We start from the raw sequence: 56,436 nt of genomic DNA, 5'->3' as shown, positions 1-56,436 counted from the left end.
AGACAGTACCCAACGTAAGGGACGCACATGAGAAGCGAACCCATCCTCGAGCCCAGCTACACCGTCGCACGTTTCTGGCGGTGTGCCCTACAGGTCAACCCATCCGGCTACCAATCCAAATACCGCGGCGCCGAGCATGGACTGGACGAAACCAGCTACAACCAACAGGTGCTCGACCAGTGCCTGACGCTTGGGATCAAGGTGGTTGGCGTCGCGGACCATGGCAGCGTCGATGCAGTGGATGGTCTGCGCCAGTTCCTTGAACCGCACGGCATCATCGTTTTTCCGGGTTTCGAGATTGCCTCCAGCGAGAAGATCCACATGGTCTGCCTGTTTCCCGAAGGCACGACCAGGGATCACTTGAATCGCTATCTGGGCAAGCTGTCTCTCACGGATTCGCAAGATGCGGTGCAACCTTCCAGCAAGACCTGTCTCGACCTCGCGCAGATCATTTTCGATCTCGGCGGTTTCTGGTACGCGGCGCACATGACCGGCGCCAGCGGCCTGCTGCGCCTGAACCAGGACGGCGGTGGGCTTGCCCACATCTGGAAGAACGAGACGCTGGTCAAGGCTGGCCAGATTCCCGGACCACTCAAGGACCTGCCGCAGAACTACAAGCAAATCGTCCTCAACAAGGACCCGAACTATCACCGTGCGCACCACATCGCGCTGCTGAACGCCAAGGACGTAGCCAAGCCCGATGACCTGGCCGATCCGTGCGCGAGCTGCTGGATCAAGATGACGCGGCCGAGCTTCGAGAGCTTCCTTACCGCATTCAAGGACCCGGATTCACGCATTCGCCTCGGATTGCCGCCGGAGGCGCACTACTCACGCGTGGAGAATTTGCACTTTCATGGCGGCTACCTCGACGGCATCGACATCGAACTGTCGGCACATCTGAATGCCGTGATCGGCGGGCGCGGGACCGGCAAGTCGACGCTGGTTGAATGCCTGCGCTACGTGCTCGACGTGCCGTCGCGTGCGGTCTCGGCTAGGCGGCAGCATGAGGAAATCGTCAAAGCGAACCTGGGCGCTGGTGGTCGCATCGAACTCGCGGTGATCTCGCGCGCGCAGAACGGCCGGCGCTACTCGGTGTCGCGCCGATATGGCGAACCCCCGATCGTCAAAGACGACATGGGACAGGTCTCAACCTTACAGCCGCGCGATCTCCTGCCGCGTATTGAGATCTATGGCCAGAATGAAATCTTCGAACTCGCCCGCGACCCTGCCAGCCAGACGGCCATCCTGAATCGCTTCCTGCCGGGTGGCAGCACGCATGCTAGCGAACTTAGCGCCGTTACCAAGCGACTGACCGACAACCGCAACAAACTGCTGACCGCCACGCGTCAGAAGGACGAGCTGCAGGCTCAGGTCGCAAGGCTGCCCAAGCTGACCGAACAGGTGCAGCAGTTCAAGTCACTGGGCCTTGAAGACAAGCTGGCTTTGGTGCCTCAACTCGAGCGCGAGAAGCAACTCGCCAAGCGCGTCAGCGAAGAGCTCACTCGGGTGGCCGAGGGTTTGGCCTCGCTCAATGACAGCCTTCCTGATACCGCGTTTCTAAGTGACAAGGCGCTCGATGGGCTTCCACATGCCCACATCTTGGTCAGCATGCGCGCCGCCCTGGACGGGCTCGGCCAGGAGATCGGCACCCAGCTCGCGGGCTTGCGCAAGCTGCATGGTTCAACGGCGACGGCGACTTACGAGCACCAAGCCGAGCTGAAGATCAAGCTCGATGTCGAATTGGCGGCCCTTGAAAAGGTGTTCGCAAGCCTGCCCGCCTTCGCCGGTAGGCCGGGCCGCGACGTGGGCCGCGCCTATCAGGACCTGCTGCGCGAGATCGAGACTATCCGTCCCAGCGAGGCGCGGGTGAGCACCATCGACAAACTGCTGCATGAACTTGAGAGCCAGCGGCGCAACCTGCTGGACGAGTTCTCTCAACTACGGGACCAGCGCACCGACGAGTTGCGCAAGGCAGCAAAAAAACTCAATCACAAGCTCGACGGTAAGCTGAGGCTGAATCTGAAAGTCGGGGCCCAGCGCAAGGCGCTGAAAGAGTTCCTGCTGCAGGTGCCAGGTCTTGGAGAAAAGAAGCTTGCCTGGATCGATCAATCCGGCGATGACCTGACCATGCCCGCACTGGTCAAGGCCATTCGTGACGGCGAAAGCGCCATCAAGACCCTGACCTGGGACTGGGGAATGCAACCTTCGGTGGTTGAGGCCCTGGCCCGCCTTGATCGCGGCTCGGTGCTCGAACTCGAGGAAATTGACCTGCAAGACCGCATCCTGATCGAATTGAACATCGCGCATGAGGGCGATTTGTTCAAGCCGCTGGACCAGCTTTCGACGGGGCAGCAATGCACCGCGATCCTGCATCTGCTGCTGCTAGAGAATGACGATCCGCTCATCATGGACCAGCCCGAGGACAATTTGGACAATGCCTTCATCGCCGAGCGGATCGTGACTCAGTTGCGGGGTGCGAAGACTGAACGGCAGTTCCTGTTCGCCACCCACAACGCTAACATCCCGGTGTTCGGCGACGCCGAGTGGATTGGCATCTTCTCCTCCGACGGCTCCCGCGCACAAATGCCGGCCGAGGCACAGGGATCCATCGACGTGCCGGCGATCCGTGAGCGTGTCGCCGAGATTCTGGAAGGCGGCCGGGAGGCGTTCTCTCAGCGCAAGGAAAAATACGGGTTCTAGGAAGAAGTTGGATGCTTAAAACTGAGTTGCTGGAGATCATTGCGAACGGCGAAAACTCGGGAGTCGAGTTCAAACGCGATGACATTCGTCCCGAAACGCTTGCCCGGGAAATCGTCGCGATGGCTAACCTCCGCGGTGGCATGGTCCTACTGGGCGTTGAGGACGATGGCACGATTTCCGGCATCCAGCGCGAGGATCTCGAAACCTGGGTCATGAATGCCGTGTTCAGCCATGTGCATCCGATGCTGCTGCCGTTTTACGAAGTCGTTGCGCTCGATGATGGCCAGCGCGTGGCCGTGGTATCGGTCGCGATGGGGACCAGCAAGCCGTACGTCCTTCGTCATAACAACCGCGAAGACATCTATATCCGCGTCGGAAGCACCGCGCGATTTGCCGACCGTAACCAGCAAGCGCAATTGTTTGCAACGGGAGGCCTGTTGCATAGCGAAACTCTGCCTGTCTCCGGTGCGGCATTTGATGCATTGGACCGCGAGCGCCTCCAAGACTACTTGCTGAGTTACGCCGGCGACCTCGAAGTGCCGGCGACGGAGGATGCGTGGATACACCGCATGCTGGGCCTGGGCTTTATGACCGACGTGCAAGGCGTGACACCCGTATGCACCATCGCCGGCTTGGTGCTGTTCGGCCGCACTCCACGCCGCTTTCTGCGCCAGGCAGGCATCCGGTGGATGGCGTTCAACGGTGTCGACAAAAGTTACCAAGCATTGGACGATACGATCCTCGATGGTCCTCTGGTCGGCCGTTTTGTACGTCAGGATGGAGGCGCACGGCAATGGATCGAGCGCGGTCTGATCGAAGACCTGATGGATAGATTCCAAGGCCAGCCCCTCGTCAGCACGGAGGGCGAGGATTTGGGTGATGGCCTGCGGCGGGAACGCATCTGGTACTACCCGACCGAGGCTTTGCGAGAGGCCATCGTGAACGCACTTGCGCACCGCGACTGGACCCGCGCGCTCGAAGTCGAGATTGTCGCCTACGCGAATCGACTGGAAGTCCTCAGCCCGGGCGCACTACAAAACTCGATGACCGTCGAGAAGATGCTCGCGGGACAACGCTCGCCCCGCAACACGACCATCGTTGGTGTGCTGCGCGACTACGGGTACGTGGACGCGCGCGGCATGGGAGTGCGAAACAAGATCATCCCGCTGGTGCGGGAAGCCAGCGGCGAAGAACCTGGCTTCGAAGCGACCGAGGACTATGTGAGAGTGGTTCTGCCCCGGTCCGAGCCTGCCGCGCCATAGGCCCGCGGCGCGATGACGTCACGGCGTTCGCCTCGGGCCTCCCACCTTGTACATCGAGCGCTTCCGCCGGCCTGCCAATGCTCAAGGAGTACAAGATGACTGAGCCCAAGAAGCCGGGATTCAACCTCAACGCCCTGCAGCAGGCGCGGACGTTTGATATTTCGCGCCAAGCGAGCGAGGTGCTGCGTGGCGCGACGGATTTGTCCACCGCGGCAGAGCAGGCCAAGGCTTTGCTGGCTGGAAACAGTGCCGCCACACAGGCTCAGCGATTCCTGCAGGAGAACTCGATTGGCGCATCAATCGCTGCCATGGAACTCAAGCGCGCGGAGGAAATGGAGAAACTCCTGAATCCATACGGAGACATTCAGCGGCTACTCAAGAGGGATGTCGGCATGCAGGCCACGATCGAAGCTGCCATGCGGCAGGAGAGTCTGACTGCAAGGATCAGCACCGAATTCCTGGCAGCTCAGGAATTCGCCAAGCACCTGGACCACTATCGCGATATTGCGAAGCAGTACGAGACAAGTTCTCGCCTGCCTCCAGCCGTGGAGGCAAGCCGGTTCCTGGCCGACATGCAGCTAGACGGAGGTACAGTGGCCGCCTATGCGCGGAAACAACTGGGTGGTATAGCCTCTCAACAAGATATTGTCGCGTCCATGACGCGTCCTTGGATGCGGAAGATGGATGCGGCACGCTCGGTGACGGCGCTCATGGAACTGCAAGGTTTGGGCTCGGCGTTGCGATCCATCCAAGGCTTTGATAGCGCGCTGACGACCGCACTTCGAGCCGCTCTCGGTGACTGGCGTGACCGCATCGCGTTCCCACAGGCGATATTGGAGGACCCGGTTGCGCGAACCGCGTTCTACGTGGAGCGCGGATTCAATTCCGCGCTGACTGACTTTCCTGAAGAAGCCTTCCGAGAGAGCCTGGTGCTCGTCGGGCTGGATCCCGACTCGCAGGAAGTGAGCGAGTGGCCGGAGACGTTCCATGCAACGGATGCAGTCGAGGAAATGGCATTCCGACGAACCAACAAGTGTCACAACTATCTGCAGAGGCTGGAGCGAAGACTCAGGCAATTCATCGACGCAGCCATGACCGCACAGTACGGCACCGACTGGCCGAAGAAGCGACTCGCGCCACAGATGCTGGAATCTTGGGAGAGCAAGAAATCCAAAGCGGAGAACTCGGGCGTCGTCCTCACCACGTTCATTGAGGTCGCCGATTTCACTGACTATGAAGCGATCATCTGCCGCAAAGATCACTGGAGGGAGGTCTTCCAAGGCCGATTCAAGCGGCAAGAAAGCGTGCGGGAGTCCTTCCAACGGCTATACCCCATCCGCATTGCAACCATGCACGCTAGGTTCGTGACCAAAGAGGATGAACTCTATCTGGCCGCAGAAAGCATGCGGTTTCTCAGCGCCATCGGCGATTGACGCGCCCTACCTTGCAGTAGCCGCATCAGCTTTCATGCACAGCTCTCGATGGCGACTACGGGCCAGCGACCTTGCACCGAACATCCGACGACGCTTTGGCCACTACCTTTTTGAACTCCCTGTCGCGCGCCATGAACGCATGCAGCATGTGAGGGATCAGCGCAACCGCATCGACGGCCTGTTCATATTCCCTACTGTGCAGTTCCGCGTACCGGTCCAGCGTCGTTTTCAGTTCAGCAGACACTGAGATCGTCAGCTTGACTACTTCCGCTTTCGGCAGTGGGCCTAGCCGAAGCTTGGTCTTGTTCATTGCAGATTCCCGCGATTGATAAACAGCGGCTGGTACGGCCGCAGAATGAGGTCCCTGTTCACCATCACCCGCATCGGAAACCCCGGCCGGATCGTCAGCGTCGGCTGAATGCTCGCGTTGCGCTTCGTGATCTCCTGCCCTACCTCGTTCACCGTATCCTGCGCCCCCTCGCGCACGGCGATCACGAGGCGATTGCCGTCCTGATCCGTCTGGTTCTGCGGTGCCGCCAGCTCTGCCCCTATACCGAGCAGCGTCGACAGCGCCGCGCCGGCCAGGATGCGACTCCAATGCCAGTCGACACCATCCTCCAGCCCAGCATGGCCGGCCGGATCGATCCCCGGCAACCGGTCCAGCGCCACCGACGACGTGTCTGGCAGGATCAGCCGCGTCCACACCAGCAGCACGCGCCGCTGCCCGAACGCCACCTGGCTGTCGTAGCGCCCGATCAGCCGCGATCCCTGCGGGATCAGCAGGTGGCGCCCCGTGGCCGTGTCGTAGACCGCCTCTGTCACCGTGGCGATCACCTGTCCCGGCAGGTCGGAGTTGATGCCCGTCACCAGCGCCGCCGGGATGATGGTCCCCGCCATCACCTGGTACGGCGAAGCCGGCAGTTGCAGGCCGCCGGCATTGCGCGTGGCCGTGTCACCGGCACTCGCCAGAAAAGCTTCCTTCCGGTCCTGGCGGTTCTGCGCCATCACCGGGTCGACCGGAGTAGCCACGGCCGGGCTCATCGCGCCCAAGGGATTGAACGGCTGCTGACCCGCCGACGTCCCAGACACATTGGCGGCAGTTGCGGACATGGCGTGCTCGGCAACAGTCCCCCGCTTCGCCGCAGTACCCTCGCCGCTGCGCCGGAAGAATACCGAGGACCGCGCCGCCTCCTCGGCCGCCAACCGTTCGGCCTGCGCCGGATCGACACCCTGCCCCGCCCTCGTCTCCATCGGCTGCTGCGCCTTCGCCATGGCCGACCCGAGGTCCCCCGGCAACGGCGGCCCCAGTACTGGTGGCGCCGGCTTCGGCGCCGGCGGCATCCCCGCATAGTCCTTCGGCAACTGGTCCAGGCCATCGGCCCGGGCCACGCGGTCGACGTTGTACAGCTCGGCGGCCGGGTCGCGCTCGCGCTTCTGCGACTGCAGCGACCACATTGTGCCGCCGAGCACGGCCGCGGCCAGGGTGCCGGCGCCGATCGCCAGCACGCGGCGGTTGAGTCGCACGACCGACCGGGCCTGCGCGCGCAGGGCCACCGTCTCCGGCGCAACCTTGGGCGCGACCTGAGACGATGGGGACGGTACGGTGTCCTCCGTACTCATGACCCACCACTCCGCGCCCCCGAGGCATCGCCATCCGTTCGCTCGATACGCACCACCTCGGCCTTGCCGTCCTTGAAGCCGCCCAGCCGCAGTTCCGCCGCACCGAAGAGGCGATCCACCACGTAGTACGGCGAGCGGAAGCGGTAGTTCACGAGCTGCCCGTCGCCCTGCGGCCCGATCACGAACAGCGGCGGCAGCTCGCCCTGCGCGATGCCGCCCGGGAACTGGATGTAGACCTTCTGCCCGTCGTCGAAGGCGCGCAACGGCTTCCAGGACGGCGCATCGCCGCTGATCGCATAGCGGAACCGGATCTGTTCCACCGACAGACCCGAATCCACAGGGGCCGCGGCCTGTGCCTCTTTCGCCTGCTTCTGCAACGCCAGCATCCGGTCCTTCGGATAATCCCAGGACACCGATGCCATCCAGGCCTGCGGCGTCGAGGACAGCTCGAGCAGGTAGGTGCGCCGATTCGTGGTGATGACCAGGTTCGTCTTCAGGCCCACGCGCGTGGGTTTCACGAGCACGTGGACACGCTGGCTCGCACCGCTGCCGCTGACCGTGTCCCCCACGATCCAGCGCACCGTGTCGCCGGCCGAGACCGCCACCAGTTCCTCGCCCTCCTGCAGCGCGATGACAGTCACGCGGCCCGGACTGGTGTAGACCTGATACAGCGCACCCTCTGCATACGGCCAGACCTGGATCGCATTGACGTAGCCCTCGCGGGTCGGCGCGACGCGGGCCTCTTCGTTGGCCCGCGAGACCCGCATCTTCTCGTCGGTGGGTTCCGGCGCCGGCTTCGCTTCCTGCGCGCTCGGCAGCGCCTTCATCTGCCCGGGCAGCGGAAGAGGCTTCGGCACCTCGACCACTTCGACGGGCGGGGTCGGTTCCGGCAACGGCTGCGCGGCGGCGGTCACCGGCTCGTCCAGCGGGATCGCCGGCGGCGGCTTGCCCTGCGTGGCACAACCGACAAGGACGGCCGCCCCGATCAGGATCGGTGCAAATGCGTGTTTACGGAAATCCGTCTTCATGGCTTGGTTCCTTTCGCTGTGTCCGCCGCATCGAGCTCGCGGCTCCAGGACAAACCGTTGACGTAGATGCCCAGCGGGTTCCTGCGCAGCCGCTCCTCGGTGCGCGGCGCCTGCAGCACGATCGCCAGCACCGCGGTCCAGCGCTCCAGCCCGGCCGCTTCGCCGTTGACGTAGCGCCGCTCGGTCCACCGCACCTGGAACGACGAATCGCTCGCGCGCACCACGCTGTTGATCTGCACCACCACCGAGCTCTCTCCGATGCGCGAGAACGGATCGTTGGCACGCGCGTAGTCGTTCAGCGTCGCAGCGCCGCGGTCCGTCGTGTATTCGTAGGCCTCGAGCCAGTTCTGCCGTACCACGATCGGATCGATCGACAGCGAGCGCACGTCGGTGATGAAGCGGGCCAGATGGTGTGCGATCTGCGCGTCGCTGGGCTTGTACGGCGTGGCGGCCTCGCCGACCGCACGCACCTGGCCGGCGTTGTCCACCTCGACGACGTAGGGCGTCACGATGGACTGCGCCGAGCGCCAGACCAGCCCACCGGCCATCAGCAGGGCCAGCGAGAGACAGCCGAAGGCCATCAGGCGCCAATTCTTCGCCTGCACGCGCGCGCCGCCGATACGCTGGTCCCAGACCTGTGCCGCAGCCTGATAAGGAGTGACGGGCTCGGGCGTGTCCGAGTACCGCACCTGGGGACGCTTGAATCGCATGGATGGTTCTCCTCAAAAGAAAACGGATCAGCCGTTGGACTCGTCGCGCAGGGTCGGGCCGGTGCCGCTGCCGCCGTGGTCGCCCGAGCGCAGCACGTGAGCCGTCGTCGAGGCCGCATGGCTCAGCTGCTGCTTGCGGCGCATCTGCCGGGCCCATGCGGGTTCGGGGGTGGGTCCACCGGCCTCCTCCGCACCGGCAGATGCCGCATTCCCCGTGGTCGCAGGCGCTGCGGCATCGGCCACGAAGCTCGCCAAGCGCTCCTTGACCGCCTGGGCGCCGGACGCGACGCGCTGGCCGACAGCGCCGGCACCGGTTTTCGCGAGATGGGCAAGGCCTGCGCCGACCGCGCGCACGCCACCGCCACTGGATGCCGCCGCGCCCGCCTGGTAGGCCGACTTCGCACCGGTCGCCAGACCGCTGGCCGAACGTGCGGCCGCTGCGCCGCCGCCGATGGCCGCACGCGCTGCCCCGGGCGCCATGCGCGCCCCCGCGGCCACGGCGGAACCCGTGCTTGCTACGGCCGCGCCACCAGCGACGGCCAGGCCCGCCGCACCCAGGGCCGTGCCCGCCGCCGCGCCGGCACCAAGCTGCGGCGCGCCCGACACCAGTCCGGTCGCGATTCCCGGCCCGAAGATTCCCAGGCCCAGCATCGCGAGCGATGCCAGCATGATCGTCAGCGCATGGTCGATGGACGGCTCGGCCCCGGGCGGCGTGCGGAACTCCGCGAAGAGGCCCGTGCCGATCCCCACGATCACGGCCAGCACCAGCACCTTGATGCCCGACGACACCACGTTGCCCAGCACCTTCTCGGCCAGGAACGCGGTCTTGTTCCACAAGGCGAAGGGCACGAGCACGAAGCCCGCCAGGGTCGTCAGCTTGAACTCGATCAGAGTGACGAACAGCTGCACCGCGAGCACGAAGAAGCTCACGATCAGCACCAGCCAGGCCAGGAACAGCACCGCGATGGTGTCCAGGTGGGCGAAGGTCTCGGGGAAGCCCGTCATCTCGCCGATCTGCTCCATGATCGGCCGGCCCGCCTCGATGCCGACTTGCGCGAGCCGGCCGGGCTGCAGGAACTGCGCCTGCGTCAGGCCGGAGCCCGATGCCACCAGGCCGAGCCCCGCGAACGAGCGGAACAGGACCCCGGCCAGCTGGTTGAAGTGGCCGATGATGAAAGCGAACGCACCCACATAGAGCACCTTGCGGATCAGCCGAGCGATCACGTCGTCGCCCTGCCCGCTCGCATGGCCCATGGCCCAGAACAGGCCGGCCAGCGTCATGTCGATCACCACCAGCGTGGCCGTGAGGAACGCCACCTCGCCGTGCAGCAGGCCGAAGCCCGAATCGATGTAGCGCGAGAAGACATCGAGGAAGCGATCGATGACCGCGACATCGTCCATCGCGTCAGTCCTTAGCGCCCGCGCCAGCCGGTGCGGCCGGTGCGGCCTGTGGCGGGACCGGATCGTTCGCATAGGGCGACTGGCCCCCGCTCATGAAGCGCTGCCGCGTGGCCTCGGCCACCGCATGGCACTGCGCGTCGCCCATCCGGGCGTGGTCGGCCTTGCACTGCGCGCGCAGATCCTTCAGCCGCTCGGGATTCGCGACCAGGGCTTCGACGGATTCGATCGTGAGCCGGGAAGGCTCGGACTTGCCGCAGCCCGCGAGCACCAGGACGGCGATGGCCGTGGTGATGAGGAGCAGGTTCTTCATGGATGTCCCCTCAGCTGCCATAGAAATTCACGCTGTAGGGCGTGTACGGCGTGCCGCTGCCCATGAAGCGCCGGCGCACCTCGCGCGCACGCTCCTGCACCGCCACCTGCCGCGCCTGCTCCAGCGCCGCGGCACGGTCCTGCGTGATCTGCAGCTGCTGCGCCTGGATCGCCTGGCGCGACTGCAACGCCAGCAGCTGGTTGGTCGCCTGCATCGCCTGCAAAGCACCCGTGGCGGACTGGCTGCGGTTCACGAGATCGGTCAGCGCCCGCTCGTCGGCGGCGAAGTTCTGCATCGCCTGCGACTGCACCTGCGTCGCCGTGCGGAGGGCCTCCAGCGAATTGCGCCAGCGCTGCCGCGCATCGCCGGCCATCTGCGCGCCGGACATCGCCGCTGAAAACGACTCGGGGTACAGCCGCTTGAACTCGTCCTCCATGCGCGAGACGTTGAACGCGAGCCCCTGCGCCTGCTGGATCAGCTGGTTTGTCGCCGCCAGCGTCGACTTGAGCTCGGACAGCGCACTGAAGTCCAGGCCCTGAAGGTTCCTTGCCTGGTTGCGCAGCATCTGCGCTTCGTTCTGTAGCTGCTCGACCTGGTTGTTGATCTGCTCCAGCGCGCGGGCCGCCGTCAGCATGTTCTGGATGAAGTTGGACGCATCGAACACGGTGTCGCCGACGCCGAAGATGGCATGCGCCGGCGAGGCCACACCGAAAGCGATCGCACTGACCGCGACCAGCGCGGCGATCCGGGGTTTGAAGGAAGACGGGAGGTTCATGGCATTGACTCCTGCGGGGTTGAGGAAAGAGATGGGGATGCAGATGGAAATGAAGGAATGAGGTCGGCCGCCCAACCGAGACCGCGGTGGCGCAGCCAGGCGGCCGCGAAAACCGAAGGCATCCGCGCGAACTGCGACGCCGCCACCGAGGCCTGCACGCGGTCGATCTCACGCTGGTCCTCGGGCGAGGCCGCGCCGGCAAACGCCAGCGCGACCGGCCCGAGCCCGAGCTCGAAGACCCGGTTGCCCAGGCGCGACTGGTAGTAGTAGTCGCGCTTGGGCTGCGCTGTGGCGACGATCTCGATCTGCCGGCGGTTGAGCCCGAAGCCCTCGTAGATCACGCGGATCTGCGGCTCCGTGGCCTGCGGGTTCGGCAGGAAGATCCGGCTCGCGCAGCTCTCCACGATGGCCGGCGCGATGCTCGAGTTTTGGATGTCGGCCAGGCTCTGCGTCGAGAAAATGACCGAGACGTTCTTCTTGCGCAGCGTCTTGAGCCACTGGCGGATGCGCGCGGCGAACACCGCGTCGTCGAGGAACAGCCAGGCCTCGTCGAGGATCAGCAGCGTGGGCGCGCCGTCGAAACGCTCGTCGAAGCGCGCGAACAGGTAGCCCAGCACGGCCAGCACGGCCGCCTTGCTGTGCATCAGTTCCTCCATCTCGAAACACTGGATGGAAGACGCCCGCAGCCGGTCCCGGTCCGCGTCCAGCAGTCGCCCGTGCGCACCGCCGAGCACATAGGGCGCCAGCGCCTGGCGCAGGGCATTCGACTGCAGCAGCACCGCCAGCCCGGTCATCGTGCGCTGTTCGGGCGGCGCGGTGGCGAGGCTGGCCAGTGCCGACCACACCATCTCCCGCTCGGCCGGCCCGACCTCCAGGCCCTCCTGTCGAAGTCGCCCTTCCACCCACTCCGCCGCCCAGGTGCGGTACCCATCCCGGTCGATGCGCGCGAGCGGCTGAAAAGCGATCTCGCCATCAGTCCCGAGGTCGTAGTGCTCGCCGCCCAGCCCCAGGATCGTGGCCCTCAACGAGCGCCCCATGTCGAAGGCCAGGATGCGCGAGCCCGGATAGCGGCGAAACTGCAGTGCGAGCGTGGCGAGCAGCACCGACTTGCCCATGCCGGTCGGGCCGACCACCAGCGTGTGCCCGACGTCGCCGATGTGTGTGACCAGCCGGAACGGCGTGGCGCCGTCGGTGCGTGTCACGATCAGAGGCGGGCCATCGAGATGCGCATTGCGCTCCGGTCCCGCCCACACTGCCGACACCGGCATCATGTGCGCGAGGTTCAGGGTCGAGACGATGGGCTGGCGCACATTGGCGTAGGCGTGGCCCGGGATCGACGACAGCCAGGCCTCGACCGCATTGAGCGTCTCGGGGATCGTCACGAAGCCCCGCACCTGAATGGCCCTCTCCACCGCGCGCAGCTTTTCATCGGCCACGGTGGCACTGGCATCGAGCACCGTCACGGTGGCCGTCGCGTAGCCGAAGGCCACCTGGTCGCTGCCCAGTTCCTGCAGCGCCGCATCGGCATCCGCCGCCTTGTTCGAGGCGTCCGAGTCGACCAGCGCGCTTTCCTGCTGGAAGATGGTCTCGCGCAGCAGCGCGACGATGTTCTTGCGCTTGGCGAACCACTGGCGGCGCAGGCGCACGAGCTCCTTCTCGGCCTCGGCCTTGTCCAGGCACAGGAAGCGCGTGCTCCAGCGGTAGGCGAAGCCCAGGCGGTTCAGATCGTCGAGCAGCCCCGGCCAGGTCGAGGTCGGGAAGCCGCGCACCGTCAGCACGCGCAGATGCCGGCCGCCGAGCATCGGCGCCAGCCCGCCCGTCAGCGGCTCATCGGCCAGCAGCGCATCGAGGTGCATCGCCACTTCGGGCAGCGCGACCGCATGCCGGCGTGTCGACACGCAGCCGTGCAGGTAGGTCAAGGTCTGCGCATCGCCCAGCCACTCGACCTCCGGCATCACGCCTTCGAGCAAATCGAGCAGGCGCTCGGTCTCGGAGACGAAGGTCTCCAGCCGTCCCTTCCAATCCGACCCGTCCGACGCACCCGATCCATCCTGGGCGCCGGTCCCAGCGCGCTCATAGAGCAGCCCCGCGGCGCGTGCCTTCGATTCCTCGGGCGGCAGGTACAGCAAGGTCAGGTGATAGCGGCTCTCGAAATGGCTCCCGTCTTCTTCGAACGCCGCGCGGCGCTCCTCGTCGAGCAGCCAGGACAGCGCCTCGGGGAACGACGACTCGGGATAGCCGGCCGCCTCGCAGCGCTCGGCCTCCACGAACAGCGCCCAGCCCGAACCCAGCCGGCGCAGCGCGTTGTTCAGCCGCGCCGAAGTGGCGATCAGTTCGCCCTGCGTCGCGCTGTCCAGATCCGGCCCGCGGAACCGCGCCGTGCGCTGGAACGATCCATCCTTGTTGAGCACGACCCCGGGTGCGACGAGCCCGGCCCAGGGTAGCCAGTCGGCCAGCAGCGCCGGGCGCTTGCGGTATTCGGCGAGATTCAGCATGACGTCTCCCCTGCTCGCCTCAGACATCGAGCAGCGGGCGCTGCTTGATGTGCCGCGCGAAGACCTGCATGAACTGTGGGTCCAGGCGCGCGCCCCAGACGGCCAGCGCGTGGCCGACGAGCCAGAGAAAAATACCGGGTAACCAGAGCTGAAGCCCGAGACCTACCGCGGCGGCCAGCGTGCCGTTGGCGATCGCCACGGTACGCGGCGCGCCGCCCAGCAGGATCGGCTCGGTGAGGGACCGGTGCAGCGGGATCTCGAAGCCAGGCGCAAGGGCGGTTGAGAAAGCGGTCGACTCACTCATGCCAGCACCGTTCCACCCGAGAAGCTGAAGAAGGTCAGGAAGAAGCTCGACGCCGCGAACGCGATCGACAGGCCGAACACGATCTGAATCAGTCGGCGGAAGCCTCCGCTGGTGTCGCCGAAGGCCAGAGTCAGGCCGGTCACGATGATGATGATGACCGCCACGATCTTGGCCACGGGCCCCTGGATCGAATCGAGGATCGACTGAAGCGGTGCTTCCCAGGGCATGTTCGAGCCGGCCGCCTGCGCGGGCAGCGCGATGGCCAGCAAGAGCATTGCCGCTGAAGCCGCGTGCAAAAGCGGCTTTGCGGAATTGCATGAAATCGTCATGACGGCTCTCCAGAAGACGACGGGGTTGAAGGGGAAGGACGAGATGAAGAGAGCAACGGAAAACCAGGCACCGCCGAGGTGTCGAGCTGGTAGCCCTCGTTGTCGTGGCCGATGACCCGTGCGATCTCGCGCACCCGCCGGGCACGGCCCCGCCCGGCGATGAAGACGATGACGTGGACCGCTTCGGCAATCAGCGCGCGCGGCACGGTCACGGAGACTTCCTGCACCAGTTGCTCCAGCCGCGTGAGGGCGCCCAGCGCGGAGCCGGCATGCACGGTGGCAATCCCCCCTGGATGTCCGGTGCCCCAGGCCTTGAGCAGGTCCAACGCCTCGGCACCGCGCACCTCGCCGACCACGATGCGGTCGGGCCGCAGCCGCAAGGTGGCGCGCACCAGGTCAGCCATCGCGGTCACGCCCCGCTCGGTGCGTAGGCTCACGTGATCGTCGGAGCGGCATTGCAGCTCCACCGTGTCTTCGAGGATCAGCACCCGGTCGCGCGTCTCGGCGATCTCGTCGAGCAGCGCGTTCGCGAGCGTCGTTTTGCCCGTGCTGGTGCCGCCCGCCACCACGATGTTCAGGCGCTCGCGCACTGCCTGCCGCAAAAACGCGGCCTGGTCCCCCGTCAGGATCCCGTCGGCCACGTACTGCGCAAGGCTCATGATGCGCAGCGCCCGCTTGCGGATCGCGAAGGACGGCGCGCGCACCACCGGCGGCAGCACGCCCAGGAAACGCTCGCCGGTCTCGGGCAGCTCGGCCGAGAGGATCGGCGTACCGGCATGCACCTCCGCGCGCACGTGCGCGGCGACTAGGCGGATGATGCGTTCGGCCACGGACGGCGGCAGCGCCGCGCCGGTCGGCGCGCGGCCCGTGCCGAGCCGGTCGACCCAGAGCGAGCCATCGGGATTGAGCAGCACCTCCACAACCTCCGGATCCGCAAGGGCTGCCGCGATCTCCGGCCCCATGGCCGTGCGCAGCATGCGGATGCGTCGAGCCACCGCGCCGTCCGCGGTGGCGCCGGTCAGCGACCCGGAAGAACGATCAGACGGCTGGACCATCAGCGGCCTCCTCCGGTTCCTCCGGCCCCGCGTGCGTTGGCGCCGCTTCAGGCTCGATCTCCTCATGGATCTCGCGTACCAGACTGCGCCCGCGCTGCAAGTGCCGCCCGAGCTGCTCGATGAACTGCACATAGCGGGCCCGCCCCTGCGCCCGTGCGGCCTCCTGCTGCCCTTCGGGCACCGAGATCGAGACGGTGAGGAAGTACCGGACATAGAGCGCCAGCGTCTCGATCAGGATGTTCTGGTCGCGCTCAAGCCGATCAAACTGGCGCGAGAGACGGTCAAGGCGCTTGGCGATCGCCGCCTCGCGCTGGTCGCCCCCATCGGGTGACAGGAACGATGCCAGTGCGGCGGCGATCACGGCAGACTTCGACACGCCCTTGTGCACCGCCAGACGATCCAGCCGCTTGGCGTGCTCCGGCTCGATGAAGATGTTGAGGCGAGTCCGGCTCATAGCGCGATCCCGTCGTCAGGGTCCAGTGCCGCGAGGCGCGCGGTACGCGTGCGCTGACGGTCCACGTCCCGCGGCCGCAGGGGCACGTCGCCCTCGTCATCGAGCACCAGCAGCCCCTCGTCCTCCTGTAGCGCTGACGGGTCGCGCGCGACCTCCAGCTCGGGCTTGAGTTGGTGGCCGCCGTCGTCGGCCAAGCCACCCGCATCGGCTGACGACAAAGCCTCGGGAGCGGCCAATGGCGCCAGTCCGCTCCAATCGTCGAGTCGCGCTGCAGGCCTGTCCGCGTAGAAGCCCGGAGCCAGCGCCGGTGGTGGCAGCACACGCCGCGTGAAGTTGCGGTCCTGGTAATAGCGCAGCTTCCTAGCCTTGATCGGCGGATGGCCCGAGACCATCACCACCGCCTCGTCGGGCGGCAGCTGCATCACCTCGCCCGGCGTCAGCAGCGGCCGGGCCGTCTCCTGGCGCGAGACCATCAGATGGCCCAGCCACGGCGCGAGCCGGTGCCCGGCGTAGTTGCGTTGCGCACGCAATTCGGTAGCCGTCCCCAGCGCCTCGGAGATGCGCTTGGCCGTGCGCTCGTCGTTGGTGGCGAACGTGATGCGCACGTGGCAGTTGTCGAGGATCGAGTGATTCGGGCCATAAGCCTTGTCGACCTGATTGAGAGACTGCGCGATCAGGAAGGCACGCAGGTCGTAGCCGGCCATGAACGCCAACGCCGACTCGAAAAAATCCAGCCGGCCCAGGGCCGGGAACTCGTCGAGCATCAGCAGCAGCTTGTGGAGCCGCGCGATGCCGTCGGAGCCGTCGAGCGATTCGGTGAGACGCCGGCCGATCTGGTTGAGGATCAAGCGGATCAGCGGCTTGGTGCGGCTGATGTCCGAAGGCGGCACCACCAGATACAGCGACACGGGATGTTCAGCAGAGATCAAGTCTGCGATACGCCAGTCGCAGCGCGAGGTGACTTCGGCCACCGTCGGGTCGCGATACAGCCCCAGGAAGGACATGGCCGTGGACAGCACCCCGGAGCGCTCGTTGTCGCTCTTGTTGAGGACTTCGCGTGCGGCCGAGGCGACAACCGGATGGACTTCCTCGTCCATGTGCCGCGTCGTCATCATCCGGTGCAGCGTTACCTCGAAGGGGCATGCCGGATCGGACAGGAAGTTGGCCACCCCGCGCAGCGTCTTGTCCTCCCACGCATACAGCACGTGGAGGATCGCACCGACCAACAGCGCATGGCTGGTCTTCTCCCAGTGGTTGCGGCGCTCCAGAGCACCTTCGGGGTCGACCAGGATGTCAGCGATGTTCTGCACGTCGCGCACCTCGTGGGCGCCACGGCGGACCTCGAGCAGCGGGTTGTAGGCCGCCGAGCGCGTATCGGTCGGGTTGAACAGCAGGCAGTGCGAAAAGCGCGCACGCCAGCCGGCCGTCAGGTTCCAGTTCTCGCCCTTGATGTCGTGGATCACGGCCGAGCCGGGCCAGGACAGCAGCGTCGGCACCACGAGCCCGACGCCCTTGCCGGAACGCGTGGGCGCGAAAGCCATCACATGCTCAGGACCGTCATGACGCAGATAGGAGCCGCCCTTGTCCGATGCCCTGCCGAGAAACACACCTGCTGACCTCATCAGGCCGGCCTTGGCGATCTCCTCGCACTCAGCCCAGCGGGCTGAGCCATAGGTCGTTACCCGCTTGGCCATCCGCGCGCGCCATACGGCCATCGCGATTGCTGCACCAGTGGCCGACATCCCGCTCGATGCAGCAATGGCCCCGCCGCGCTCGAACACCTGGGGAGCATAGGCGTCGTAGCAGTACCACCACTCGAACAGCTTCCATGGCTCGTAGACCGGCACGCCTAAAACCTCGAACCACCGGGCACCAAGCCTTGGCTGGTAACCGAGCGCTTGCGCCGTCCACTGTGTGGCAGCCCAGACCCCGCCGACCGCAGCGCCCAAGATGCCGATAATTTGTCCAAACAAGATCCCGTGGGCTGCTGCGTACATGAACCGACTCCTTCGCGCGCCTCGTTGTCACTAGGGATGTGCCTCAATGGCACCGCTCGCCAAAGTCTCGTTTCAAGCCACTCAATGGCACACCCAGCGGGGCGAGTCATGGCGTAGATCAGACGGCAACTCAACGCGCGGGCGTAGAGCTATGTCGTTCGTTCACGCCTTTGCAGCGGCTTGAAACGTCTTAGCGTGCGCGATGAAGCGCTGGAGAGCGCCGGGGAGTCCGCTACGGCGGTGCTTGTGCACCACGTAGGTCACGATGTGTTCAGCCTCGGCCAGTGGCACGACCACGACATCCGAACGGGCCAAGGTTTCGCCATGGCCGCTGTCGATCAGACCGACTCCCATCCCGGCCGCCACGCGAGTGACGTGGCCGGTGAGCGTATGCGCCTCGCTCGCGATTGTCGGCAGCAGTGTGTACCGCAGCATGATGCTTCGCATCTGATGCAACAAGCCTGGGTGCCGAGCTGCGGTGCAGGTCACCAGGGGAAAAGTGAGCAATTGGGCGATTGGAAGCATCGGACGCGCGGAGAGCGTGTGGTTCACCGGCACAATCGCCTGTGTGGAGTATCGCCAAGCTGGCTCTTGAGCGAGCGCATCATCTTCCGGCACGCCGAACGTGAAGCCCGCATCGAGCTCTTCGCGTTTCAGGGCGGCAGCAAGTTCTGTAGCCCGCATGTCGACCAGGTCCAGACGGACCTGCGGCGAGACCGAATGCCACTTCACGAGGCATTCCGACAACCTGGGTTGAGCGATGCCATCGGCCACGCCGATGCGCAGCGGCGCACGGAAGCACGCGTCAGTGGCCTGGACTGTCTGCTGGAGGCGATTGACGCGCAACAAGACTTTCCGTGCCTCCTCAAGCAGGCAGGTTCCGGCGGGCGTCAAGGCCAAGCCACGGGGATTTCGAACAAAGAGCGTGACCCCGAGCCTCTCCTCGAGATCGCGCACGGTGCGTGAGAGTGGCGTCGGGTCGATGTGCACGCGTTCAGACGCACGGTGGAAATTGAGCTCCTCCGCAACGGCGGTGAAGTAGCGCAAGTGGCGAAATTCAATCATCTGCTTCCCCAACTCCCGCTCCCTTTTCCGGGGCGGGAGCGTCGAATGCGTCAATCTGGCTGACTCCATCGCACCCCACGTGCGAGGCCAGTCGGGATGACGTCGCGGCGAAGCCTAGCGGTACATGCGCTGCATGTATCCTGTCACTTCTAACAGTTGACGGTTAGGGAAACAGGCTCGGTAGCCTCAACCCCGCAGCGTGAATACGACCGACAGGTACGAGAGCGGCGCTTCAAGGATCGCTTCCACTCCATGAAGCACGCTGGACTCGAAAAGAAGTGAGTCGCCTTGGCCGACGTTCACGACCTTGCCGCCGTACCGGTACTGTGCGCGTCCCGAGATCACGTACAGGAACTTGATCCCGGGGTGCTGAAAACTGCTGTAGGGCTCGGCCTGCGGCAGGAGCGTTACCAGATAGGGCTCAACGAACAAGTTCCCGGACAGCAGGTGCCCGAGCAACTCGTAGCGGTAGTCCTTTAGCGCACCCATGCGATTGACCATGACGCCGCGACCGGCCGGTACGAATGACCAGTCCGTGCGACGTGCCTGGTCGCAGAAGAATCGCGACAGCGGAACGTTCAGGCCGACAGCGATGCGATTGAGCGTCTCCACGGAAGGAGACACGAGACCACGCTCGACGCGGGAAAGCAGCGAAGCGGAGATGCCGCAACAGTGAGCCAGTTCGTTGCCCGAGATCCCGGCGGCCATCCGAAGCGCTTTGATCTGAAGCCCCAGCTGCGCCGCCGACTCGCTCCGCTGAGGATGGGGAGGACGGCGGCGCGGGCGCGACAGGGCGACCGGGACGCGCAGTTTCCCTGCCGTTGGGAATGGCGAGGCGGGAGCCAATTTCCTCATGATAGCCAACACACCCGGCGAGAAGGATGACGCGTTCGCGCATCCAGAGGGAAATTGGCGACTGTATGCGGCATGGATCCAACCCTCGAATCGTCTAAAAGTGATGATTAGTCTACATGGTATGTGACGATAAGTCCGTGGTCAATTGGTCTACAAAGAAGCCCAATCGCGGCCGTGATTTCACTGTCCGTTCGATTCGGGAAACGTCTGCGGGAACTCCGTAAAGAACGGGACCTTTCGCAAGAAGACTTCGCGGCGCGCTGCGGGCTCGACCGTACCTACGTCAGTGGCATGGAGCGCGGCGTGCGAAACCCTTCCCTGGCCGTGATCGAAACGCTGGCAGTCGCATTGGGAGTCCGCCTCGAGGAGTTGTTCAAAGGACTGTAGTGTCAATGGGGCCCTCGTCCTCCGATGAGCGCACCGCCATTCTTGATTTACCTCATCCTCTTTTGTGCGGTGAGCAAGCAAGGGCTCTAGCACGATCTAGGTTGCGCCACGAATGGACCCATCGCGAAACCTATCGGCAGAATCGAGTTGGACAATTTCAGATCGAAAGTCCGCGTTGGAGATGCGTCGCGAGACGCTCGGCGGTGTAGGTCGACAACCGGTTGCCAGTACGGGACGATGAAGGCCAAGCGCCACGCGAGCGACTGCGCGTCCTGGAAAGCCGTGTTGGCGCCGCGCACGCCAAAGATCGGGAGCAGGTGCGCGGCATCTCCGGCGAACAGCGCGCGGCCTTGCAAATAGTCCGGTATCGTCAGCGCACGCGCTGAGTACACCGAGCTCCAATCCATCTCTCAAGGCACCCCGCCGTGGCCCCTCATCTCGAGCTGTGCGTCGATCCACGCTTTCAGCGATTTCGGCTGCAGGGCCTGATCCGGCGTTTCCGCGCGCGGCAGCCGGTAGTCCACGCGCCAGATCCCGTGCGTTTCGCGGTGCATGAGGACCGTGTCCAGGATTCCACTCCGGGTCGAAGAAGGCGAGCCTCTCGATCGGCAAGGGCAGATCGACGCGGATGTCGGCAATAACGAAATACCCCTCATAAGAGGCACCTTCCAGCTGGATCCTCCTTAAGTGTTTAATCGATGCGCCTGTGTCAAGAGGACGCCGCTTCTGGTTCAAGGCGAGGCTCCCGTCGCAAGCGCACGGACAGCCCCTGAGAACGAAAGCGGCGCCGCCAAGTCCTAGCGCGGCTGGCGAGCGACTGCTTGATCGCTACTTGCTTGCCGAGGTGACTTTTTCTTTACCAATCCGGTTGATCACTACATAGTTGATCGCCGTCCAATAGTCCGACTTCTTCGGATCGGCAATGCGTTGAAGGTCGCCGGTCATGGCCCTGAAGCCGTCTGACATGACGTAGTCTTCTGCGTCGTTCATGCTGCGGAAATACATCAATGTGATGGCGTCGATACCGGCAGTCGGTTCGGCATAGAACGGTTTTCCTGGCTCCGCGCCGCCGATGTTCTGCAGCTGCACGTAGCGCGACACGAGCGCCTTGGTCGACGATTGGGCCGTGACCAGCTTTCTATGGCGACCCAGCCAGTCCTGCTGGAACTGATCACGCGTCAGATCGGCGCGTCGCGAATGAGTGAAGACCAGGATGATTGGGTCGCGACTATCCTTACTGGCGATGCGAATGTACTGCTTTGACAGGACCGGCGCCACCTGGCGGAACAGGACACGATCCTCGGGAAGAATCTTCGTCTGAAACTTCTCGCCGAATACCTTGCCAATGTCGTCCATACTGTGAAAGTTCAGATAGGCAATGCCGTCCCACCGAGGGCGCTTGTACTCGGGAATGTGCCCGATAACTTCAGGGTACAGCTTCCCTTTAGCGTCTGCAGGTGCCAAGTACGGCGGTGAGTTCGCAAGCATTGGGCCGGCAGGGAGCCGGTGTATCTGGTCGTAGCGCGTCAGCGATTCGAGTGTCGTGTCGGACGCATCCTCGGCATAGGTGAATCGCACGCCGTGGACCTTTCGCCAGTACTCGTCCCACTTTTCCCACCCGATGTTCGGGTCGCTTTCGAAGGCGTTGGCGCTTGGATCCGCTGCCGGATCGGCGATTGGTTTGCCGCCCCGATCCACCAGGTTGTCGGGGTCTCGTCCGCGCTGGGAAAGCGGACTGCTGTCGGCGCGAGCGAGAAAGCCGGTCATCACGATCAGCGGCTTGTCACTGCTTGCGATGGTCTTGGCGTGCGGTGGGCGCGCCAGCACCTCGCGCACGGATCCCTCGCTCGCAAAGGGTGTGTTTGAGTTCATGACTGCTGCAGTCTGGGCAAGAACTGCCATTGCGGCGACAAGGCCGCAAGCGACTGCGACCGCTGAGAGGTATCCACGCATTGATGTCTCCAGTTGCCGATCCCGTACGGAAACGACGCTGCGTGACGGTGCTCGGGTTAGCGAATGGAAAGCTCGTTGATGAGATAGGCGGTGGCGCACGCGACGTTCGCACCAAGCAAGCAGCAGATTGCACCTCCGTCAAAGGCGTCATGCGCCGCTGAGACGCTGTCAAACCAAAAGACTGCGAAGCCATCCGGTGGCGACGGCTCGCTCCAAAGCCTTTCTCGGCGCGCCGTGGACGCAGTCCAGTTCAACTCGAGGGGCAGGTTTGCCTCGCTGGCATAGCGAGTGATTGCAAGGCCGAATCGCTCCCTTGAAGACGTACCCAACAGGAACGGAACCATCACCTTGACGGGGCGATCCGTCCTGCCACTATCGTCGCCCTCGGTGTCGACAATGCAAAGCGTCCAGCCCTTCAAAAACACCGGTTCATCTGCAGGGATGTGACGCCGCCCGACGGCCGAGGCCTGGGCGGAGCGCATCGCTTCCTCATCCCGGAAGTACAGTTCCACGACTCCATCGACGGAAAAACGTGGAGGGTCGTCGGTCGTCCACAGCACCTTGTCCACCCGGTTGTGCGTGTATTTCGAGATGCCGTCCATCCCAAGCGCCAAGGCGGCGTGGGGGCCCGCCCAATAGCTCCGAAAATCGGCGGTAGAAAGACCTTCCTTCTTCGCCAGCAGGGTCATGCGCTTCATCATTTTTTTTACCCTTGACTTCAAACAACCCGACGCTCGGCGACCAGGAAGGCCGTGATTTCTCCCAGGAACGTCTTTGCATGCGCCATCGTCGTTTGGCCGGCGGGCGATGCGAAGGCATCCTGCAGCGTCTGCTCATCTTTGAACCAAAGCTCCACGATGCCGTCGATCGGCAGGGTGTCATAGTCACAGGGCTTGCCCTTCTCGCGCTCTCGGACGATGACGACGTTTTGCCGATAGCCGCTCACGCCAGGCATCTTCCGCACCAGATCGCCGTGAATCTTCCATTCGCGCTGGAAGTCGTCTTCGCTCAGCGTCGGCAGCCGCTTGATGACGGACATCCGCTTCAGCAGCTTGGCTCGTTCGTCCTCGCCCGGCAGCGGAATCACAACGGATTGCTCCGCCGTGACGATGTGCAACTCGCCGAGAAAGTGGTTCTCGTCCGCGATGAGCGCGGCCGCCATATCGCTGTCATTGAACGCGTGGTTCGCCCTGTCCACATCGTCGAACCAGAGTTGCGAGAACCCGTCGAAGTCCCACGGTCCCCGCGCAAAGTCGATTCCGCGTTGCACGCGGTCGACGACGGGGTTCTGCCAATACGCGCGGAGGTTGGGTGCACGCGCGGCCAGCGCGCCGTGGTTGTCCCTCCAGTAGACATTGAATTTGTCAAAAGTCCAGTCCGTCTTCTTGCGGATCAATCCCATACGTACATTCATGATGTGACTCGTTGGTCTACTTGAGAGGGGAAACAAGGGCATCCGCCGCTTGGGCGCGGGCGCGAGCTAGGCCCGGAGCCCGCTTGGCGAGCCAGACGCCATGCCGTACCGGCCAGCGCTCATAGCCAGGATCCACGCCCAATGTCAGCGCAGCGTGATGTGCCCAATAGGGATCAAACAAGGCCTCGCGCCCGAGGGCAATCAGGTCGGCCTTGCCTTCCGCGAGCACCGCCTCTGCCTGGCTCGCGTCGACGATCATTCCGACCGCTTGGGTCTTGATATTTGCTTCGTTGCGGATCCGTTCCGAGAAAGGGACCTGGAAACCCAGGCCTCGCGGCACGGGCAGCGCGCGGGTTTCTTCCGTCAGTCCGCCCGACGAGCAATCGATCACGTCGACACCGCAGCTCGCGAGTTCTCGCGAAAGCACGATCGAGTCCTCGAGGGTCCACCCATCCACGCTGCCATCCACCGCGGACAGACGGCAGAAGAGTGGCTTGCTCGCGGGCCAGGTCGCGCGGACCTTGCGTGCAACTTCGAGGGCCAGATGCATGCGCCCTGCAAGGTCACCGCCCCATTCGTCCTCTCGATGATTCGAGTTGGGAGACAAGAAGCTCGCGACCAAGTAGCCGTGGCCGAAGTGCAGTTCCACAACATCGAATCCGGCCTTGTCGGCACGGACGGTTGCGTCAACAAAGCTCTGAACCACGTCGGCGATGCCGTCTGCGTCGAGCGCACGCGGAGCGGACCAACCGGGTCCCGCCGCCAGCGCGCTGGGCCCGAGCCGCTCCCAAGGTTCTGCATCGGCTGCGAGACGCGCTTCCGACAGCGCTGCCCCGCCTTCCCACAAAGGTTCGCTGCCTGATTTGCGGCCGGCGTGGGCCAATTGCACCCCGATAGCACCGCCGTTGGCATGTATGAAATCAACGACCTGCTTCAATGGTTCGATCTGGCTGTCGTTCCACAGACCCAGATCGGCGGTACCGATGCGCCCGCGGGGATCGACGGCCGTACTTTCCGTGAGGATCAATCCCGCGCCTCCCAGCGCGAATTTTCCGAGATGAACCATGTGCCACGGCGTCGCACGCCCCGCCTCGGCGGCGTGCTGGCACATGGGCGAGATCACGACTCGATTCTTCAGCTCGAGCTCGCGGAGCCGGATCGGTTGGAAAAGAAGGGGTTCATGAGATTTCATGGCAAAGGCTTTCTGATCATGGAGCGATGGCCGCCGCAGTTGCCGACTGACGCGCGCCCAGATAGGTGCCGCCCATCACTGCGAGGAAACCGAAGAGGTGCCAAAGGGTCAGCCGCTCGCCGAGAAGCAACGCCGCGAAAGCGACGCCGAACACCGGGACCCAGTAAAGAAATACGGCTGTCCGTGCCACACCGATGCGTGCGATGGCCCCGTTCCAGACGAGGTTGGAGAGGGCCGTGGCCATGACGCCTGAGAACAGAATGAACGCCCAGGCGCGCCAGCCAGGAAAGAGCGTTGCCATGTCTAACACCGGAGCCTCGAGCCCGGCATGCAAAGTCAGCAGCAACGATCCGACGAGATAGATTGCCCAGCTGATGGTCAAGGTGTGCATGTTGCGAGCCAGACGCTGGACGATCGCGCCGCCTGCGGCGAAGCTCACGACCGCCGCAACCAGCATAAGATCTCCGGCACCGGCGCTGGAGAGGCCGGCGCCGGGGTGGCTCAGCACGACGGCTGCGACCCCTGCGAAGCCCAGCACAACGCCAAGAAGGCGCGAGACCGTCAGTCGCTCGCGAAAGGCTACTGCTGCCAACAGCGCGGACACCAATGGGCTCAACGCCATGATCAGCGCGCCGTTCGTGGCCGTTGACCGCAACAAGCCCTCGGCAAACAGGATCTGGTTGAGATACACCATCAGCAAGGCGCAGACGACGATCGCCCCTCCCTGGCGCACAGACACTGACGGTAAGCCGCAGCGTTTCCAAAGAACGACCATGGACAACGCGCCGCATGCCACCAGCATCCGCAAGGCCGCCAGGGTTGTTGGGTCGAAGATCCCGGTGAGCACCTTCACCGCTGACACGTTCAATCCCCAGATTGCCATTGAGGCGATCAAAGTTGACTGGACGGCGGTGGTATTCATTTCGCGCGTAGCCATCAGACCTCCTTCAGCTGCCTGTTGCGCTCACCGACCAGAAACGCGAATGCGCCTGCCAACAGGAGCAGCCCCACGGCGGAAGAGGCAAACACCATGGAGGACGAGAATCGGTCGACCATCCATGCCGCGGACAAGATGCCCAGCGACTGACCGAGAAAGAGAACGCATGCAAACAGCGACATTGCGGTGCCCCGAGCAGCAGGCGCCATCTGCGTCGCATTGGTTTGCAAGGTGTTGTGCAATGCGTAGAAGCCGAACCCCGCGACGAGACAAGCCGGCAGCGCCCAAAGCCAAGACGGCGCAAACGCCACCGACGCAAAAGCAAGTCCCAGGCAAACTCCGCCGAGCTTCGCCAACCCTGTCTCGCCGAAACGCCCCAGCAATCGACGGGCGCAGCGGCTATACAAGAGGCCACCCACGCCGTAGAGCGCAACAATGGCGCCCGCTGCCGGCATCGACAGGTGGAAAGCAGCGTGCAGGTGGGAAGGAATGAAGGCTAGCGCGCTGAATGCCAGAGCGCCCTCGATGAAGGTCACGACCAGCACCACCCTGGCCCAGGGCTGGGACAGGACATCCAGTACCCGGCGCCCGATGCTCCCGGTATCAACACCCTTGGAATGCGCAACAGCGCTCACCTTCCTCGTCAACATGGCCCCGCTGACCAGGAAGATCACGGCGAGGGCGAGGAACGGCGATCGCCACCCGAACAGGTCGGAGAGGAGCCCGCCGAACCACTGGCCGCAGATCATGCCGAAGACCGTGGCGCCGAGAAGGCGCGCCAGGACTTCCTGGCGAGACTCGTACGAAACGCTGTCGCCGATCCACGCCATCGTCAACGGAATGATCCCCGCGGCCGCCATCCCCGTCAGAACGCGGCTGACGATCAACCAGTCCAGGCTCGGGGAAAAAGCCGAGGCGAGGGAACCGATCGTGCAAGCCAGGGTCGCGAAGCCGACCACGCGCGCTTTCCCGTGACGATCCCCCAAGGGCCCATAGAAAAGTTGAAGGACACCATAGGCGAGTGCGAAGGCCGAGATCGCCCGAGCCGCCTGTCCCGTCGTTGCAGAGAACTCCGTCGCCAGCGACGGAAGCATGGCGTCACAGATCCTCATCGATGCCATGCTGGCAAATCCGCACAGACTGAGCAGCCAGAGCGTCTTCGAATCAAGGGAATGGGTGGCCATTGATGCGCTTGCTCCGCCGATGACAGCCGCGCTCGTGTTCATGGCATCAGTTCCGGTGCCAAGACCAGATCGACATCGAGCATTTTGCGGACCCCGACCCCAGGGGCCGCCTCTTGGTCGCAGCTCATCGAGACGATCTGCACGAGCGAGAGGGCTTTGTTCAATTTGCTTCTACCGTGCCGACTACTTCGCCCAACCCGATGCGGACTGCGCCCTCCCGTTCGCACCATCCACGCATGATCAGCGCGTCACCATCCTCCAGAAAGGTCCGCTTCTCACCGTTGGGAAGGTCGATCGGCTGCTTGCCACCGTTGGTGAGCTCCATCAGCGAGCCAGCCTCCTCGCTTGCAGGGCCGGACAAGGTGCCCGATCCAAGCAAGTCCCCGGGCTGCAGGTTGCATCCATTGACCGTGTGATGGGCGATCAACTGCGCCGGAGTCCAGTAGGCCGCCCGATTACTGTTGGTACGCGACAGGCGCACGGGCGGTACACCAGCTTCTCGCATCTTGGCCGTCTGCAGAAGGACTTCCAGTTCGATGGAAAATGCGCCCTTCGCCCGATTCATCTCAGAGTCGAGATAGGGAAGCGGCTGCGGGTCGCCTGCCGCCCGGTCGAACGCCACCCTGAAAGGCGCCAATGCTTCGGTTGTGACCATCCACGGCGACAAGGTGCTTGCGAAATTCTTCGAGAGGAACGGCCCGAGCGGTTGGTATTCCCAGCCCTGGATGTCGCGCGCCGACCAGTCGTTGAACAAGGTCACGCCGAACAGATGAGCTTCCGCTCCGGCTATATCTATCGGCTCGCCTTGCTCATTGCCCTGGCCAACAAACCACCCGAGTTCGAGTTCGTAGTCCAAGCGCTTCGAAGGGCCGAAGTTTGGTGAATTCGCGTCGGGCGCTTTCGTCTGCCCTTGCGGGCGCTTGAAGCGTTGGCCGCTGATCCCGATCGATGAGGCACGCCCGTGGTAACCGATGGGCACCCATTTGTAGTTCGGCAGGAGCGGATTTTCCGGCCGGAACTGTTTTCCGACCGTCGTCGCGTGATGTACGCTCGTGTAGAAATCCGTGTAGTCACCGATGCGGCATGGCACGTGCATGGTCACTGTGCTCTGGCTGACCAGTGCGCCTTCCCATTCGGCTTGCCGGGCACTTCCTTCGGCCAGTCCCCGAGAAATCAATGCACGCAATGCCGAGCGCTTCTCAGGCGTCGCGGCCATCAGCGCGTTCATGTCGTCCGTGTCGATCAGGCCCGCCTTGCGGAGATCGAGGATGCAATCCCCGATGGCGACGCCAATCCGGGGCGCTGCATCGGCGCCTATGCTGAAACGTCCGAACGGCAGGTTCTGAATCGGGAAATCAGAGCTGGCCTGGTTAGCCGAGGGGATCCAGCTGCGCAACTGGGGGGTGTGAGTGGCATCGATTGAGGTCATGATTTGTACTGATCCTTGAGGCCGGCCCAGCAGTCGGCATAGTCCGAATCGAGTGCGGGGCTTTGCATCGCGAACTCGGTGGGGATGAAGCGGTAGCGGCTTTCGAACATGAAGGCCAGCGTGTTGTCGAGCTTCTGCGGCTTGAGGTCGCCATGGCTTGCCTTTTCGAAGGCTTCCTCGTCGGGACCGTGCGGAACCATGCAGTTGTGCAGGCTGGCGCCGCCCGGCTTGAAGCCGCCGGGCTTGGCGTCGTACTCGCCATAGACCAGGCCCATGAACTCGCTCATGAGGTTGCGGTGATACCAAGGCGGACGGAAGGTGTCCTCCATCACGAGCCAGCGTGGTGGGAAGATCACAAAGTCGCAGTTGGCCGTGCCGGGCGTGTCGCTCGGCGAGGTCAGCACGGTGAAGATCGACGGGTCCGGATGGTCAAAGCTGATGGACCCGATGGTCATGAAGTTGACCGTGTCGTACTTCACTGGTGCCAGATTGCCGTGCCATGCGACGACGTTGAAGGGGGATTGCTTGGTCGGCGCCGACCAGAAGCGGCCGCCGAACTTCTTGATTAATTCGTAAGGGGTTATCGCGGCCTCGTAAGCAGCCACAGGCGCCTGGAAATCGCGTGCGTTCGCGAGCCCGTTGGAGCCGATCGGGCCGAGTTCGGGCAGGCGAAACTGCGCACCGTAGTTCTCGCAGAGATAGCCGCGCGACAATCCGTCGGGCAATCCCACCTTGAAGACCACGCCGCGCGGCACCAGCGCGATCTCGCCGGGCTTGACTTCGAGGACACCCATCTCCGTCGTGATGACCAGACGGCCTTGCTGCGGCACGAAGAGCATCTCGCCGTCCGCGTTGACGACAGCGCGCCGATCCATGGACTCGCTTGCGACGTAGACATGCGCGGCGATGCCGGATTGAGCTTCGGCGTCGCCATTTGCGGCGAGCGTTCGCACGCCGTCGATGAAGTCGACGTTTGCGTTCTCCATGGGAATCGGCGCCCAGCGCATCGGCTCAGGAGGCAACGCGATCTCTGAATTGGCGCCGGTCTTCCATAGCGCCTGCGCGTAGGGCTTGTAGCGGCCGGAGACCACGGAGGGTTGTCGCCGGTACATCCACGTGCGACGGTTTTCGTGGCGTGGCGCAGTGAAGGCCGTCCCGGAAATCAGCTCAGGGTACAGGTCGTGCGGTGCACGCTGCGGACTGTTGCGGCCCTGCGGCAATGCGCCGGGCGCGGCTTCTGTGGCGTATTCGTTGCCGAATCCGCTCTGATAGCGGAGCTCGGTGGCCGATGCGTTCGTCATGATGTCCTTCCGAAAATGGTTTTGCGCGAATGACAGCGCCGTCACGTTGAGTGCATTCGTTCCGGATGAGCACACCCCCGCGGCCGCAGGGCCACAGTCCTTTTCTTGGCGATCGCCCAGGGGACGAGAGCCCCCTGCCGTTGAACCCGTCGCCGCCGGAAAGCGGGCGATTCAAGAGCGGGGGCAACTCTGTGGATCAGCCCTCGAGCGTCTTCCACATCTCGACGTCACGCTCTGCGGTCCAGATACGCGGGTCGACGTATTTCGTGGCCTCGTCGTAGCAGCGCGTGACGTCGAATGGCATGCAGTGATCGAAGATCACCCAGTGGCCATACTTGGGCTTCAACGCGGCGAAGGTGTCCTTGTAGACCGTGTTCAGGTCCTTGCCCGCCGAGACACCCTTCTGAACGTTGGCATAGACATCGGAGATGAAGTCGCGTGTTTCGCTCAGGCCCTTGGCCACGTCCTCGGGGGTGGTCAATGCAGCGCCGCGACCCGGCACGAGCGCCTTGGGCTTGAGAGCAGCAAGATTGTTCAGCGTTTGCGGCCAGTCCTTGAAGTAGGCGTCGCCGGCGTAAGGCGTTGCGCCGAATTCGACGAGGTCGCCCGACAGCAATGCGCCTTCGCCCGGTAGCCAGACCACCGTGTCGCCCTTGGTGTGGCCGCGGCCCAGCTGCAGCAGTTGCACCTCGAGCTTGCCGAGCCACAGGGTCATCTTGCCGGTGAAGGTCATGGTCGGCCAGGTCATGCCGGGCGGCACAGTCTCAACGCCGGCGAACAGGCGCGGGAAGCGGCCGATCTCGCTCGCCTTGTCCTGCTCGCCGCGCTCGACGATCAGGTCGTAAGTGTCCTGGCTCGCTAGGATGTGTTCGGCACCGTACGCGCTTGCACCCAGCACGCGCACCGCGTGGTAGTGCGTCAGCACGACGTACTTGATGGGCTTGTCGGTCACCTCGCGGATACGGCGGATCACGTCCTGCGCCATCGCCGGGGTGGCCTGCGTGTCGGCCACCAGCACGGCGTCGTCACCAATGATGATGCCGGTGTTGGGATCGCCCTCGGCCGTGTAGGCCCAGGCGTGCTCGGAAATCTGGCTGAAAGTGACCTGCTTTTCCTCGAGGTCGGCTTGCGAGGCGAATTTCTTGGTTTGGCTCATGGGGGTTACTCCTTCGATGGACGGTTGAAAGGGGTTAATGCGTGCCGAGGTAGGCTGACTTGACTTTTGGATCGTTGAGGAGGGCACGGCCCGTGCCCTCCAACGTGATGTGACCGGTTTCGAGTACATAGGCACGGTCGGCCACGCCGAGCGCCTGCTTGGCCATCTGCTCGACCAGCAGGATGGTCAGACCGGACTCGCGCAGCTGGCGGATCGCGTTGAAGATGTCCTTGATGATTAGCGGCGCCAAGCCGAGCGATGGTTCATCCAGCAGCAGCAGCCGCGGATCGCTCATCAATGCGCGCGAGATTGCCAGCATCTGCTGTTCGCCACCCGAAAGGGTTCCGGACAATTGGTCCTGGCGCTCCTTCAGCCGCGGGAATCGCTTGAACTCGCGCTCGATCGCCACTTCGGTCGCGGCAGGATCCTTCTTGCGCGAATAGGCACCCAGCATCAGGTTCTCGCGAACCGTCTGATCGGCGAAGACGCCGCGCCCCTCCGGCGACATGGCGATGCCGAGGCCGACCCTTTCATGCGCTTTGACATTCGTGACGTCGTTGCCATCGAACTTGATGCGGCCTTCGCCCACCGGCTCAAGACCGCAAATGCTTTTGAGCAAAGTGCTCTTGCCCGCACCGTTGGCGCCGATGATCGTGACCACCTCGCCCTTGCGAACTTCCAGGCTCACGCCCTTGACGGCCTCGATCGCACCGTAGGAGACCTTGACTGACTCGAGTTGCAGCATATGTTTCTTTCCGGTTCAGGCGGCGGCGAGCGCAGCCTCTTCCTCGGGATCGTCAACGCCGAGATAGGCTTCGACGACACGTGGATTGGCCTGCACTTCGGCGGGCTTGCCTTCGGCGATCTTGATGCCGTAGTCCAGCACGATCACGTGGTCCGAGATGGACATCACAAGATCCATGTGATGCTCGACCATCAGAATGCTCACGCCACATTTCCCGATCCGGCACAGCAATTGACCCAGCTCAGCAGTCTCTTGCGGATTCAGGCCGGCCGCAGGCTCATCGAGCAAGAGCAATTGCGGCTCTGTAGCAAGTGCTCGAGCCAACTCAACCCGCCGCTGCAGACCGTACGGCAAACTGCCTGCCGGGTGATGCGCGAGATGCAACAGGCCCACCAGGTCCAGCAGTTGCAATGCACGTGCACGGGTGGCGGCTTCCTGCTTCTTCGCACCGGGTAGCGCGAGCAACGAGGCGAAGAAGCCATTGGTCATTCGGCTGTGACGACCCAGCATGACGTTGTCCAGCACCGAAAGATCAGCGAAGAGACGCAGGTTCTGGAAGGTCCGCCCCATGCCCATGCAGCAGATCGAGTGCACCGGACGACCGGAGACCTCTTGGCCGAGAAACTGGATCGAACCTTCGGTGGGATCGATCAGGCCAGTGAGCATGTTGATCATGGTGCTCTTGCCGGCGCCGTTCGGTCCGATCAGCGCGTGGATGTGTCCGCGATGAAGTCGGAAAGAAACATCCTGTGCTGGCTTCACGCCGCCGAAGTTCTTGGTGACACCCTTGACCACCAGCAGTTCGCCACCCTGGCCTTCGGGACCGATGCGAGTGGGCGCTGCGGACGCGGTCGAAGTCTCTGGCTCTTCGGCCGACCGCCGGAACCACTTCGACAGCAGTCCAGTGACACCGCCCGGCATGACATAGAGCGCGAAGAGCAGCAGGAAGCCATACAGGAAATGCTGCGCCGATGGCCAGCGTGCCAGCGCCGCATCGATCACCGTCAGGACCACGGTGCCGACCAACGGTCCGTACTGGGATCCGGCGCCGCCGAACAGCACCAGCAGCAGGATAAAGATCGACAAATGGAAGGTGATGAAGTCGGAGTTGATGTACTGGTTCTGTTGGGCGACCAGCGCACCGGCAATGCCGCAGGTCACTGCCGCGATGACGAAAGCGATGACCTTGGCGCGATAGACGCGGACACCGACCGACGACGACGCGATCTCGTCCGCCTGCAACGACTGCAGTGCACGGCCGAAGCGGCCCTGCAGCAGGTTGCGCAGCAAGAGATGCGTGACAGCGCAGAAGATGATGGCAAGCCACACCCACTGTTCCGTCGTGAGAGGCTGGCCGTTCCAGGTCAAGGCCTTGATGCCGTAGATCCCCTGCGCGCCGCCGAACACGTCCGTCCATTCACCGACCAGTTTTTCCACGACGATGCCGAACGCGAGTGTCACCATCGCCAGGTAAGGTCCTTTCACTCGCAGCGACGGCAAGGCAATCAGGACGCCACAAACACCGGAAATCGCAGCGGCCAGCAGCAATGCGAGCCAGGGATTCATTTCCGTTCGCGTGGTCAGCAAAGCAACGGCATAGGCTCCCGCTGCGAACAGCCCCGCCTGGCCGAGCGATTTCTGGCCGGCGTAGCCCACCAGCACATTCATGCCAGCGGCACAGAGGTAGTACACGCACATCATGAAGACGATGCGCAGGTAGTAGTCGTTCCCGAAGAGAGAGGTCACGCCGATAAGGCCGGCAGCGACGACGACGACGCCCAAGAGATGTTGACCGCGCTTCATACCTTCTCCACTAGCTTCTTGCCGAACAACCCGGTCGGACGGAACGCGAGAACCAGGATCACGAGAGCGAAGACGGCAACCTCACGCCACTGGGCCTGCCACAGGTTCACCAGCGATTCGAGGACCCCGAGAACGAAACCACCGATCACGCAGCCGCGTGGGTTGCTCAGGCCGCCGATCATGGCGCCGGAAAATCCTTTGAGACCGACTGTCAGGCCCATGAAGAGCGAGGCTTGTGCGATCGGCGCGAGAAGGAAGCCCGACAGGCCGGCGAGCGCCGAACTGATCACGAAAGCGCCGATCATCACGGCGTTGGTGTTGATGCCCATCAGGCTGGCGACGTTGCCGTTGGCAGCGACTGCCCGCATGGCCTTGCCCACCATCGTCTTGTTCATCACGAAGTCGAAGGCAATCATGATCACCACGGCGACACCCAGCGTCAGGAGTTCCTGGGGGCGAACGCCGACCCCGAGCACCCGGATCACCGCGTCGCCCAACGGTCCGGGCACCACGACGGGCTTGGGTCCCCAGATGGCCAATCCGATGCTCTGGAGGATGACGCCGAAACCCAGCGTGCTCATCACCCAGGCCATGCCAGGTCGTCCCGCGAACGGCCGTACGCCGATCGCATAGAGGAGCCATCCGAGCAACCCCATGATGCCAAGCGCTGCGGCGAGGGCCAGCAACTGGGCACCGGAGCCGGGCAGCGCCTGACCAAAGGTGGTCGATGTCACAGGCAGACCCAGGACCAGGAAGAGCGCGCTCATGCCGATGAATGCACCTGCCGATACAAACTCGCCGTGCGAGAAGTTGAGCGTCTTGGTGGTGGTGAATGTGATGCTGAAACCTAGAGCGACCAACGCGTAGGCACCGCCCACAGCCAAGCCACTGAGAATCGCCTGCAAGAGCGCCTCTGTCATAGTTGCCTCCGAGATGATTTCCCGGGCCGCCGGATGCGGCCCGGATGCGCAAAGTGGCGTTACTGCTTGAAGTCAGCGGTTGTCAGCGAACCCACGATCGGGTCCGTGTAGGGCAGCAGCTTGCCGTCCTTCCAGCGAATCCACACCAGGTCCTTGGCCATCAAGGCTTCATGATTGGTCTTGCTGAACGGCTTGTCATAGGTCTTGAGGACGCCCTGGACGGGGGTCTTCAGGTCCTCCAGCGCGAGCCGGACGGCCGAACCGTCGAAGCTATTGGCTTGCTTCGCGGCGGCAGCGTAGAGCAGGACGGAGTCATAGCCGTGCAGGGCGAAAGAGAACGAGCCCGGTGCCTTCAGCTTGGGGCCGACTCGGTCGAAAAGCTTTTGCTGTGCGGGCGTGCGCGTCTCGCTGACCGTGCGCATGAAGATCGGCTTTTCCGCCAGGGTCTTTCCTGCCGCGTCATAGAACGTGATGTTGTCTGCGGCCCACGAGGTCAACACCAACGGGAAGTAGTTGATCTTCTCCATGCTGCGCACCAACTGGGCGATGGGGGTTCCCTGGGCCCAGACGACCACCGTGTCGACACCGGCAGACTTCATCTTGCTCAGTTGCGAGGTCATGTCCGTATCGCCGACACCGAAGCGCTCGGTGGCTGCGATCTTGATGCCCTGAAGCTTGGCGATCTCCTCCATGTCCTTCAGCCCGCCTTGGCCGTAGCCGGTGGTCTCGGCCATCAAGCCGACCACCTTCGCCTGAGCGGTGTTCTTCTTGACGTACGCCATCAGTGCGGCGACCTGCTCGCGATCAACCATCGAGACACGGAACATGTAGTTGTCCGCACCTGCGCTCATCGGCTTGGTGATGTCTGTACCCGAGCTCACGTTGCCGATGACGGGGATCTTCTTCTGGTTGGCGATGTGCTTCCAGGCCATGGCGTTGCCCGAATTGGTCGGGCCGAACACGGCGGAGACTTTTTCGCTGTCGATCAACTCGCTCATGTTCTGAATCGACTTAGGCGGCGCCGAGGTGTCATCCCGCGTGACGAGCGCCAGCTTCTTGCCGAGCACGCCGCCAGCGGCATTGATGTCCGCAATTGCGGCCTCCATGCCCAACACAGCTGCCTGGCCACTTTGCGCGGATGGCGAAGCGGACAGGTCACCGTTGTAGCCCACCTTGATGTCTTGGGCATTCGCAGCTGCTGCTGCAATCATGCTGGCAGTCAAAACTGCGTGCTTGATGAATTTAGGGATGCTCACGGCTGTCTCCTCTTTGGGGTCGAACTCGGCGAGTTCAGGGGTTGCAAACTAGGAACGAACTCTGGAATATCAGGAGGCGAGATAGCCGCCGTCGATGGGCAATGTCACGCCCGTCACGTAGGTGGCCATACTCGATGCAAGGAAGATCACGGGGCCGACCAGTTCCTCAGGCTGTCCCACACGCGCCATCGGCGTGCGCAGCATGAACTTTTGCAGACGCTCAGGTGCTTCTCGCGTGTAGGAGGTCATCGGGGTCTCGATGACCCCCGGCGCGATTGCGTTGACCCGGATGCCGTCTTTGGCGAGCTCGACCGCCAGCGTCTGGGTCATCATCTTGACCGCGCCCTTCGACGGCGAATAGCCCACTACATTGGGAATGCCGGTCGTCGACGCGATAGACCCGACGTTGATGATCACGCCCTTGGTCTCCTTCAGGGCATCGAGCCAAGCGTACGTCGGAAGGAAGGTGCCCATCACATTCACGGCCAACGTGCGCTCGAGGTTTGACACGACCTTGGGGCTGTCCAGCCCTTCACGGATGATGATGCCCGCGTTGTTGACCAGGATGTCGATGTTGCCGACCTCACCGGCCACGGTGAGCGCCAGCGTTTGACAAGCGTCGCGCGATGTCACGTCGAGCTTGTACCCAACTGCCTTCCCACCGGCGGCGGTGATCTCGGCTGCCACGGCCTTGGCGTTTTCTTCCACGAGGTCCGTCACGACGACGTTGGCACCAGCTTTTGCGAGGCCCTTGGCGATGGATTTGCCATTGCCCTGTCCCGCGCCGGTCACCAGCGCGATGCGTCCGTCGAGGACTCGGGGCGCCATCAGCTCGGAGATTTCCATTTGTACTGTCCTTTTGGGGTTGTGCGAAGTTCAAGCTGCGTGTGCGTGCTGGCGCGGCGTCGTCGTCAATGGAACGACATTGGGGGAGCGATCCGTCTGCTTTGCAAGCGCCTGGCCGACGACGTAGCCGAAGGTCAGTGCCGGCCCTAGGGTGATGCCGGCGCCGGGGTAGTTGCCACCCATGATGCTGGCGGCGTCGTTGCCTATGGCATAGAGCCCCTTGACCGGTTGCCTGCTCTGCGTGAGGACTTGGCAGGACTCGTCCGTCAGGAGACCGGCGAAAGTGCCGATCTCGCCGACGACGATCTTGATCGCGTAGAAGGGGCCCTGACGAACGGGCGCCATGCACGGGTTCGGGGTCACCAGAGAGTCGCCCTGGAAGCGGTTGTACGCGGTGCTGCCCTTGCCGAACTTCGTGTCCACGCCTTTCGCCGCGTCACGATTGAAAGTCTCAACCTCCTCCTGCAGCGCAGCGTAGGGCACGCCGATTGTCTCGGCCAGTTCCTGCAGGCTATTGCCCTTCTTGAGGTAACCACTCTTCAGATGCTTGCCGATGGGCAAGGGAAACGGAGCCACTGCCCCCATGCCGTACTCGCGCAGGTGCTTGTGATCGCAGATGAGCCAGCAAGTGACCTCCGGCATCCCCTTGCAGGACTTCACCAGGTCCTGGATGAAGTCGTGATAGGACAGCGCCTCGTTGGTGAAGCGGCGTCCCTTCGGGGTAACTGCAATCGCGCCCGGCTTGGCACGGTCGATGAAGTGCGGCATGACGCCCTCGGAACCATCCTTGCGCTTGGTCACCGAGGTCGGGCACCAGGCGGCGGCATTCGGAATAGTCGGGTCGACCCAGCCTCCGACGGATTCACCGAGACGCAGACCGTCGCCGGTATTCAAGGCAGGCGAAGGCGTGAAGTGCTCACGGCCGGTCGGCGCGTGCGGGAACAACTGCTTGCGACGCTCCACGTCATAGGGGAAGCCACCGCATGCCAGAACAACGCCACGGCGCGCGCGGACTTCGACCGGCTTGCCGTTCTGCACTACGGTCGCTCCGACAACGGCGTCTTCTTCCACGATGAGTGACTTCACGGTCGAGTTCAGCCATACCGGGACGTTGAGATCCATCGCGGCCTTGGCGAGACGGCCGGCCAGCGCATTGCCATTCGTCAGCGTCATCCCGCGGCCGTATCTCACGACATCCAGAAGATGTCCGCCGAAACGCTTGGTGACATACCAGAAGGACTCGAACGATTTGAAGGCACGCAGGAAGTGCCACAGCTCCTTCCCGGAGCCAAGCATCATGCCGAACACGGTCAGCTCGGGCACGGGCGGCGCGAGCTTGTCGATGCGGCTGCCCAGTTCTCGGCCGTCAAACGGCCGGGTCACCATGGACCGGCCACCCGACTGGCCGCCTGGCGCTTCGGCGTGATAGTCGGGGAACACCGGCGGCATGTCGAACTGCACGCACGTGTTCTCGGTGAAGAAGTCGATGGCTTTCGGGCCGTTTTCGATGAAGGCGTCGACGCGCGCCGCGTCGAAATGCGTCGTGGCTTCATGTTGCAGGTAGGACCGGGCAGCCCCTGCCGGCTCGGTGATGCCCTGCTCCTTAGCCAGCTTGGTGTTGGGAATCCAGAGCCATCCGCCGGACCTAGCGGTCGTGCCGCCGAAGAGGGGGGCCTTGTCGACCACCAGCACCTTTAGGCCTTCGTGAGCGGCTGTGACTGCCGCTGCCATCCCAGAGGCCCCGGTGCCAATCACCAGGACGTCATATAGGGTTTCCTGCTTGCTCATGAGCTTCACTCCTTTGGGGGACCGCGTCTGCAAGTCCGATGCTGTTAGTATGGTGCTAACGCGTTACTCATACGCTAATGGTTTACCCTAATCGGATGACATCGATATGATCGAACAAGGAGACTGGCATGAAGGAGCTCAACAATGAGAGTCGCGCATCAGGCTTAGAGAAGGAGCGCAGAGGGATTCAGGCCGTCGAGGCGGGCGGCCAACTGCTTCTTGCTCTCGGAACCCATGGCCATCCGATGCCTCTGAGCGAACTCGCGCGAGCTGCGGAAATGGCGCCTGGCAAGGCCCACCCGTACCTGGTCAGCTTTACCAAGCTTGGCTTGGTCACTCGAGAGCCGACCACCGGCCATTACTGGCTCGGACCCATGGCCATGCAGCTTGGACTTGTCTCGCTTCGAATGGTCAATCCGGTTCGCGAAGCGACTCCATTCGCAGCGCAGTTAGCCAGGGATACTGGCCACAGCGTTGCGCTGGCGGTCTGGGGCAACCAGGGACCGACAGTGGTGTTCTTGTTTGATGCGGTCTACCCGCTTCATACCAACATCCGTACGGGAACTGTGATGTCGGTGGCGGGAACAGCAACCGGGCGACTGTTCGCCAGCTATCTTCCCGCCCGGCTCATCGAGAAATCTCTTCTTCAAGACGAGCGGCGCCTTGGGCCGGACATTGCCGCCCCTGTTGAGGCGCTCGCGCTGAACGAGATGCTGAACGACGTGCGCAAATATGGTATTTCTCGTGCAGTGAACAACCCTACTCCTGGCGTCTGCTCGTTCGCCGCTCCGGTCTTCGACTACTCGGGAAACATCGTGCTTGCGCTGACGCTGATCGGGGGCTCCCGCTCGTTCGGCACTGATTGGAACGGCCCTCAGGCGGGGGCAGTCAAGGCAAGCGGCATCGCAATCTCCAAGCGTCTTGGCGCTCTTTCCCGAGGGCACTCCTAGTGGGGTGCTTACGGGAGCAGTGGACGCAAAACTTGCAGGCCTCTTTCTGTGGCCAGTCGTTTGATTGACAATTGCTCGCGGTCGATAAATTAGTTTGGCATCAACGCGTTTGTTGTAAGCTAATTATTCGGCTTAAAACGTTATCGACAGTGCTTGGGGACAAATCATGGACGCTCTGGAAAGTAGCGGCGACACAGGTGCCGAAAAGGGGCGTCGAGGCATCCAGTCTATCGAAGCCGGCGGCCAGTTGCTCCTGGCGCTCGGGGCCCACGGCCGGCCTATGCCATTGAGGGAACTCGCAAAGGCGGCCGACATGGCGCCGGGCAAAGCTCATCCGTATCTGGTCAGCTTCGCCAAACTGGGACTGGTGACCCAGGAATCCCTGACCGGTTACTACTGGCTTGGCCCGACCGCCATGCAACTCGGCTTGGTGACGCTTCGTATGCTCAATCCTGTCCGAGAAGCGACACCCTTCGCGGAGGAGTTGGCTCGGCAGACCGGTCACAGCGTCGCGATGTCCGTATGGGGCAACCACGGGCCCACCATCGTGTTCCTCTTCGACGCGATTTATCCGCTTCACACGAACATCCGGACGGGCATGGTCATGTCACTGGCTGGCACCGCCACCGGTCGCTTGTTCGCTGCATATTTGCCGGCGAAGCTCATCGAAGAGTCCATTCTTGAAGACGAGCGTCGACTTGGGCCGGACATTGCCAAGCCCGTTGACCAGGACGAACTGCAAAGCATGCTCAATGAAGTGCGCGCGAATGGCCTTTCACGCTCGGTCGACAACCCCACCCCCGGCGTCTGCTCTTTCGCTGCTCCTGTGTTCGACTACTCCGGCAACATCGTGCTTGGCATCACCTTGATGGGACGTTCGCGGTCGTTTGACACCAATTGGGATGGCAGCCAAGCAACAGCAGTGAAAGAGGCCGGCATCGCAATCTCGAAACGCATCGGCGCCCTCTCCCCCTCCGCGCAAAACCCGCGCAGATAAATCTGTTTCACGCGACACCGCAGTCGCCGCGCGAGGCTGGCCGTACTGCGCCGCTGCTCTCGACCCTCGTGACCGAGGTCGTTCCCTTCTTCACTTGGCTGACCGCAAGCTGTCCGGCTGTCCCGCCCGGCGTTCCACTGTCCGTCGCCTAAGCGCTCCCAGACTCCGGGGGAGACGCTCCCCGCTGTAGTTACACCTATTTGCAATCGTACGGGTTGCCCCGACTATGTCAATGTTATGCGATTTGATCTGATAGACAGATGTAATCGTATTCATCTGACACTATCAGATGACAGCCGCGCCGCATCGGGCAGCATTAGTTAGGTCGCACCTCACAGCAAGGAGACACTCGAGATGAAAACCAGTGGCAACAGCGCGTCACGCGCATCGTCGGCGGTAGAAACCGCCTCCCGCCCTCCGAGGACGCGCCGGCGAACTGGCTTCGTCGCCGCCGCTCTTGCGTTAGTGGCATCGGCCGCGGCGCCCGCCTTCGCTTCGTGCGATGACCATGACAGAAGGGGTAATGACGGGTGCCAAGAGCAAGCCTCGACTCCGTTCCCCGGTGGCGTCTGGACTCCAGGCCCTGCGGTCTACGGTTCAAAATTGGACACAAACGTGCCCGTCACGATGAGTGACGGTGCCGTTCTCATGGTCGATGTCTCCTACCCGACCGACCCATCGACTGGAGTTCGGGTGCCTGGCCCCTTTCCCGTGTTGCTCACCCAAACGCCTTACCTAGGCAACCCTTCCACCGCCGGCGACTACTACGTGCAGCGTGGCTATCTGTTCGTGACCGCGTCGGTGCGGGGAACAAGAAACTCAGGCGGCGACTTCGCCTTTTTCAGCGAACGTGATGCCAAGGACGGGGCCGAGTTGGCGCAATGGGCGGCGACCAGGCTGCAGAACTCCAATGGAAAGGTCGGTCTGCAGGGCGGCTCCTGGGCGGGCCTGAACCAGATTTACACCGCCGCCGCAGCGGGGCGGAATTCGCCAATCAAGGCCCTCGCGCCGGTTTGCTTTGGCGCAGAGTTCTATCGAGAGACCTACTTTGCAGGCGGCATCCCAACGCAAACGGCCCAGTTCCCATTGTTTTTCGGCGGGTCCGTAGGCAACAATCACGGAGCCGCTGCCTACGGCCAAGCGGTGGTGAACGATATTTACGCAGGCGGTCCGAAAGCGTACGACGGCGACTTCTGGCAGCTGCGAACCCCGGGAAATTACGCCGAGAAGATCGTTGACCTTGGCATCCCTGCACTCATCTGGGGCACCCATCAGGACATCTACGCAGAGAGCGCACTGTCGATGTACGCGTACCTTCAGAACGCCTACAGCAAGAGGCCCGTCTTCGGTCCGATGTCCCCCACCCAGAAGGCCACCGGCCGATATCAGGTACTTATTAGCCAAGGCGGCCATTGCCAATTCGAAGAGCAGACCACTGGCCAGCACATCGCAGACAACATTACGCTTGAATGGTTCGATACCTGGCTGAAGGGCAAACGCACTCGGATGGCCGACACGAGCCAGCCGCTCCATGTTCACGAGCTGTTATCGAACAACTGGGTGAGCACGTCTGCGTATCCGGTCTCCACCTCCTATAAACAGTACTTCCTCGCCAACAATGGGCGCATGACGCGGCACGTAGCTGGTTCGGCAGGCAAAGAGACAATAAATTGGGCACAACCCGGGCCCGGCAGCACCTTGCAATTTGACGGTCCTGTAATCAAGAAGGGGGCAACCCTTGCCGGGCCGATGAGCGCGTCCTTCTACGCGTCGTCTACAACGGCGAACCTGGAGCTAATCGCATCAGTCGCGTTGGTGGATGCGCAAGGTACGGTCACCCCCATTTCCTCTGGGGCCGTTCTCGGAAGCCTGGCTACAAACATACCGTCTCGGTCCTGGGTGGACAAGAAGGGCGTGCCGGTCAAGCCCTATGGCGCGTATGTAGCGGACAAGTACCTGCCTGCTGGGTCAGTCAACAAGTACGACTTCCTGATTTCCCCGAGATTCGTTGCGATACCTGCAGGTGGCAAGCTGCGTCTGACCGTTACAACCCAAACACCGTCGCAAGGTTCCAACGGAGTTTTCAACCCCGCACCCGGTGGGAGTCAGTGCTCCCCCGTTCTTGGCACCGACCCTTGCTACCCGACGATGCCGCAGCTGGCTTCGCTTACAGGAAGTGCCGTGTCGCTCTATTACGGCCCGCGCCACCGCTCGTCTCTGAACCTTCCGCTCTTGAAGGCAGGCTGTTTCAACACCGAGAGCACGACCAGTCTTCCATATTGGAAGGGTGACGCAGACCTTGAAGGCCGCGGCCCCTGCCAGGAACTGGAAGACGATGATGATTGATTGACCGGTTCTGGCAGGCAGTGTGCAAACGGCGGCTTCTGCCGCCGTTTGCATTGCATGACCTCAAAGCGAACGGGAGGCTGCCAGGCACGCAGCAAGAAGGCCCCACAATAACTCGCTCAGCCTACAAGACCAAGCACTCCCTCATGGCAACCTTCGAATTCCCAAGCCAACCTGCGACGGAAAAAAACCGTCGAGGTATCCAATCCGTCGAAATCGGCAGTGAGCTCCTTCTCCAGCTCGCCCGTGTCGCGCGGCCGGCGGCGCTCAGGGACCTTGCAAAGGCTGCAGGGATGACGACGGGCAAAGCGCATCCATACATGGTGAGCTTCCTCAAAGTTGGCTTTGTGTCGCAGAACGACGCAGGGCTCTACGAACTTGGCCCGCTCGCGTTGCAACTAGGGCTCACTCGACTACAGCGCTTGGACCCGGTTAAGGAAGCGTCCAAGTTGATAGAGGCGTTGGCGGAGGAAACAGGACAAAGCGTTGCGGTCGCCGTGTGGGGCAACCTTGGGCCGACTGTGGTTCGGCTTGAAGAGCCGATACAGCCGCTTCACGTCAACTTGCGAACAGGCACCGTTATGTCGCTCTACAACACGGCGACGGGAAGGCTCTTCGCGGCTTATATGCCACCAATGGTCATCGAACGGCTCGCTGGTCTCGAGCTTGCACGTGAGAGTTATGGAACCGACCTAGGCAATAAGCTTCCTAGCGAGGCACTCGAAGATGCACTTGCCGAAATACGCAAGCATGGGCTGTCGCGAGCGCGCAGTCACCCTATCCCGGGCATCGATGCGATTTGCGCGCCAGTGTTCGACTATGAAGGCCACCTGGTCCTGGGCATCCTCGTGATGGGACCCTCAGCAACCTTTGATAGCGAATGGGACGGCAAGATTGCCCAGCCACTGCGCCAGTGTGCGCAGGAAATAACGCGACGCCTCGGGCGCGACGAGGCCACGCTGGCGACGTGACCCGCCGCGGACCCTACTTTTCAGGGTTTTTTGCGCTGGGCGCCGCCGCCAGCGTCGCGGTCGACAGCACTTCGGCCGTTGTCTGGCCGGTTGCCATCGCCTTAGGTCCGCCTGTGCTTTTCTTTTCGTCTGTCAGCGAGGCGGCGTCGCTGTTTGCAAACTTGTCTGCCGTGGTGGCCGAGTCTTGGTCTTCGGGTGGCGCTTCTGCCGCCGTTGTAGACGCTGCCATCTTCGTACCTTCTAGCGCTGGGGCGGCTGGCGCAGCAGCGGTGATGTCGATGGGCGTGAAACTCGACCCGGCACCTCCGCCCCCACAAGCACACAGCGCGACCACAACGGATCCCGCAAGCGAGGTCCATGCACAAGCTCTTCCTTCACATCGCACGGCAGCTCCTTCTTCCGACGCTATGCCCCCTGATTGGCATCAATTGACGGCATATGAAAATACCAATTTGACTATTTCGCAGGATCTCACAATATCAAATCCGTTTGACTATCGCATTCCCCTATCTGGGGTCCTTGGCCTTTGGCAATTAAGGAACACCACAGAAGCGCTCCATCTTTCGGTGGCTATCATCAAGCGGAACCTGTGGGGGTAACCAACGAGAACATGGAAAAAAGTAGGCGCGGCATACAGTCGGTAGAAATCGGAAGTGCACTACTTCTCGAGTTGGCACGCCATGTCAGGCCGATGGCCCTGAAAGATTTGGCGGCGGCCGCAACTATGACTGTGGGCAAGTCACATCCCTACATGGTGAGCTTCATGAAAGTCGGGTTTGTGATGCAGACCCCGGCGGGCCAATACGAGTTGGGCCCCCTTGCGCTGCAGCTTGGGCTAACGAAACTCAGGCAAATCGGACCCGTGAGGGAGGCCTCCAAGGTCGTTAAAGAACTGGCGGTGCGAACCGGGCAAAGCGTCGCTGTCGCGGTTTGGGGAAACCTTGGCCCGACCATCGTCCGCCTTGAGGAGCCTATTCAACCCCTGCACGTCAACATGCGGGCAGGAACCGTGATGTCGTTGACGAACACGGCAACAGGGCGCCTCTTCTCAGCGTACATGCCGCCCAAGGTGATCGAGCGGCTCATCCGAACTGAGGGAGCACCGCAGAGCAACTCGGAAGACCAGACCTTCGATGCCCAAAAGTTCGACGCTCAACTGGCGGAAATTCGAAGGCATGGTCTGTCGCGCGCTCAGGGGCATCCGATACCGGGGGTTGACGCACTTTGCGGACCGGTCTTTGACGCGGCGGGCAACATTGTTCTCGGCATTTTGGTCACGGGTCCGTCGGCGACTTTCGACGGCGCGTGGGACGGGTCAGTCGCACGCCCGCTCCTTCATTGCGCGTCCGAAATCTCGCGTCGCATTGGCAGAACCAATTCGTAAGTGGTCCGTGGCCCCCACATCTTTTTAGGTTGGGTCAGAGGTCGGTGGAATCCAACAAGTGCCGACCACGAAGAGGCTCAGACGCGCTCGAAGATCGCGGCGATGCCCTGCCCGCCGCCGATGCACATCGTGACCAGCGCATAGCGGCCACCGGTGCGATGCAGCTCGGCAATCGCCTTCGTCGTGATGATTGCGCCGGTCGCACCCACCGGGTGGCCGAGCGAAATGCCCGAGCCGTTCGGATTGACCTTGGCCGGATCGAAGCCCAGCTCCTTGATGACCGCGCAGGCCTGCGCCGCAAAGGCTTCGTTCGACTCGATCACGTCGAAATCGCCGACCTTCAGGCCGGTGCGCTCCAGCACCTTGCGCGTGGCCGGCACCGGGCCGATGCCCATGTACGCGGGCTCGACACCCGCGTGCGCATAGCCGACCAGGCGCGCCAGCGGCTTGAGCCCCAGCGCCTTCACGCGCCCGCCTTCGGCCAGCACCACGGCGGCAGCGCCGTCGTTGATGCCCGAGGCGTTGCCGGCGGTGACGAGGCCGTCCTTCTTGAACGCGGGCTTCATCTTCGCGAGCGTGTCGACCGTGGTGTCGGCGCGCACGTGCTCGTCGGTGTCGAACAGCACGATGCCCTTGCGTGTCTTCACTTCGACCGGAACGATCTGCTCCTTGAAGCGGCCCGCGGCAATGGCCGCCGCCGCGCGCTGCTGGCTGGTAACGGCCAGCTCGTCCATCTGCTCGCGCGTGATGCCGTAGCGCGCTGCCACGTTCTCGGCCGTGATACCCATGTGGATCTTCTCCCATGGGTCGTGCAGGATGCCCAGCATGTAGTCGACCAGCACCGCGTCGCCCATGCGCGCACCGTAGCGCGCCGAGGTGTCGAAGTACGGGCCGCGGCTCATCGATTCCGAGCCGCCGCCGATGGCGATGTCGCAGTCGCCGAGCGCAATGGCCTGCGCCGCCGACACGATGGCCTGCAAGCCGGAGCCGCAGAGGCGGTTGACGTTGAAGGCCGGCGTCTCGATGGGGCAGCCCGCATCGATGGCGGCCACGCGGCTCAGGTACGCGTCCTTCACGTCGGTGGGAATCACGTTGCCCATCACCACATGCCCGATGGCATCGGCCGCAACGCCGCTGCGCTCGATGACGGCCTTGACGGCGGTGGTGGCCAGTTGCGTGTTGGGCACGTCCTTCAGTGCGCCCCCGAAGGTGCCGATGGCGGTGCGGGCGGTGCCGACGACGAAGATGTCACGGGGAGTCATGGATTGGAGTTTCCTGCGTTGGAGGATCAAATGAAATAGCGCCGAAAGAAGCACTCAGCGCCCCGTGAAAGACGGCGTCTTCCGATTTCTGAAGGCGTCAACGCCAATACGAAAGTCGTCGGTGGCAGCGCAGTCCCGAAAGGCGGCCGCCTCGGCGTCGAGCTGGCCGGCCAGGTCGCGGTCGCTTGAGCTGCGTATCAGCCTGCGCAGGTGACCCAATGCCAGGGTTGGGCCGCTTGCCAACCGGTGCGCCAGCGCCAACGCCTCCGCCCCCAACTCCGCGGCCGGCACCACACGACTGACCAGACCCATGCGCTCAGCGGAGTCGGCGTCGTACGTCTCGCTGAGCAGCGCAATCTCCAATGCGCGCCTCAGCCCTACCCGGCGCGGCAGAGCCCACGATGCGCCGACGTCGCAACTGGCGCCAATGTTCGCGTATGCGAGGTTGAAGCGCGTGCCGGCGGCGGCCAGCACGAAGTCCGCCTGCAGCATCAGGCTCAGTCCCGCGCCGGCCGCCACGCCATGGACCTGGGCGACAAGCGGGGCGTCCATGGCGTCCAGCACACGTACGGCCTCGTGCAGGGGATCGATCAGCTCCGCTGCGCCGCGCTGCGGGTCGGCGCTGAGCACGGCTAAGTCGCCGCCAGCCATGAAGCCGCTCCCAGCGCCGCGCATGATCACGGCGCGCACGCTCGGGTCAGCGGCCAATTCGCGCACAACGGAGAGAAACGCGCGCGCCATGGGAGGATCGATGGCGTTGAGGGCCGATGGCCGATTGAAGCAGATGGAGGCCACAGCGCCGTCGCGCTCGAGCAGCAGGGGAAGATCAGTGGTCATGAAGAGCTCTCGGTTCTGAGAAGGCGCCGTACTCCTGGAAAAACACAGTACTGCCGGAGTACGCTGCCAGCAGTACCCTCCGACCAGGCACCCGATTGAATAGCCGGGCCTTCGTTGATGTTTTTATGCCGCGTCGCGCCGCACCGTCGTCTCAAAACTGGCGACAGCGTCCGTGCCGGACAGCTCTTGCCGATCCCGCATGCTCGGCACCACCGTCTTCTCCAGCACGATTGGATTGCGGATTCCGAATCCGTCGCCGAGAGTTTGAATGGCGCCAACTTCCTGTGTCAGCTTGTCCACCGTCACCGAGGCATAGTCCTTCACAAGCCCCGCGAGCAGGCCGTGCGCCTGCAAGAGCGCGGCCCATTCTGTGGCACTTCGCGCAGCCAGTTTGTTCTCGATGGCGGCTGTCATCGCCGCGCGATTGACAACCTTCAGCGCACCCGTCAAGAAACGAGGATCGTCAAGCAGTTCCGGCGCTTCGATCAAGACAACGAATTTCTTCCAGTGGGCATCGATATAGGCGGAGACGACGACCTCTCCATCCGCGCAACGGAATGAATCCGCCGGCGCGGACAGTGGCGCACTGTTGCCGCTTCGTTCAGATTGGATGCCTGTCATCAAGTACTCAACGATCGGACCGGTCTGCAGGTGCAGCGCCACGTCGTACAAGCTGACGCGCACCACTTCCCCACGGCCGGTACGCTCGCGACGCAACAGTGCAGCCAGAATCCCATGACACAGAGCATGCCCGCACGCCGCGTCTACCACCGTGAAGCCGACCTTCGTGGCGGGCTGCCCAGGAAATCCAGTGGTGGACATCATGCCGCTTTCCGCTTGAACGATCATGTCGACTCCGCCGAGTTTGGATCCGATGTCACCGCGACCGAAACCGGAGACGGATGCATAGACGAGCCTGGGATTTCTGGCGAGCAGTGTCTCAGCCGCCAGACCCAGACGCTCCATGACGCCTGGGCGCGCGGACTCGATAAAAACGTCAGCCTCCTCAACAAGCCGAAGAATCTGCTCGCGGCCAGCTTCGGTTCGAATATCGACCTGTGCGATCCGCTTGCCGCGGTTGTAGCCGACAAAGACCGGTGATTCGGCCAACGAGACCGCGGCCGCGGAACGCAGTTTTCGGCACATGTCGCCAGATGGTGGCTCTAGCTTAAGGACATCGGCCCCGTAATCGGCAAGCAACAGGGCTGCGGACGGCCCAGCGATCATCTGTGCAAGCTCGACTACTCGGAACCCCTCAAGCGGTCGCTGCTCGCTCCCATCTTGAAGTCCCGTACGATGCGGCGACATTGCCGAGGGTAAATCGCTCATCAGCGTACCCGCAATGTGCCGTGATACTGGACGTCATCCAGACGAATTTGTTGGCGCATACTCTTACAGACTAATCGCGCCATCGTGTGCATGACCGATCCCACTAAAAATGAAAGCAACCCTGAATTGCGCATCAGTCGCCTTTTTGTCGGGATAAAAAGTTTAAAAATCTCTGCACGCGCAACTCCACAAAATAATCAGCCGTTTCGACGCTAGAAAGCGAGTGCAGGTCAGCCAGCTCTCGCCGGGGTCACTCGATAATAGTTCCGGACTTTTTAATGATTGGACCCCATTTATCGATTTCCGTTTTCACAAACTTGCGAAAATCCTCAGCATTCAGTCTATTGGAAGCGCCTCCAAGCCTTACGATTTGGGCTGCTACGTTCGGATCGGTCAAAATCTCGGAGACTGTTGAAGACAGTTTTTGAACCACCGCAACGGGCGTCCCTTTTGGCGCCATTAGACCCTGCCAGGAATAGGCTTCGAATCCGGGAAATCCGAGTTCAGCTACTGTTGGAGTGTCAGGAAGCGCCGGTGCCCGTGCTGGGCTCGTCACCGCCAAAGCCCTAAGTTTCCCGCCCGTAATATGCGGCAAAGCTGACGGCAAATTGTCGAAGATTGAATCTACTTGCCCTCCCATGATGTCTGTTATGGCCGGCGCGCTTCCGGGGTATGGCACGTGCAGCATGTTGACTTTTGCCATTGTCTTAAACAACTCACCCGCTAGGTGAGTGGAAGAGCCGCTACTTGCGGAAGCAAAAGTCAACTTACCAGGATTTTTTCGAGCGAAATTCAGATAATCGTCAAACGTTTTGAACGGCGAAGACGATGAGACGACCAATACATTCGGAACAATTGCAATACCGGAAATTGGAACGAAGTCTTTCTGGATATCAAACGAAAGACTTCGGTAGGCGGTGACATTCGTCGCATTTGATACGGTTGCCAACAGTAATGTGTATCCATCGGGAGCCGCGCGTGCCACCGATGCCGTGCCGATGTTGCTTGTGGCTCCTGGACGGTTGTCAACAGCAAAAGATTGTCCTAGGCGAGCAGACAATTCCTTCGCTGTGAGTCGACCGATCATGTCAGTGGTCCCACCGGCAGGAAATCCCACAACAAGACGCACCGGTCGGTTTGGATAATCGTCTTGCGCAAATGAAGGCAGAACATGCCACGCCGAGACGCCACCAGCAACCGATAGAAATTTTCTTCTGGCAATCATCAATGTCTCCATCAAGCCTCAGACTATTCCGGAGCAAGGCATATGAGCAAACCTGGTCGTCCACATTGTGATAAGTTCGCGCTTGCTCTGACCACATTCACTCCTGTTAGCGCTAGGCGCAGATGAAGCTGGTCACGCGGCTGCAGCCTGCCTTCGCAGCCGGCGCCTTAATCTCGATATACGGCGCGCCAGCTGCGCGCCGCTGATGCTTGGCTTGCCACGAATCAGCATCCTGGGCTTGGCGCAGCGGCTCATGGAACGCCATGGCTTGGTCGGCTGCCCTGTCTATCCCCGAAAGCCACAACTTCTGATCGTTCAACCGATGCCGTACATCTCCGTGCCCCTGCTGACGCACCCTCGAAAGGGCCGCAGGTGGGCGTTGCCGCCGGCGGCTGCGTCACTTCGAACCTCAGGTGCAACCTCGCACCAGGAGATGGTGCTCGCGCTGTGAGCTCCGGCCGTCCGCGCATTGCGCGCGGACGGTGGGTCGGACAGCAACGCCCCGACATAGCGAGGAGCAAGCCGTTCGGGACACCTTTGTCCGTGACGCGCTCCTTGACTTCGCTGCAGGCGACCGCGTCCGGCTTTGGAACGCAGTGACCGCGGAACCCAGCTCGCAGGCATCGGCAATCCACCCTGCGACCCCACCGCCCATGCGACCGAGGTCCTGCTCACCGTCGCAGGCATCGAACGGACAGACCAAGTCAAGGCAGAGCGCCGTCTGGTCCGCACCGACAATCGTCCCGAGTTCGCCGGTCGAACGATGCAGACCTGGGCCGCTATCAACGGCGTCATCCAGGCCGGCAAGCCGGTGCAGAACGCCTACCTCAGGCGCTCTTGATTTGCGCAGGATCGAACGGTAGCAAGCGCAGCCGCTTGCCAGTGGCCGCGAAGATCGCGTTGGCCACTGCCGGCGCGATCGGCGGCGTGCCGGGCTCGCCGATGCCGCCGGGCGCCTCGCGGCTCGCAACCATGTGCACCTCGACCTTCGGTGTCTCGTTCATGCGCAACACCGGGTAGTCGTGGAAGTTGCTCTGCTCGACGCGGCCGTCCTTGAAGCTGATCCTCCCATACAACGCGGCCGACAGGCCGTAGACGATCGCGCTCTCGATCTGGCGGGCGATCGTCTGCGGGTTGACCGTCATTCCGCAGTCCACGGCGGCGACGACGCGGTGCACCTTCGGCGCTCCGTCGGCTGCCACCGACACCTCGGCGACTTCGGCGACGTAGCTGCCGAAGCTCTGCGCCACCGCGATGCCGCGGAAGACGCCGGCCGGCAGCGGCTGGCCCCAGCCGGCCTTCTCGGCGGCGAGCTCGAGCACGCCCCTGTAGCGCGGTTGCTGGGTGAGCATCGCGCGGCGGAACTCAAATGGGTCCTTCTTCGCCGCGGCGGCGACCTCATCGATGAAGCTCTCGATGAAGAAGATGTTCTGCGAGTGCCCGACCGAGCGCCAGAACCAGACCTGCGGCCCGGGCTCCCTGCGGCCGTAGGTGAGGCGCTGGTGGTCGATGTCGTACGGATGGTCCGCGATGCCTTCCATCGCGAAGCTGTCGACGCCGTTGTCCGGAATCTTCATGAAGCCCGACGCGGCCATGATCGACGGCGAGCCGACGCCGCACTTGAGCATCGTCACGCGGCCGTTGGCATCGACCGCGCCTTCGAACTTCGCCACTGACGCCGGGCGGTAGTATCCGGCGGCCATGTCGTCCTCGCGTGAGTAGATCAGCTTGACCGGTGCGCCGGAGAGCTTAGACAGCAGCACCGCATCGATCAGGAAGTCAGGCGCGAAGCGCCGGCCGAAGCCGCCGCCCAGCAGCAGCGTATTGACCTTGACCTTGGCCGGCGTAACCTGGGCGACCTGCGACAGGATGCCCTGCGCCGGACCCTCGCTCTGCGTGCCGGCCCAGACCTCGACCTCGTCGCCCTTGACCCAGGCGGTGGCGTTCATCGGCTCCATGCAGGCGTGCGCGAGGTAAGGCACCTCGTACTGCGCTTCGACCTTCAGCGCGGCGTTCGCGGCGCCATCCTTCGGATTGCCGCCCTCGCGCGTGATCGCATCGGCGCGCCCGGCGCCCTCGGCGAGGATTTCGCTCACCTTCGCTGACGTCAACGACGCACTTGAGCCCAAGTCCCAGTCGATCTGCAGCGCGTCGCGGCCCTTCTTCGCGGCCCAGTAGCCGGTGGCGAGCACCGCGACGCCGGTCGGGATCGTGAGCACGCTCTTCACGCCCTTGACGGCTTTGGCCTTGCTGTCGTCCACGCGCGCCGGCTTCGCGCCCGGCTGCGGCGCACGTGCCATCACCGCGACGAGCAAGCCTGGCACGTGCGCGTCGATGCCGAACTTCGCGCTGCCGTTCACCTTGCCCGGCGTGTCAAGGCGGCGCATCGGCTTGCCGAGCAGGCGGAAGTCCTTCGGGTCCTTCAGGACCGGCTTTTCGGGCACCGGCACCTTCGCCGCCGCCTCGACGAGTGCACCATAGCTGAGCTTCTGGCCGCTCGGGTGGATTACGTGGCTCGCTTCAGTGCGGCATTCATCGACCGGCACCTTCCATTGCGCCGCGGCCGCGGCCACGAGCATCTGGCGCGCCGCCGCGCCGGCCCGCCGCAGCGGCTCCCAGTGGGCGCGTACGGTTGTCGAACCGCCGGTGGCCTGTATGCCGAAGGCCGGGTTGGTGTAGGCCTTGTCGATCGGTGCCCGCTCGACACTGACGAGCTTCCAGTCGGCGTCGAGTTCCTCGGCGAGCATCATCGGGATCGCGGTGAGCACGCCTTGACCCATCTCGGCCGAGGCGCAGATGACCTTGACGCGGTTGTCCGGCGTAATGCGCACCCAGGCGTTCGGCGCGAAGGTTGCGCCCGGCGCCGCGGCGAGTGCACGCCCGGCGGCCAGCGGCAGAGCGAAGCCGATTGACAGCGCCGAGCCGGTCTTGAGGAAGCCGCGGCGGGAGGTTTGCAGCACGTCCATCTCAAGCCCCCTTCGTCAGCGCTGCCGACGCATCCTTGATCGCCGCGCGGATCTGGTTGTAGGTGCCGCAGCGGCAGAGGTTGCCGCTCATCGCGCCGACGATCTCGGCGTCGTCCGGCGCCTTGTTGGACTGCAGCAGCGCGCACGCGCTCATGATCTGGCCGGACTGGCAGTAGCCACACTGCGGCACATCCTGCTTCAGCCACGCGGCCTGCACCGCGCGCCCACTGGAGGTCTGACCGACGCCCTCGATCGTCGTAATCTTCTTGTTGCCGACCACCGAGATCGGCGTCTGGCATGCGCGCACCGCCTGGCCGTCCAGGTGCACGGTGCAGGCACCGCACAGCGCCAAGCCGCAGCCGAACTTCGTGCCGGTCAGCTGCAGGTTCTCGCGCAGCACCCACAGCAGCGGGGTGTCCGGCTCGGCGTCGACACTGCGCGCTCGGCCGTTGACGTTCAAGGTGATCATCGACATTCCTCCGCGCCTCTGACGAGGCTTTGTTAAAAAAGCGAGTGGGTTGCCATGGACGAGGGTCACCCGCCTGGCGTGGCGAAGTCGCGCAGCGTCAGCGACGACCGCACGACCGGTTCGACCGGACGAATCCACGTGGCCCGCTGCCGCTCGGCCAACTGGGCGGCATGCAACGACGAGACCTCTTGCGCGATGGCAGCACTGACCGCACCCATCAACTCGGCGTCCGAACTTCGCGCCAGCACACCGATATTGATCTTTACCGGGTGCTCGAAGCCGGTCGGCGCCAGCCTGGTCGTGGGATGAAGGCTGCGGTAGCGGTCCCACAGTGCGACATCGACGAGCGCGTGATCCGCATCGCCCGCCTCGACTGCCGCCAGCAAGTCCTCGCGAACGTTGAATCCCTTCATCGAGGAGCTCAGGATGCCGCCGCGCCACGCACCGAGAGCGAGCGACGCCATGGAACCGGCGCGAACGGCCACCGTGTGGCCTTGAAGCGCGTCGAGCGTACTGACCGACGGAGCGCCTCGACCGATCAGCACCATCGCTGTCGCACGGTAGGGGCCGCCGCCGACCACCGGAACCAGGGCCTGGTAGGGACGCTGGCGTAGTGGTTTGGCGCCAGGATAGTCGGGCGTCCGCGCCCTTTCCGCGATCATCGTGGCGAGGTGAGGTTCGTAGAGCGGAATTCCCGCGACTAGGTCACAAGCGCCCGCAGCAAGCAGGGCGCGCGCATCCAGGGAAAGGTTCCCTTCCTTGTCGTAGCGGCCCTCGAACCAGACCAGTTCGAGGCCGCGGCCGATGCGCTCCGCCACTGCCCGCATCATCGCCACGTCGAACCCTCTCGCCTGCCCGTTGTCGACGGCGGAATAGGGCTCGCTGTCTTCGGCCATGCACAGTCGCAGGGGCTCCGTCCCGGCCGCCCCACTGGCGTTCATGGCGAACGCGCCCAGCCACGCTGCACAGAGAGCGCGCATCAAAGCTTGCCCCCCGTCTGCACGTAGACCCAGATCAACTTGATCTGGTCCTCCGTCAACGAGTTCTTCCAAGGCGGCATCGCACCCTTACCCTCCTTCACTGAGTGAAAGAACCGGTCCGAGTCCTCCTTCGGGAACTTGCGAAGGTCGAACGACACCGTGCCCGGGTTCACCATGTTGAAGCCGTGGCAGTGCGAGCAGTTCTTGGTGTAGAGGCTGCGGCCAGCGTGGGCCGCCTCCAGATCGAGTGTCGGTGGCGCCGCGGGGTTGGCTTGGGCGTTGGCTTGTGTGACCTGTGCCCACAGGCCGATGACCGCCAGCACGGCCGCGGTGGCAGACAGCGTCATCGAACACCTCATTGCTGCACACCGAATGTCCACACGGCACCACCTGCCGGAACGCTGGCCAGGCGCTCGTCACCGGAGAAGAGCGGATACAGCCCTCCGATGCCCGAAAGCGCCGTCACGTATTGCCTGCCCTTGTGGGTCCACGTGATTGGCTGGCCCATCGAGGCCGAGCCCGTGCGGTAAGACCAGAGCAACTTCCCGGTGCTGGCATCGCGTGCCTCGAACTCGCCCGTCATGGTGCCCGTGAAGACCAGGCCGCCGTCGGTGGTCAGCACGCCGGAGTAGCTCGGGATGTCGCGCGGAATCGACCACTTCTCCTTGCCGGTCACGGGATCGATGGCCTTCAGAAAGCCACGCGGACCGTCGGGGTAGGTGAAGCCAGTGAATTCGATCGCCAGGAACAACTCGCCCTGCTTGTATTCGGGTGTGACGGTCTTGTACGGCATACCCGCATGGATGGCGTTCAGGTAGACCCAGCCCGTCTTCGGGCTGAACGACATCGGCGGCCAATTCTTCGCGCCCAGCGCGCCGGGCCAGACCTCGGTCTTCTCGCCATTGCGCGCCTTGGCGGTCACCTCGGTTTCGATCGGGCGGCCGCTCTTCAGGTCGATGCCCGTGGCCCAGTTGACCCTGGGCACGAATGTGTTGGCCGCCAGCACCTTTCCGTTGGTGCGGTCGAGCACGTAGAGGAAGCCGTTACGGTTGGCGTGCAGGATGACTTTCCTGATCTCACCGTTCACCTTAAGGTTGGCCAGGACCATCTCATTGACGCTGTCATAGTCGAAGGCGTCGTTCGGATTGAACTGGTAATGCCAAACGATCTCGCCAGTCTTCGGACGCAACGCGAGCACCGAGGCCGTGTACAGGTTGTCTCCCATGCGCACGGCTGCGTTCCACGGGCCGGCGTTGCCGGTGCCCCAGAAGACCAGGTCCTGTTCGGCGTCATAGCTGCCCGTCAACCAGGTCGAGCCACCGCCTTTCAGGTAAGTGTCACCAGGCCAGGTTTCCCCGCCCTTCGTGTCGGGGGCGGCCGTCGTGTGGCGGCGCCACACCTCCTTGCCCGTGCTGGGGTCGATGCCGACAATGAAGCCGCGCGTCCCGTACTCGGCACCGGACATGCCCGAGATCAGCAGGCCGTTGACGACGAGCGGCGCGCTCGTCACCGAATAGCCTTCCTTGTAGTCGGCGAGCCTCGTCTTCCACAACTGCTTGCCGCTCTTCGCGTCCAGCGCTTGCAAGTGGGCATCCAGCGTGCCGCGAAAGATCTTGCCCTCGAAGATGGCCACGCCACGGTTGACCAGGCCGCAGCAGACAAACTTGGGAACGTCTGCCGCGAAGTCCAGTCCTGTCTTCCAGAGTTGCTTGCCCGTCAGCGCGTCGATCGCGACCGTCGCGTCATGCGTCGGCACATACAGCACGCCGTCGTGCACGATCGGCATTGCCTCCTGGCCGAGGTTGTTGCCCAGACTCTGCGTCCACACCGGCACGAGCTTGCGCGCGTTCCGCGTATTGATCTGGGACAGCGGGCTGTGACGCTGCGCCGAGTAGCCCATGCCGTGAACGAGCACGTTGTCGGTGGTCTTGCCGTCAGCCAGCAGGTCTGCGGACGATTGCGCCATCGCCAGCGTCGCAAGCGAGAGTGCCCACAGCGCAGCGAGTCGCGGGAAATGTCTGTTCATGCTACCTCCAGGGTTGGTGTTGTCTTGAGAGAAAAGACCTCTTCCAGTGCCGCTGCCCTGCCGAGCAAATCCCTGTTCCATTGGTGCAGGCGAGCATCCACCCTGCATCATTTGCATTCGCCAACATGGTTCGTCAACACAGCTATATTACTTAGTATGCTGCGTGAGCAAGAATCCGTCAATCGGATTTGAAGGGCCACGATGCAAGACTTGTCGCCGACAACGGACTCAGTGAGGACTGCCTGAACCTGAACGTCTCGGCACCCGAAGACGCCGGCGACGAACCGCTTCCCGTGATCGTCTATATCTTCGGCGGCGGCTTCGAACTCGGCGCGAACACCCGGCCTTGAAACTGCCAAGCAGTTCCTCGCCGAAGGCGCGCGTGTCATCGTCACCGGCGTCAATCCGGATTCCCTCGCCAAGGCCCAGGCGGAGTTGGGTAGCGAAGTTCTGGTGCTGCGCGCCGATTCAGCCAACGTGGCTGCGCAGAAGGAGTTGGCGCAAGCCGTCCAGGCTCACTATGGTCAGCTCGACATCGCCTTCCTCAACGCTGGCGTATCCGTTTGGATGCCGATCGAAGAGTGGACGGA

At 63.3% G+C, this 56,436-nt stretch carries 54 protein-coding genes and 1 pseudogene (1 of these 55 only partly in view); 13 read left to right on the top strand and 42 right to left on the bottom strand.

Annotated elements, in window-relative coordinates; all coding sequences use genetic code 11:
• The 4 genes from AC1DFC_RS11095 to AC1DFC_RS11080 form a co-directional block, all read left to right on the top strand.
• Window positions 1-31, top strand: the 3' end of a protein-coding gene (locus tag AC1DFC_RS11095; RefSeq protein WP_478179238.1) for a ribbon-helix-helix domain-containing protein. The gene continues 167 nt to the left of window position 1, outside the view; the window shows 31 of its 198 coding nt (coding positions 168-198); its start codon lies off the left edge, out of view; the stop codon is at window positions 29-31.
• The gene (locus tag AC1DFC_RS11090; protein ID WP_478179237.1) at window positions 28-2,700 is read left to right on the top strand and encodes a TrlF family AAA-like ATPase; all 2,673 of its coding nucleotides are present in this window, start codon (window positions 28-30) and stop codon (window positions 2,698-2,700) included. The genes AC1DFC_RS11095 and AC1DFC_RS11090 overlap by 4 nt, the downstream gene beginning before the upstream one ends.
• An 11-nt stretch (window positions 2,701-2,711) precedes the next feature.
• Window positions 2,712-3,962, top strand: coding sequence for an RNA-binding domain-containing protein (locus AC1DFC_RS11085; RefSeq protein ID WP_478179236.1), 1,251 nt, complete (start codon window positions 2,712-2,714; stop codon window positions 3,960-3,962).
• A gap of 95 nt (window positions 3,963-4,057) precedes the next feature.
• On the top strand, window positions 4,058-5,395 hold the full coding sequence (locus AC1DFC_RS11080) for a Swt1 family HEPN domain-containing protein (protein ID WP_478179235.1): 1,338 nt from the start codon (window positions 4,058-4,060) through the stop codon (window positions 5,393-5,395).
• Window positions 5,396-5,450: 55 nt separating this feature from the next.
• On the opposite strand, the gene AC1DFC_RS11075 is transcribed toward AC1DFC_RS11080, so the two are convergent.
• From AC1DFC_RS11075 to AC1DFC_RS11005, 15 genes are all read right to left on the bottom strand, one after another.
• Complete coding sequence (locus AC1DFC_RS11075; protein ID WP_478179234.1) at window positions 5,451-5,705, bottom strand: DUF2274 domain-containing protein; 255 nt, start codon at window positions 5,703-5,705, stop codon at window positions 5,451-5,453.
• A complete protein-coding gene (locus tag AC1DFC_RS11070) occupies window positions 5,702-7,015 on the bottom strand; it encodes a TraB/TrbI/VirB10 family type IV secretion system protein (RefSeq protein ID WP_478179233.1) in 1,314 nt (437 codons plus the stop codon). The genes AC1DFC_RS11075 and AC1DFC_RS11070 overlap by 4 nt, the downstream gene beginning before the upstream one ends.
• Window positions 7,012-8,043, bottom strand: a complete 1,032-nt coding sequence (gene trbG / locus AC1DFC_RS11065; RefSeq protein WP_478131888.1) for a P-type conjugative transfer protein TrbG — start codon at window positions 8,041-8,043, stop codon at window positions 7,012-7,014. Before trbG ends, AC1DFC_RS11070 begins: the two co-directional genes overlap by 4 nt.
• Complete coding sequence (gene trbF / locus AC1DFC_RS11060) at window positions 8,040-8,753, bottom strand: conjugal transfer protein TrbF (RefSeq protein WP_478131887.1); 714 nt, start codon at window positions 8,751-8,753, stop codon at window positions 8,040-8,042. The genes trbG and trbF overlap by 4 nt, the downstream gene beginning before the upstream one ends.
• A 27-nt stretch (window positions 8,754-8,780) precedes the next feature.
• Window positions 8,781-10,154 carry a P-type conjugative transfer protein TrbL gene (gene trbL, locus AC1DFC_RS11055; RefSeq protein ID WP_478179232.1) on the bottom strand — a complete coding sequence of 458 codons (1,374 nt, stop codon included), beginning with the start codon at window positions 10,152-10,154 and terminating at the stop codon, window positions 8,781-8,783.
• 4 nt (window positions 10,155-10,158) lie between these two features.
• The gene (locus tag AC1DFC_RS11050; RefSeq protein WP_478179231.1) at window positions 10,159-10,464 is read right to left on the bottom strand and encodes an EexN family lipoprotein; all 306 of its coding nucleotides are present in this window, start codon (window positions 10,462-10,464) and stop codon (window positions 10,159-10,161) included.
• A 10-nt stretch (window positions 10,465-10,474) separates the two neighbouring features.
• Window positions 10,475-11,239, bottom strand: coding sequence for a P-type conjugative transfer protein TrbJ (gene trbJ / locus AC1DFC_RS11045; protein ID WP_478179230.1), 765 nt, complete (start codon window positions 11,237-11,239; stop codon window positions 10,475-10,477).
• Window positions 11,236-13,734, bottom strand: coding sequence for a conjugal transfer protein TrbE (gene trbE, locus AC1DFC_RS11040; RefSeq protein WP_478179229.1), 2,499 nt, complete (start codon window positions 13,732-13,734; stop codon window positions 11,236-11,238). Before trbE ends, trbJ begins: the two co-directional genes overlap by 4 nt.
• Before the next feature lie 19 nt (window positions 13,735-13,753).
• On the bottom strand, window positions 13,754-14,038 hold the full coding sequence (locus AC1DFC_RS11035) for a VirB3 family type IV secretion system protein (RefSeq protein WP_478131882.1): 285 nt from the start codon (window positions 14,036-14,038) through the stop codon (window positions 13,754-13,756).
• Window positions 14,035-14,367: a TrbC/VirB2 family type IV secretion system protein gene (locus AC1DFC_RS11030; protein WP_478131881.1), complete on the bottom strand. Its 333-nt coding sequence runs from the start codon at window positions 14,365-14,367 to the stop codon at window positions 14,035-14,037. The genes AC1DFC_RS11035 and AC1DFC_RS11030 overlap by 4 nt, the downstream gene beginning before the upstream one ends.
• Window positions 14,364-15,344 carry a P-type conjugative transfer ATPase TrbB gene (gene trbB, locus AC1DFC_RS11025; protein ID WP_478131913.1) on the bottom strand — a complete coding sequence of 327 codons (981 nt, stop codon included), beginning with the start codon at window positions 15,342-15,344 and terminating at the stop codon, window positions 14,364-14,366. The genes AC1DFC_RS11030 and trbB overlap by 4 nt, the downstream gene beginning before the upstream one ends.
• A 61-nt stretch (window positions 15,345-15,405) precedes the next feature.
• The gene (locus tag AC1DFC_RS11020; protein ID WP_478131880.1) at window positions 15,406-15,876 is read right to left on the bottom strand and encodes a CopG family transcriptional regulator; all 471 of its coding nucleotides are present in this window, start codon (window positions 15,874-15,876) and stop codon (window positions 15,406-15,408) included.
• Window positions 15,873-17,873: a conjugal transfer protein TraG gene (locus AC1DFC_RS11015; RefSeq protein WP_478131879.1), complete on the bottom strand. Its 2,001-nt coding sequence runs from the start codon at window positions 17,871-17,873 to the stop codon at window positions 15,873-15,875. The genes AC1DFC_RS11020 and AC1DFC_RS11015 overlap by 4 nt, the downstream gene beginning before the upstream one ends.
• 162 nt (window positions 17,874-18,035) lie before the next feature.
• On the bottom strand, window positions 18,036-18,920 hold the full coding sequence (locus AC1DFC_RS11010; protein ID WP_478179228.1) for a LysR family transcriptional regulator: 885 nt from the start codon (window positions 18,918-18,920) through the stop codon (window positions 18,036-18,038).
• 204 nt (window positions 18,921-19,124) lie between these two features.
• Window positions 19,125-19,673 carry a helix-turn-helix domain-containing protein gene (locus AC1DFC_RS11005; protein WP_478131912.1) on the bottom strand — a complete coding sequence of 183 codons (549 nt, stop codon included), beginning with the start codon at window positions 19,671-19,673 and terminating at the stop codon, window positions 19,125-19,127.
• A 294-nt stretch (window positions 19,674-19,967) separates the two neighbouring features.
• Here AC1DFC_RS11005 and AC1DFC_RS11000 point away from each other — a divergent pair, with 294 nt between their 5' ends.
• The gene (locus tag AC1DFC_RS11000; RefSeq protein WP_478131877.1) at window positions 19,968-20,180 is read left to right on the top strand and encodes a helix-turn-helix domain-containing protein; all 213 of its coding nucleotides are present in this window, start codon (window positions 19,968-19,970) and stop codon (window positions 20,178-20,180) included.
• A 236-nt stretch (window positions 20,181-20,416) separates the two neighbouring features.
• Here AC1DFC_RS11000 and AC1DFC_RS10995 read toward each other — a convergent pair.
• The 17 genes and pseudogenes from AC1DFC_RS10995 to AC1DFC_RS10915 form a co-directional block, all read right to left on the bottom strand.
• Window positions 20,417-20,852 (bottom strand): annotated as a pseudogene (locus tag AC1DFC_RS10995) (FAD-dependent monooxygenase); the annotation flags it as partial.
• A gap of 156 nt (window positions 20,853-21,008) precedes the next feature.
• Entirely contained in the window at window positions 21,009-22,133 is a 1,125-nt protein-coding gene (locus tag AC1DFC_RS10990; protein WP_478131876.1) for an EthD domain-containing protein, read from the bottom strand.
• Between the two features lie 56 nt (window positions 22,134-22,189).
• Complete coding sequence (locus tag AC1DFC_RS10985) at window positions 22,190-22,834, bottom strand: EthD domain-containing protein (RefSeq protein WP_478131875.1); 645 nt, start codon at window positions 22,832-22,834, stop codon at window positions 22,190-22,192.
• 17 nt (window positions 22,835-22,851) lie between these two features.
• The gene (locus tag AC1DFC_RS10980) at window positions 22,852-23,547 is read right to left on the bottom strand and encodes an EthD domain-containing protein (protein ID WP_478179227.1); all 696 of its coding nucleotides are present in this window, start codon (window positions 23,545-23,547) and stop codon (window positions 22,852-22,854) included.
• A gap of 16 nt (window positions 23,548-23,563) precedes the next feature.
• Entirely contained in the window at window positions 23,564-24,739 is a 1,176-nt protein-coding gene (locus tag AC1DFC_RS10975) for an NADH:flavin oxidoreductase/NADH oxidase (RefSeq protein WP_478131873.1), read from the bottom strand.
• A gap of 16 nt (window positions 24,740-24,755) precedes the next feature.
• Complete coding sequence (locus AC1DFC_RS10970) at window positions 24,756-25,676, bottom strand: DMT family transporter (protein ID WP_478131872.1); 921 nt, start codon at window positions 25,674-25,676, stop codon at window positions 24,756-24,758.
• Entirely contained in the window at window positions 25,676-26,902 is a 1,227-nt protein-coding gene (locus AC1DFC_RS10965) for an MFS transporter (protein WP_478131871.1), read from the bottom strand. Before AC1DFC_RS10965 ends, AC1DFC_RS10970 begins: the two co-directional genes overlap by 1 nt.
• A complete protein-coding gene (locus tag AC1DFC_RS10960) occupies window positions 26,899-27,024 on the bottom strand; it encodes a hypothetical protein (protein ID WP_478131870.1) in 126 nt (41 codons plus the stop codon). The genes AC1DFC_RS10965 and AC1DFC_RS10960 overlap by 4 nt, the downstream gene beginning before the upstream one ends.
• Window positions 27,021-28,289: a fumarylacetoacetase gene (fahA, locus tag AC1DFC_RS10955; protein ID WP_478131869.1), complete on the bottom strand. Its 1,269-nt coding sequence runs from the start codon at window positions 28,287-28,289 to the stop codon at window positions 27,021-27,023. Before fahA ends, AC1DFC_RS10960 begins: the two co-directional genes overlap by 4 nt.
• Window positions 28,286-29,590 (bottom strand): homogentisate 1,2-dioxygenase, encoded by a 1,305-nt coding sequence (gene hmgA / locus AC1DFC_RS10950; RefSeq protein WP_478131868.1) that lies wholly within the window; start codon window positions 29,588-29,590, stop codon window positions 28,286-28,288. The genes fahA and hmgA overlap by 4 nt, the downstream gene beginning before the upstream one ends.
• Window positions 29,591-29,786: 196 nt before the next feature.
• Window positions 29,787-30,746, bottom strand: coding sequence for an MBL fold metallo-hydrolase (locus AC1DFC_RS10945; protein ID WP_478131867.1), 960 nt, complete (start codon window positions 30,744-30,746; stop codon window positions 29,787-29,789).
• A gap of 34 nt (window positions 30,747-30,780) precedes the next feature.
• Window positions 30,781-31,491, bottom strand: coding sequence for an ABC transporter ATP-binding protein (locus AC1DFC_RS10940; RefSeq protein WP_478131866.1), 711 nt, complete (start codon window positions 31,489-31,491; stop codon window positions 30,781-30,783).
• Between the two features lie 15 nt (window positions 31,492-31,506).
• Window positions 31,507-33,294, bottom strand: coding sequence for a branched-chain amino acid ABC transporter ATP-binding protein/permease (locus AC1DFC_RS10935; protein WP_478131865.1), 1,788 nt, complete (start codon window positions 33,292-33,294; stop codon window positions 31,507-31,509).
• Entirely contained in the window at window positions 33,291-34,214 is a 924-nt protein-coding gene (locus AC1DFC_RS10930) for a branched-chain amino acid ABC transporter permease (protein ID WP_478131864.1), read from the bottom strand. The genes AC1DFC_RS10935 and AC1DFC_RS10930 overlap by 4 nt, the downstream gene beginning before the upstream one ends.
• Before the next feature lie 59 nt (window positions 34,215-34,273).
• Entirely contained in the window at window positions 34,274-35,470 is a 1,197-nt protein-coding gene (locus AC1DFC_RS10925) for an ABC transporter substrate-binding protein (RefSeq protein WP_478131863.1), read from the bottom strand.
• A gap of 69 nt (window positions 35,471-35,539) precedes the next feature.
• Complete coding sequence (locus tag AC1DFC_RS10920; RefSeq protein ID WP_478131862.1) at window positions 35,540-36,316, bottom strand: SDR family NAD(P)-dependent oxidoreductase; 777 nt, start codon at window positions 36,314-36,316, stop codon at window positions 35,540-35,542.
• 30 nt (window positions 36,317-36,346) lie between these two features.
• A complete protein-coding gene (locus AC1DFC_RS10915) occupies window positions 36,347-38,104 on the bottom strand; it encodes an FAD-dependent oxidoreductase (RefSeq protein ID WP_478131861.1) in 1,758 nt (585 codons plus the stop codon).
• Between the two features lie 128 nt (window positions 38,105-38,232).
• On the opposite strand from AC1DFC_RS10915, the gene AC1DFC_RS10910 reads away from it, so the two are divergent.
• From AC1DFC_RS10910 to AC1DFC_RS10895, 4 genes are all read left to right on the top strand, one after another.
• Window positions 38,233-39,054, top strand: a complete 822-nt coding sequence (locus tag AC1DFC_RS10910) for an IclR family transcriptional regulator (RefSeq protein ID WP_478131860.1) — start codon at window positions 38,233-38,235, stop codon at window positions 39,052-39,054.
• 166 nt (window positions 39,055-39,220) lie between these two features.
• The gene (locus AC1DFC_RS10905; RefSeq protein WP_478131859.1) at window positions 39,221-40,051 is read left to right on the top strand and encodes an IclR family transcriptional regulator; all 831 of its coding nucleotides are present in this window, start codon (window positions 39,221-39,223) and stop codon (window positions 40,049-40,051) included.
• Window positions 40,052-40,678: 627 nt separating this feature from the next.
• On the top strand, window positions 40,679-42,397 hold the full coding sequence (locus AC1DFC_RS10900) for a CocE/NonD family hydrolase (RefSeq protein WP_478179226.1): 1,719 nt from the start codon (window positions 40,679-40,681) through the stop codon (window positions 42,395-42,397).
• 146 nt (window positions 42,398-42,543) lie between these two features.
• Window positions 42,544-43,368, top strand: coding sequence for an IclR family transcriptional regulator (locus tag AC1DFC_RS10895; protein WP_478131857.1), 825 nt, complete (start codon window positions 42,544-42,546; stop codon window positions 43,366-43,368).
• Between the two features lie 13 nt (window positions 43,369-43,381).
• On the opposite strand, the gene AC1DFC_RS10890 is transcribed toward AC1DFC_RS10895, so the two are convergent.
• The gene (locus AC1DFC_RS10890; RefSeq protein ID WP_478179225.1) at window positions 43,382-43,597 is read right to left on the bottom strand and encodes a hypothetical protein; all 216 of its coding nucleotides are present in this window, start codon (window positions 43,595-43,597) and stop codon (window positions 43,382-43,384) included.
• A 381-nt stretch (window positions 43,598-43,978) separates the two neighbouring features.
• Here AC1DFC_RS10890 and AC1DFC_RS10885 point away from each other — a divergent pair, with 381 nt between their 5' ends.
• Window positions 43,979-44,752: an IclR family transcriptional regulator gene (locus tag AC1DFC_RS10885; RefSeq protein WP_478131855.1), complete on the top strand. Its 774-nt coding sequence runs from the start codon at window positions 43,979-43,981 to the stop codon at window positions 44,750-44,752.
• A gap of 77 nt (window positions 44,753-44,829) precedes the next feature.
• On the opposite strand, the gene AC1DFC_RS10880 is transcribed toward AC1DFC_RS10885, so the two are convergent.
• From AC1DFC_RS10880 to AC1DFC_RS10865, 4 genes are all read right to left on the bottom strand, one after another.
• Window positions 44,830-46,014, bottom strand: a complete 1,185-nt coding sequence (locus AC1DFC_RS10880; protein WP_478131854.1) for an acetyl-CoA C-acyltransferase family protein — start codon at window positions 46,012-46,014, stop codon at window positions 44,830-44,832.
• 54 nt (window positions 46,015-46,068) lie between these two features.
• Window positions 46,069-46,851: an enoyl-CoA hydratase/isomerase family protein gene (locus AC1DFC_RS10875; protein ID WP_478131853.1), complete on the bottom strand. Its 783-nt coding sequence runs from the start codon at window positions 46,849-46,851 to the stop codon at window positions 46,069-46,071.
• Between the two features lie 123 nt (window positions 46,852-46,974).
• Window positions 46,975-48,180, bottom strand: coding sequence for a CaiB/BaiF CoA transferase family protein (locus AC1DFC_RS10870; protein ID WP_478131852.1), 1,206 nt, complete (start codon window positions 48,178-48,180; stop codon window positions 46,975-46,977).
• 250 nt (window positions 48,181-48,430) lie between these two features.
• Window positions 48,431-49,405, bottom strand: coding sequence for a Bug family tripartite tricarboxylate transporter substrate binding protein (locus AC1DFC_RS10865; RefSeq protein WP_478131851.1), 975 nt, complete (start codon window positions 49,403-49,405; stop codon window positions 48,431-48,433).
• Between the two features lie 586 nt (window positions 49,406-49,991).
• Between AC1DFC_RS10865 and AC1DFC_RS10860 the strand changes: the two genes are divergently transcribed.
• The gene (locus tag AC1DFC_RS10860; RefSeq protein ID WP_478131850.1) at window positions 49,992-50,246 is read left to right on the top strand and encodes a hypothetical protein; all 255 of its coding nucleotides are present in this window, start codon (window positions 49,992-49,994) and stop codon (window positions 50,244-50,246) included.
• On the opposite strand, the gene AC1DFC_RS10855 is transcribed toward AC1DFC_RS10860, so the two are convergent.
• The 5 genes from AC1DFC_RS10855 to AC1DFC_RS10835 all read right to left on the bottom strand — a co-directional run bounded on the left by AC1DFC_RS10855 (window position 50,233) and on the right by AC1DFC_RS10835 (window position 55,846).
• Window positions 50,233-52,371, bottom strand: coding sequence for a xanthine dehydrogenase family protein molybdopterin-binding subunit (locus tag AC1DFC_RS10855; protein ID WP_478131849.1), 2,139 nt, complete (start codon window positions 52,369-52,371; stop codon window positions 50,233-50,235). The two genes, AC1DFC_RS10860 and AC1DFC_RS10855, sit on opposite strands and share 14 nt — an antisense overlap.
• Window position 52,372: 1 nt before the next feature.
• Window positions 52,373-52,840, bottom strand: a complete 468-nt coding sequence (locus AC1DFC_RS10850; protein ID WP_478079747.1) for a (2Fe-2S)-binding protein — start codon at window positions 52,838-52,840, stop codon at window positions 52,373-52,375.
• A 65-nt stretch (window positions 52,841-52,905) separates the two neighbouring features.
• Window positions 52,906-53,736 carry a substrate-binding periplasmic protein gene (locus AC1DFC_RS10845; RefSeq protein WP_478131848.1) on the bottom strand — a complete coding sequence of 277 codons (831 nt, stop codon included), beginning with the start codon at window positions 53,734-53,736 and terminating at the stop codon, window positions 52,906-52,908.
• 83 nt (window positions 53,737-53,819) lie between these two features.
• The gene (locus tag AC1DFC_RS10840; protein ID WP_478079745.1) at window positions 53,820-54,167 is read right to left on the bottom strand and encodes a c-type cytochrome; all 348 of its coding nucleotides are present in this window, start codon (window positions 54,165-54,167) and stop codon (window positions 53,820-53,822) included.
• A gap of 8 nt (window positions 54,168-54,175) precedes the next feature.
• A complete protein-coding gene (locus tag AC1DFC_RS10835) occupies window positions 54,176-55,846 on the bottom strand; it encodes a PQQ-dependent dehydrogenase, methanol/ethanol family (RefSeq protein ID WP_478131847.1) in 1,671 nt (556 codons plus the stop codon).
• Window positions 55,847-56,034: 188 nt separating this feature from the next.
• Between AC1DFC_RS10835 and AC1DFC_RS10830 the strand changes: the two genes are divergently transcribed.
• Entirely contained in the window at window positions 56,035-56,196 is a 162-nt protein-coding gene (locus AC1DFC_RS10830; RefSeq protein ID WP_478084644.1) for a carboxylesterase family protein, read from the top strand.
• The coding region (locus tag AC1DFC_RS10825) for an SDR family NAD(P)-dependent oxidoreductase (RefSeq protein ID WP_478131911.1) at window positions 56,150-56,436 on the top strand (287 nt) is incomplete at its 3' end. The genes AC1DFC_RS10830 and AC1DFC_RS10825, both read left to right, overlap by 47 nt.

The sequence above is a fragment of the Variovorax sp. 10L421 genome (assembly GCF_056395365.1).
The sequence above is the reverse complement of the archived record's forward strand: the minus strand, read 5'-3'. Positions and strand labels throughout refer to the sequence as shown.

Excerpts from the sequence above, each read along its gene's own strand:
- AC1DFC_RS10935 (WP_478131865.1), bottom strand. The coding sequence starts at position 33,294 with ATGAAGCGCGGTCAACATCTCTTGGGCGTCGTCGTCGTCGCTGCCGGC.
- trbJ (WP_478179230.1), bottom strand. The coding sequence starts at position 11,239 with ATGAACCTCCCGTCTTCCTTCAAACCCCGGATCGCCGCGCTGGTCGCG.
- AC1DFC_RS11090 (WP_478179237.1), top strand. The coding sequence starts at position 28 with ATGAGAAGCGAACCCATCCTCGAGCCCAGCTACACCGTCGCACGTTTC.
- AC1DFC_RS10855 (WP_478131849.1), bottom strand. The coding sequence starts at position 52,371 with ATGGACGTGCTGCAAACCTCCCGCCGCGGCTTCCTCAAGACCGGCTCG.
- AC1DFC_RS10945 (WP_478131867.1), bottom strand. The coding sequence starts at position 30,746 with ATGAGCCAAACCAAGAAATTCGCCTCGCAAGCCGACCTCGAGGAAAAG.
- fahA (WP_478131869.1), bottom strand. The coding sequence starts at position 28,289 with ATGACCTCAATCGATGCCACTCACACCCCCCAGTTGCGCAGCTGGATC.
- AC1DFC_RS10930 (WP_478131864.1), bottom strand. The coding sequence starts at position 34,214 with ATGACAGAGGCGCTCTTGCAGGCGATTCTCAGTGGCTTGGCTGTGGGC.
- AC1DFC_RS10900 (WP_478179226.1), top strand. The coding sequence starts at position 40,679 with ATGAGTGACGGTGCCGTTCTCATGGTCGATGTCTCCTACCCGACCGAC.
- AC1DFC_RS10965 (WP_478131871.1), bottom strand. The coding sequence starts at position 26,902 with ATGAACACGAGCGCGGCTGTCATCGGCGGAGCAAGCGCATCAATGGCC.
- AC1DFC_RS10985 (WP_478131875.1), bottom strand. The coding sequence starts at position 22,834 with ATGATGAAGCGCATGACCCTGCTGGCGAAGAAGGAAGGTCTTTCTACC.
- AC1DFC_RS11030 (WP_478131881.1), bottom strand. The coding sequence starts at position 14,367 with ATGACGATTTCATGCAATTCCGCAAAGCCGCTTTTGCACGCGGCTTCA.
- AC1DFC_RS10970 (WP_478131872.1), bottom strand. The coding sequence starts at position 25,676 with ATGGCTACGCGCGAAATGAATACCACCGCCGTCCAGTCAACTTTGATC.
- AC1DFC_RS10880 (WP_478131854.1), bottom strand. The coding sequence starts at position 46,014 with ATGACTCCCCGTGACATCTTCGTCGTCGGCACCGCCCGCACCGCCATC.
- AC1DFC_RS10910 (WP_478131860.1), top strand. The coding sequence starts at position 38,233 with ATGAAGGAGCTCAACAATGAGAGTCGCGCATCAGGCTTAGAGAAGGAG.
- trbF (WP_478131887.1), bottom strand. The coding sequence starts at position 8,753 with ATGCGATTCAAGCGTCCCCAGGTGCGGTACTCGGACACGCCCGAGCCC.
- AC1DFC_RS10840 (WP_478079745.1), bottom strand. The coding sequence starts at position 54,167 with ATGACGCTGTCTGCCACCGCGGCCGTGCTGGCGGTCATCGGCCTGTGG.
- AC1DFC_RS10905 (WP_478131859.1), top strand. The coding sequence starts at position 39,221 with ATGGACGCTCTGGAAAGTAGCGGCGACACAGGTGCCGAAAAGGGGCGT.
- AC1DFC_RS10885 (WP_478131855.1), top strand. The coding sequence starts at position 43,979 with ATGGAAAAAAGTAGGCGCGGCATACAGTCGGTAGAAATCGGAAGTGCA.
- AC1DFC_RS11080 (WP_478179235.1), top strand. The coding sequence starts at position 4,058 with ATGACTGAGCCCAAGAAGCCGGGATTCAACCTCAACGCCCTGCAGCAG.
- AC1DFC_RS10850 (WP_478079747.1), bottom strand. The coding sequence starts at position 52,840 with ATGATCACCTTGAACGTCAACGGCCGAGCGCGCAGTGTCGACGCCGAG.
- AC1DFC_RS10835 (WP_478131847.1), bottom strand. The coding sequence starts at position 55,846 with ATGAACAGACATTTCCCGCGACTCGCTGCGCTGTGGGCACTCTCGCTT.
- trbB (WP_478131913.1), bottom strand. The coding sequence starts at position 15,344 with ATGCTGCGCACGGCCATGGGGCCGGAGATCGCGGCAGCCCTTGCGGAT.
- AC1DFC_RS10845 (WP_478131848.1), bottom strand. The coding sequence starts at position 53,736 with ATGGCCGAAGACAGCGAGCCCTATTCCGCCGTCGACAACGGGCAGGCG.
- AC1DFC_RS11035 (WP_478131882.1), bottom strand. The coding sequence starts at position 14,038 with ATGAGTGAGTCGACCGCTTTCTCAACCGCCCTTGCGCCTGGCTTCGAG.
- AC1DFC_RS10895 (WP_478131857.1), top strand. The coding sequence starts at position 42,544 with ATGGCAACCTTCGAATTCCCAAGCCAACCTGCGACGGAAAAAAACCGT.
- AC1DFC_RS10975 (WP_478131873.1), bottom strand. The coding sequence starts at position 24,739 with ATGAAATCTCATGAACCCCTTCTTTTCCAACCGATCCGGCTCCGCGAG.
- AC1DFC_RS10915 (WP_478131861.1), bottom strand. The coding sequence starts at position 38,104 with ATGAGCAAGCAGGAAACCCTATATGACGTCCTGGTGATTGGCACCGGG.
- AC1DFC_RS11070 (WP_478179233.1), bottom strand. The coding sequence starts at position 7,015 with ATGAGTACGGAGGACACCGTACCGTCCCCATCGTCTCAGGTCGCGCCC.
- AC1DFC_RS11075 (WP_478179234.1), bottom strand. The coding sequence starts at position 5,705 with ATGAACAAGACCAAGCTTCGGCTAGGCCCACTGCCGAAAGCGGAAGTA.
- trbG (WP_478131888.1), bottom strand. The coding sequence starts at position 8,043 with ATGAAGACGGATTTCCGTAAACACGCATTTGCACCGATCCTGATCGGG.
- AC1DFC_RS11050 (WP_478179231.1), bottom strand. The coding sequence starts at position 10,464 with ATGAAGAACCTGCTCCTCATCACCACGGCCATCGCCGTCCTGGTGCTC.
- AC1DFC_RS10940 (WP_478131866.1), bottom strand. The coding sequence starts at position 31,491 with ATGCTGCAACTCGAGTCAGTCAAGGTCTCCTACGGTGCGATCGAGGCC.
- AC1DFC_RS10890 (WP_478179225.1), bottom strand. The coding sequence starts at position 43,597 with ATGGCAGCGTCTACAACGGCGGCAGAAGCGCCACCCGAAGACCAAGAC.
- AC1DFC_RS11015 (WP_478131879.1), bottom strand. The coding sequence starts at position 17,873 with ATGTACGCAGCAGCCCACGGGATCTTGTTTGGACAAATTATCGGCATC.
- AC1DFC_RS10870 (WP_478131852.1), bottom strand. The coding sequence starts at position 48,180 with ATGAGCGATTTACCCTCGGCAATGTCGCCGCATCGTACGGGACTTCAA.
- AC1DFC_RS11020 (WP_478131880.1), bottom strand. The coding sequence starts at position 15,876 with ATGAGCCGGACTCGCCTCAACATCTTCATCGAGCCGGAGCACGCCAAG.
- AC1DFC_RS10875 (WP_478131853.1), bottom strand. The coding sequence starts at position 46,851 with ATGACCACTGATCTTCCCCTGCTGCTCGAGCGCGACGGCGCTGTGGCC.
- AC1DFC_RS11085 (WP_478179236.1), top strand. The coding sequence starts at position 2,712 with ATGCTTAAAACTGAGTTGCTGGAGATCATTGCGAACGGCGAAAACTCG.
- hmgA (WP_478131868.1), bottom strand. The coding sequence starts at position 29,590 with ATGACGAACGCATCGGCCACCGAGCTCCGCTATCAGAGCGGATTCGGC.
- AC1DFC_RS10865 (WP_478131851.1), bottom strand. The coding sequence starts at position 49,405 with ATGATTGCCAGAAGAAAATTTCTATCGGTTGCTGGTGGCGTCTCGGCG.
- AC1DFC_RS10980 (WP_478179227.1), bottom strand. The coding sequence starts at position 23,547 with ATGAATGTACGTATGGGATTGATCCGCAAGAAGACGGACTGGACTTTT.
- AC1DFC_RS10920 (WP_478131862.1), bottom strand. The coding sequence starts at position 36,316 with ATGGAAATCTCCGAGCTGATGGCGCCCCGAGTCCTCGACGGACGCATC.
- trbE (WP_478179229.1), bottom strand. The coding sequence starts at position 13,734 with ATGCTGAATCTCGCCGAATACCGCAAGCGCCCGGCGCTGCTGGCCGAC.
- AC1DFC_RS10990 (WP_478131876.1), bottom strand. The coding sequence starts at position 22,133 with ATGCGTGGATACCTCTCAGCGGTCGCAGTCGCTTGCGGCCTTGTCGCC.
- trbL (WP_478179232.1), bottom strand. The coding sequence starts at position 10,154 with ATGGACGATGTCGCGGTCATCGATCGCTTCCTCGATGTCTTCTCGCGC.